The organism is Bradyrhizobium sp. USDA 223, from assembly GCF_044909005.1.
Lineage (GTDB): Bacteria > Pseudomonadota > Alphaproteobacteria > Rhizobiales > Xanthobacteraceae > Bradyrhizobium > Bradyrhizobium yuanmingense.
On record NZ_JBIYDR010000001.1, the window covers coordinates 7,831,466 to 7,887,023 of the forward strand.

Annotated in this window: 56 protein-coding genes (2 of these 56 cut by a window edge); 32 read left to right on the forward strand and 24 right to left on the reverse strand. The window is 64.9% G+C overall.

The window, feature by feature from the left end; genetic code table 11:
- Positions 1-343, reverse strand: partial view of a DUF1036 domain-containing protein gene (locus tag ABIA40_RS36470; protein WP_035998649.1) — the 5' portion only. The gene continues 239 nt to the left of window position 1, outside the view; only the first 343 of its 582 coding nucleotides appear in the window; the start codon lies at positions 341-343; its stop codon lies beyond the left edge, outside the window.
- A 152-nt stretch (positions 344-495) separates the two neighbouring features.
- Between ABIA40_RS36470 and ABIA40_RS36475 the strand changes: the two genes are divergently transcribed.
- The 3 genes from ABIA40_RS36475 to ABIA40_RS36485 all read left to right on the forward strand — a co-directional run bounded on the left by ABIA40_RS36475 (position 496) and on the right by ABIA40_RS36485 (position 3,111).
- Positions 496-801, forward strand: a complete 306-nt coding sequence (locus ABIA40_RS36475) for a DUF1244 domain-containing protein (protein ID WP_035998652.1) — start codon at positions 496-498, stop codon at positions 799-801.
- A 184-nt stretch (positions 802-985) separates the two neighbouring features.
- The gene (locus tag ABIA40_RS36480) at positions 986-1,258 is read left to right on the forward strand and encodes a DUF2312 domain-containing protein (protein WP_018641571.1); all 273 of its coding nucleotides are present in this window, start codon (positions 986-988) and stop codon (positions 1,256-1,258) included.
- Positions 1,259-1,344: 86 nt separating this feature from the next.
- Entirely contained in the window at positions 1,345-3,111 is a 1,767-nt protein-coding gene (locus ABIA40_RS36485; RefSeq protein WP_404546033.1) for an adenylate/guanylate cyclase domain-containing protein, read from the forward strand.
- Between the two features lie 47 nt (positions 3,112-3,158).
- Here the strand turns inward: ABIA40_RS36485 and ABIA40_RS36490 are convergent, their stop codons facing one another.
- From ABIA40_RS36490 to ABIA40_RS36500, 3 genes are all read right to left on the reverse strand, one after another.
- Positions 3,159-4,766 (reverse strand): DUF882 domain-containing protein, encoded by a 1,608-nt coding sequence (locus tag ABIA40_RS36490; protein WP_404546035.1) that lies wholly within the window; start codon positions 4,764-4,766, stop codon positions 3,159-3,161.
- Positions 4,767-5,050: 284 nt separating this feature from the next.
- Positions 5,051-7,240: a murein L,D-transpeptidase gene (locus ABIA40_RS36495; protein WP_404546037.1), complete on the reverse strand. Its 2,190-nt coding sequence runs from the start codon at positions 7,238-7,240 to the stop codon at positions 5,051-5,053.
- A 348-nt stretch (positions 7,241-7,588) separates the two neighbouring features.
- Positions 7,589-9,085, reverse strand: a complete 1,497-nt coding sequence (locus ABIA40_RS36500) for a sigma-54 dependent transcriptional regulator (protein WP_271542981.1) — start codon at positions 9,083-9,085, stop codon at positions 7,589-7,591.
- 127 nt (positions 9,086-9,212) lie between these two features.
- Here ABIA40_RS36500 and ABIA40_RS36505 point away from each other — a divergent pair, with 127 nt between their 5' ends.
- The 13 genes from ABIA40_RS36505 (at position 9,213) to ABIA40_RS36565 (ending at position 20,039) form a co-directional block, all read left to right on the forward strand.
- On the forward strand, positions 9,213-11,150 hold the full coding sequence (locus tag ABIA40_RS36505) for a M3 family oligoendopeptidase (protein ID WP_271542982.1): 1,938 nt from the start codon (positions 9,213-9,215) through the stop codon (positions 11,148-11,150).
- A gap of 82 nt (positions 11,151-11,232) precedes the next feature.
- Positions 11,233-11,457, forward strand: a complete 225-nt coding sequence (locus ABIA40_RS36510; protein WP_035998672.1) for an AbrB family transcriptional regulator — start codon at positions 11,233-11,235, stop codon at positions 11,455-11,457.
- A 12-nt stretch (positions 11,458-11,469) separates the two neighbouring features.
- On the forward strand, positions 11,470-11,865 hold the full coding sequence (locus ABIA40_RS36515) for a type II toxin-antitoxin system death-on-curing family toxin (protein WP_271542985.1): 396 nt from the start codon (positions 11,470-11,472) through the stop codon (positions 11,863-11,865).
- Between the two features lie 97 nt (positions 11,866-11,962).
- Entirely contained in the window at positions 11,963-12,115 is a 153-nt protein-coding gene (locus ABIA40_RS36520; protein ID WP_035998674.1) for an aa3-type cytochrome c oxidase subunit IV, read from the forward strand.
- A 140-nt stretch (positions 12,116-12,255) separates the two neighbouring features.
- Positions 12,256-13,383: a Re/Si-specific NAD(P)(+) transhydrogenase subunit alpha gene (locus ABIA40_RS36525; protein ID WP_157288160.1), complete on the forward strand. Its 1,128-nt coding sequence runs from the start codon at positions 12,256-12,258 to the stop codon at positions 13,381-13,383.
- Between the two features lie 11 nt (positions 13,384-13,394).
- The gene (locus ABIA40_RS36530; RefSeq protein WP_035998681.1) at positions 13,395-13,712 is read left to right on the forward strand and encodes a proton-translocating transhydrogenase family protein; all 318 of its coding nucleotides are present in this window, start codon (positions 13,395-13,397) and stop codon (positions 13,710-13,712) included.
- Between the two features lie 39 nt (positions 13,713-13,751).
- Positions 13,752-15,149, forward strand: coding sequence for an NAD(P)(+) transhydrogenase (Re/Si-specific) subunit beta (locus ABIA40_RS36535; protein WP_057028050.1), 1,398 nt, complete (start codon positions 13,752-13,754; stop codon positions 15,147-15,149).
- A 53-nt stretch (positions 15,150-15,202) separates the two neighbouring features.
- The gene (locus ABIA40_RS36540) at positions 15,203-15,337 is read left to right on the forward strand and encodes a hypothetical protein (RefSeq protein ID WP_404546041.1); all 135 of its coding nucleotides are present in this window, start codon (positions 15,203-15,205) and stop codon (positions 15,335-15,337) included.
- Positions 15,338-15,366: 29 nt separating this feature from the next.
- On the forward strand, positions 15,367-16,164 hold the full coding sequence (locus ABIA40_RS36545) for an alpha/beta hydrolase (RefSeq protein ID WP_404546449.1): 798 nt from the start codon (positions 15,367-15,369) through the stop codon (positions 16,162-16,164).
- A gap of 97 nt (positions 16,165-16,261) precedes the next feature.
- Positions 16,262-17,596, forward strand: coding sequence for a sodium:proton antiporter (locus ABIA40_RS36550; protein ID WP_404546451.1), 1,335 nt, complete (start codon positions 16,262-16,264; stop codon positions 17,594-17,596).
- 49 nt (positions 17,597-17,645) lie between these two features.
- Positions 17,646-18,743, forward strand: a complete 1,098-nt coding sequence (locus tag ABIA40_RS36555) for a calcium:proton antiporter (protein WP_404546043.1) — start codon at positions 17,646-17,648, stop codon at positions 18,741-18,743.
- Between the two features lie 12 nt (positions 18,744-18,755).
- Positions 18,756-19,040 carry a cupin domain-containing protein gene (locus tag ABIA40_RS36560; protein ID WP_128264157.1) on the forward strand — a complete coding sequence of 95 codons (285 nt, stop codon included), beginning with the start codon at positions 18,756-18,758 and terminating at the stop codon, positions 19,038-19,040.
- A gap of 93 nt (positions 19,041-19,133) precedes the next feature.
- The gene (locus ABIA40_RS36565; RefSeq protein WP_404546045.1) at positions 19,134-20,039 is read left to right on the forward strand and encodes a hypothetical protein; all 906 of its coding nucleotides are present in this window, start codon (positions 19,134-19,136) and stop codon (positions 20,037-20,039) included.
- 26 nt (positions 20,040-20,065) lie between these two features.
- On the opposite strand, the gene ABIA40_RS36570 is transcribed toward ABIA40_RS36565, so the two are convergent.
- Together ABIA40_RS36570 and rpsU are read right to left on the reverse strand one after the other, a co-directional pair.
- Positions 20,066-20,716: a tetratricopeptide repeat protein gene (locus ABIA40_RS36570; protein ID WP_404546046.1), complete on the reverse strand. Its 651-nt coding sequence runs from the start codon at positions 20,714-20,716 to the stop codon at positions 20,066-20,068.
- Positions 20,717-20,817: 101 nt separating this feature from the next.
- Positions 20,818-21,114, reverse strand: a complete 297-nt coding sequence (rpsU, locus tag ABIA40_RS36575) for a 30S ribosomal protein S21 (protein WP_008546194.1) — start codon at positions 21,112-21,114, stop codon at positions 20,818-20,820.
- Between the two features lie 259 nt (positions 21,115-21,373).
- Between rpsU and aqpZ the strand changes: the two genes are divergently transcribed.
- Positions 21,374-22,096: an aquaporin Z gene (gene aqpZ / locus ABIA40_RS36580; RefSeq protein WP_404546047.1), complete on the forward strand. Its 723-nt coding sequence runs from the start codon at positions 21,374-21,376 to the stop codon at positions 22,094-22,096.
- Between the two features lie 42 nt (positions 22,097-22,138).
- Here aqpZ and ABIA40_RS36585 read toward each other — a convergent pair whose 3' ends face one another.
- The 3 genes from ABIA40_RS36585 to ABIA40_RS36595 form a co-directional block, all read right to left on the reverse strand.
- Positions 22,139-23,242: a 5-(carboxyamino)imidazole ribonucleotide synthase gene (locus ABIA40_RS36585; protein ID WP_404546048.1), complete on the reverse strand. Its 1,104-nt coding sequence runs from the start codon at positions 23,240-23,242 to the stop codon at positions 22,139-22,141.
- Entirely contained in the window at positions 23,242-23,730 is a 489-nt protein-coding gene (gene purE / locus ABIA40_RS36590) for a 5-(carboxyamino)imidazole ribonucleotide mutase (RefSeq protein WP_404546050.1), read from the reverse strand. Before purE ends, ABIA40_RS36585 begins: the two co-directional genes overlap by 1 nt.
- 93 nt (positions 23,731-23,823) lie before the next feature.
- Positions 23,824-23,967 carry a hypothetical protein gene (locus ABIA40_RS36595; RefSeq protein WP_404546467.1) on the reverse strand — a complete coding sequence of 48 codons (144 nt, stop codon included), beginning with the start codon at positions 23,965-23,967 and terminating at the stop codon, positions 23,824-23,826.
- Here ABIA40_RS36595 and ABIA40_RS36600 point away from each other — a divergent pair.
- The gene (locus ABIA40_RS36600) at positions 23,924-24,580 is read left to right on the forward strand and encodes a GGDEF domain-containing protein (RefSeq protein ID WP_404546453.1); all 657 of its coding nucleotides are present in this window, start codon (positions 23,924-23,926) and stop codon (positions 24,578-24,580) included. The genes ABIA40_RS36595 and ABIA40_RS36600 overlap by 44 nt on opposite strands.
- Before the next feature lies 1 nt (position 24,581).
- Here ABIA40_RS36600 and ABIA40_RS36605 read toward each other — a convergent pair whose 3' ends face one another.
- From ABIA40_RS36605 to ABIA40_RS36615, 3 genes are all read right to left on the reverse strand, one after another.
- A complete protein-coding gene (locus ABIA40_RS36605; RefSeq protein WP_404546052.1) occupies positions 24,582-24,833 on the reverse strand; it encodes a hypothetical protein in 252 nt (83 codons plus the stop codon).
- A 22-nt stretch (positions 24,834-24,855) separates the two neighbouring features.
- Complete coding sequence (locus ABIA40_RS36610; RefSeq protein WP_035998725.1) at positions 24,856-25,074, reverse strand: hypothetical protein; 219 nt, start codon at positions 25,072-25,074, stop codon at positions 24,856-24,858.
- Between the two features lie 131 nt (positions 25,075-25,205).
- A complete protein-coding gene (locus ABIA40_RS36615) occupies positions 25,206-25,412 on the reverse strand; it encodes a YdcH family protein (RefSeq protein ID WP_008546179.1) in 207 nt (68 codons plus the stop codon).
- 330 nt (positions 25,413-25,742) lie between these two features.
- On the opposite strand from ABIA40_RS36615, the gene ABIA40_RS36620 reads away from it, so the two are divergent.
- Positions 25,743-25,925: a YdcH family protein gene (locus tag ABIA40_RS36620; RefSeq protein WP_008546178.1), complete on the forward strand. Its 183-nt coding sequence runs from the start codon at positions 25,743-25,745 to the stop codon at positions 25,923-25,925.
- Positions 25,926-26,070: 145 nt separating this feature from the next.
- On the opposite strand, the gene ABIA40_RS36625 is transcribed toward ABIA40_RS36620, so the two are convergent.
- Positions 26,071-27,195 (reverse strand): NAD(P)/FAD-dependent oxidoreductase, encoded by a 1,125-nt coding sequence (locus ABIA40_RS36625; protein ID WP_404546054.1) that lies wholly within the window; start codon positions 27,193-27,195, stop codon positions 26,071-26,073.
- 202 nt (positions 27,196-27,397) lie between these two features.
- Here ABIA40_RS36625 and ABIA40_RS36630 point away from each other — a divergent pair, with 202 nt between their 5' ends.
- From ABIA40_RS36630 to ABIA40_RS36650, 5 genes are all read left to right on the forward strand, one after another.
- Positions 27,398-30,082, forward strand: coding sequence for an EAL domain-containing protein (locus ABIA40_RS36630; RefSeq protein ID WP_404546056.1), 2,685 nt, complete (start codon positions 27,398-27,400; stop codon positions 30,080-30,082).
- A gap of 137 nt (positions 30,083-30,219) precedes the next feature.
- The gene (locus ABIA40_RS36635; protein WP_404546058.1) at positions 30,220-31,698 is read left to right on the forward strand and encodes a glycerol-3-phosphate dehydrogenase; all 1,479 of its coding nucleotides are present in this window, start codon (positions 30,220-30,222) and stop codon (positions 31,696-31,698) included.
- Positions 31,699-31,750: 52 nt separating this feature from the next.
- Positions 31,751-32,923 carry an ABC transporter ATP-binding protein gene (locus tag ABIA40_RS36640; RefSeq protein ID WP_404546060.1) on the forward strand — a complete coding sequence of 391 codons (1,173 nt, stop codon included), beginning with the start codon at positions 31,751-31,753 and terminating at the stop codon, positions 32,921-32,923.
- On the forward strand, positions 32,920-33,834 hold the full coding sequence (locus ABIA40_RS36645; RefSeq protein WP_404546062.1) for an ABC transporter permease: 915 nt from the start codon (positions 32,920-32,922) through the stop codon (positions 33,832-33,834). Before ABIA40_RS36640 ends, ABIA40_RS36645 begins: the two co-directional genes overlap by 4 nt.
- 4 nt (positions 33,835-33,838) lie before the next feature.
- Positions 33,839-34,651, forward strand: coding sequence for an ABC transporter permease (locus ABIA40_RS36650; protein WP_157286887.1), 813 nt, complete (start codon positions 33,839-33,841; stop codon positions 34,649-34,651).
- A gap of 141 nt (positions 34,652-34,792) precedes the next feature.
- On the opposite strand, the gene ABIA40_RS36655 is transcribed toward ABIA40_RS36650, so the two are convergent.
- The 4 genes from ABIA40_RS36655 to ABIA40_RS36670 form a co-directional block, all read right to left on the reverse strand.
- Complete coding sequence (locus ABIA40_RS36655) at positions 34,793-35,644, reverse strand: carbohydrate ABC transporter permease (RefSeq protein WP_035998760.1); 852 nt, start codon at positions 35,642-35,644, stop codon at positions 34,793-34,795.
- Complete coding sequence (locus ABIA40_RS36660) at positions 35,641-36,513, reverse strand: carbohydrate ABC transporter permease (protein WP_128264147.1); 873 nt, start codon at positions 36,511-36,513, stop codon at positions 35,641-35,643. The genes ABIA40_RS36655 and ABIA40_RS36660 overlap by 4 nt, the downstream gene beginning before the upstream one ends.
- Positions 36,514-36,606: 93 nt before the next feature.
- Entirely contained in the window at positions 36,607-37,992 is a 1,386-nt protein-coding gene (locus ABIA40_RS36665; protein WP_271543023.1) for an ABC transporter substrate-binding protein, read from the reverse strand.
- Between the two features lie 203 nt (positions 37,993-38,195).
- A complete protein-coding gene (locus ABIA40_RS36670) occupies positions 38,196-40,088 on the reverse strand; it encodes an AsmA family protein (RefSeq protein WP_198399966.1) in 1,893 nt (630 codons plus the stop codon).
- 288 nt (positions 40,089-40,376) lie between these two features.
- Here ABIA40_RS36670 and ABIA40_RS36675 point away from each other — a divergent pair, with 288 nt between their 5' ends.
- The 3 genes from ABIA40_RS36675 to ABIA40_RS36685 are packed head-to-tail and all read left to right on the forward strand — an operon-like array spanning position 40,377 to position 42,409.
- Entirely contained in the window at positions 40,377-41,084 is a 708-nt protein-coding gene (locus ABIA40_RS36675; protein WP_035998773.1) for a CoA transferase subunit A, read from the forward strand.
- Between the two features lie 18 nt (positions 41,085-41,102).
- Entirely contained in the window at positions 41,103-41,753 is a 651-nt protein-coding gene (locus ABIA40_RS36680; protein WP_035998776.1) for a CoA transferase subunit B, read from the forward strand.
- A gap of 20 nt (positions 41,754-41,773) precedes the next feature.
- Positions 41,774-42,409, forward strand: coding sequence for a GNAT family N-acetyltransferase (locus ABIA40_RS36685; protein ID WP_404546066.1), 636 nt, complete (start codon positions 41,774-41,776; stop codon positions 42,407-42,409).
- Positions 42,410-42,490: 81 nt separating this feature from the next.
- Here ABIA40_RS36685 and ABIA40_RS36690 read toward each other — a convergent pair whose 3' ends face one another.
- The 5 genes from ABIA40_RS36690 to ABIA40_RS36710 form a co-directional block, all read right to left on the reverse strand.
- Positions 42,491-44,125: an ABC transporter permease gene (locus tag ABIA40_RS36690; RefSeq protein WP_404546068.1), complete on the reverse strand. Its 1,635-nt coding sequence runs from the start codon at positions 44,123-44,125 to the stop codon at positions 42,491-42,493.
- A 67-nt stretch (positions 44,126-44,192) separates the two neighbouring features.
- Entirely contained in the window at positions 44,193-45,218 is a 1,026-nt protein-coding gene (locus tag ABIA40_RS36695) for a Fe(3+) ABC transporter substrate-binding protein (RefSeq protein WP_404546070.1), read from the reverse strand.
- 164 nt (positions 45,219-45,382) lie between these two features.
- A complete protein-coding gene (locus ABIA40_RS36700) occupies positions 45,383-46,261 on the reverse strand; it encodes an SUMF1/EgtB/PvdO family nonheme iron enzyme (protein ID WP_404546072.1) in 879 nt (292 codons plus the stop codon).
- 58 nt (positions 46,262-46,319) lie between these two features.
- Positions 46,320-47,417 carry a copper-containing nitrite reductase gene (nirK, locus tag ABIA40_RS36705; RefSeq protein WP_404546074.1) on the reverse strand — a complete coding sequence of 366 codons (1,098 nt, stop codon included), beginning with the start codon at positions 47,415-47,417 and terminating at the stop codon, positions 46,320-46,322.
- Positions 47,418-47,719: 302 nt separating this feature from the next.
- Positions 47,720-47,920, reverse strand: a complete 201-nt coding sequence (locus ABIA40_RS36710) for a hypothetical protein (protein ID WP_404546076.1) — start codon at positions 47,918-47,920, stop codon at positions 47,720-47,722.
- Positions 47,921-48,084: 164 nt separating this feature from the next.
- Between ABIA40_RS36710 and hemN the strand changes: the two genes are divergently transcribed.
- Together hemN and ABIA40_RS36720 are read left to right on the forward strand one after the other, a co-directional pair.
- Positions 48,085-49,437 carry an oxygen-independent coproporphyrinogen III oxidase gene (gene hemN / locus ABIA40_RS36715; protein ID WP_404546078.1) on the forward strand — a complete coding sequence of 451 codons (1,353 nt, stop codon included), beginning with the start codon at positions 48,085-48,087 and terminating at the stop codon, positions 49,435-49,437.
- Positions 49,438-49,616: 179 nt separating this feature from the next.
- A complete protein-coding gene (locus ABIA40_RS36720; protein ID WP_157286877.1) occupies positions 49,617-49,814 on the forward strand; it encodes a DUF1858 domain-containing protein in 198 nt (65 codons plus the stop codon).
- Between the two features lie 109 nt (positions 49,815-49,923).
- Here the strand turns inward: ABIA40_RS36720 and ABIA40_RS36725 are convergent, their stop codons facing one another.
- Positions 49,924-50,634: a Crp/Fnr family transcriptional regulator gene (locus ABIA40_RS36725; protein ID WP_404546080.1), complete on the reverse strand. Its 711-nt coding sequence runs from the start codon at positions 50,632-50,634 to the stop codon at positions 49,924-49,926.
- A 140-nt stretch (positions 50,635-50,774) separates the two neighbouring features.
- Between ABIA40_RS36725 and ABIA40_RS36730 the strand changes: the two genes are divergently transcribed.
- The gene (locus tag ABIA40_RS36730) at positions 50,775-51,986 is read left to right on the forward strand and encodes an NnrS family protein (protein ID WP_404546081.1); all 1,212 of its coding nucleotides are present in this window, start codon (positions 50,775-50,777) and stop codon (positions 51,984-51,986) included.
- Between the two features lie 2 nt (positions 51,987-51,988).
- Here the strand turns inward: ABIA40_RS36730 and ABIA40_RS36735 are convergent, their stop codons facing one another.
- Positions 51,989-53,017, reverse strand: a complete 1,029-nt coding sequence (locus ABIA40_RS36735) for an AraC family transcriptional regulator (protein ID WP_404546083.1) — start codon at positions 53,015-53,017, stop codon at positions 51,989-51,991.
- Positions 53,018-53,217: 200 nt separating this feature from the next.
- Between ABIA40_RS36735 and ABIA40_RS36740 the strand changes: the two genes are divergently transcribed.
- Together ABIA40_RS36740 and ABIA40_RS36745 are read left to right on the forward strand one after the other, a co-directional pair.
- A complete protein-coding gene (locus ABIA40_RS36740) occupies positions 53,218-53,826 on the forward strand; it encodes a response regulator transcription factor (protein ID WP_404546084.1) in 609 nt (202 codons plus the stop codon).
- A gap of 179 nt (positions 53,827-54,005) precedes the next feature.
- Positions 54,006-55,558 carry the 5' portion of a mucoidy inhibitor MuiA family protein gene (locus tag ABIA40_RS36745; protein ID WP_404546085.1) on the forward strand. It continues 124 nt past the right edge of the window, so 1,553 of the gene's 1,677 nt are visible here — the first part of the coding sequence; it begins with the start codon at positions 54,006-54,008; the stop codon falls past the right edge of the window.

Below are 55,558 nucleotides of genomic sequence, written 5' to 3' on the forward strand. Positions count from 1 at the left end.
TGCCGCGGATGGTGAACTCCTTGTCGCGGGAGCACATGAAGGCCTGGCCCGACCATTCGCCGCCGCGGTCGTAGTCGATGGCGTAGATGTAGTAGTACCGGGCGACCAGCGTGCCGCGCAGCAGCGTCTCGCAGGAGCGGGACGAGATGTTCCACCAGCCCTCGGTGGTCCAGCCCTCGGCGTCCTTGTAGCCGAGCGCGATCCCGACCCGGCTCGACGTGTTGTTGCAGAGGCGGAAATCGGCGGAGGCCGGGCCGGCGTAGAGGCACGCCAGGGCGACCACCAGCACCGGGACCAACCGGGCGAGCAGGTAAAGCGGGGAGCGGGGAGATTCGGCAGTCATTGTCGCGGAAGCTATACCAGATCATTGACGATTTGGCGTTGGGCCGGGGCAGCCGGGCAGTGGCCCCTTTGCGCCGCGATATGGCAAAATCTGTGACAAGACCCACCTGATCCCGTAACCCTGCCCCGGAACGGACCTTGAGGAAGACAGCCATGGCGATCGACGACAAAACCAGAACGGAGCTCGAGGCGGCCGCTTTTCGGCGCCTGGTCGAGCATCTGCGGAGCCGCACCGACGTCCAGAACATCGATCTGATGAATCTGGCCGGCTTCTGCCGCAATTGCCTGTCCAACTGGCTCAAGGACGCCGCGGACGCCCAGGGCGTCGCCTTGAGCAAGGACGAGAGCCGGGAGGCCGTCTACGGCATGCCCTACGAGACCTGGAAGGCGAAGCACCAAGGCACGGCCACGCCCGAGCAGCTCGAGGCGATGAAGAAGGTCCATCCCCACGGGCATTGAGTTCGCCGGCCTGAGTCGCATCACACAACAGCTTTCTTGCACCCGCCGCAGGAAGGTGTGGGCGCGCTGTGGACGAGCGTGATGCTTGCTTGAACGCTGGGAGCGCCGACCCTAAGGGTCTACCCAGCACGCGCGGTGGATGCCGGCGTCACCTCGTTTTGCCAGTTCCATTGGGAGTACCAAGATGGCCACCTCCGCCGCCGTCCGCGACGACGAGCCTGCGACGAAATTTGCCAAGGACCAGCTCAAATCCATCATCGAGCGCATCGAGCGGCTGGAGGAAGAGAAGAAGGCGATCTCCGACGACATCCGCGACGTCTATGCTGAAAGCAAGGGCAACGGCTACGACGTCAAGGCGCTGCGCACCATCGTGCGCCTGCGCAAGCAGGACCCCAACGAGCGCGCCGAGGCCGAGACCATTCTCGAGACCTACATGCAGGCGCTGGGGATGCTCTGAGGCGCCCCGCCCGGTCGGCGTTGCAGCGCACCAAGCTTGGGCAAAATCTCGGCATCTGCTAGGTTGCTCGGCGAAGGGACCGAGCGATGGATGTGCCGGGACCAGAGCGCAGGCTTGCCGCGGTTCTTGCCGCCGATATGGTCGGCTTCAGCCGGCTGATGGAGGTCGACGAGGCCGGCACCCTTGCGCGCCTCAAGACCCATCGTGTCGAACTCATCGATCCCGCCATTGCCAAGAATCGCGGCCGTATCATCAAGACGACCGGCGACGGCATGCTCGCGGAATTCCACAGCGTCGTCGATGCCGTGCTATGTGCGGCCGAGGTTCAGCGCCGCATGGCGCGGCGCAATGCCGACGTCCCGCCGCCGCGGTGGATCCAATTCCGCATCGGCATCAATCTCGGCGATGTCATCGTCGATCAGAACGACATCTTCGGCGATGGCGTCAACGTCGCGGCGCGGCTGGAGACGCTGGCCGAACCTGGAGGCATCTGCGTCTCGGGCGCGGTGCGCGATCAGGTCGGCGACCGGCTGGACGGCCTTCAGTTCGACGATCTCGGTGAACAGAGCGTCAAGAACATCGCCCGTCCGATCCGGATCTTCCGCATTCGGCTGGCGGAGGGGCCTGCAAGCCTGCCTGACGGGTCCAATCGTGCTCTGACGCCGCCGGGTGTTTCGAAGAAGCCGTCGATCGCCGTGCTGCCGTTCGCCAATATGAGCGGCGATCCGGAGCAGGAGTTCTTCGCCGACGGTCTCACCGAGGACATCATCACCGAACTTTCACGCTTCCACGACCTGCTCGTCATCTCCCGCAACTCGACGTTCGTCTACAAGGGCAAGGCCGTAAAGGTCCAGGACATCGGCCGCGAGTTCGGGGTCGACTATGTCATCGAGGGCAGCGTTCGCAAGGCCGGGGAGCGCGTCCGCGTCACTGTGCAGTTGATCGATGCAGAGACCGACCGCCATATCTGGGCGGAACGCTACGACCGCGAGCTCCGGGATATCTTCGCCATCCAGGACGAGATGACCCGCGCGATCGTGGCGACGTTGCCGGGTCGGGTAGAAGCCGCAACGCACGACCGCACCAAGCGCAAGCCGACCGACAACATGCCCGCTTACGAATGCGTGCTGGCTGCGAAGCTCCTGCATCATCGATCAACCCGCGACGACAACGGTCAGGCGCAGACCCTGCTCAATCGCGCCCTGGCCATGGATCCGAACTATGCCCACGCTCATGCCTGGAAGGCATGCGTGCTCGGCCAGTGCTGGATCTATGGCTGGTGCGCCGACCGCGACGCGACCTTCGAGCAGGTTGCTTCGGAGCTGGAAATTGCGTTGGCGCTCGACGACAACGACGCGGACGTGCACCGAATTCTCGCCGCGCTCAATCTGACGCGACACGACTACGAAAAAGCCACCTATCACCAAGAGCGTGCACTCGCCCTCAATCCAAATTACGACCTTGTCGTCGTGCAGCAGGGAGAGCTTCTGACCTGGCTGGGCCTGCCGGAGGAAGGCATCGACTGGATCAGGAAAGCGATGCGTCTCAATCCCTATCATCCCGAGCGCTTCTGGAGCCATCTGGGCCGCGCCTATTATTGCGCGGAGAAATACGCCGAGGCCGCCGAGGCGTTTTCAAGGATCACGCGCCCCGACTATACCCATCATGCGTTCCTGGCGGCGACGTTCGCGCAGATGAAGAACGCGATCGCGGCCGGCGCTCACGCCGCCGAGGTCTTGAAGCGCGAACCGGGATTCTCGGTGGCAGCTCATCTTGCGACGCTGCACTACAAGCGCGAGCCCGACCGGCAGCGTCACGAGGCCGGCCTCATCGCGGCCGGCTTGCCGGCTTGATCACCCGGGCAAGGACGAACAGAGAGAGTTTTGCGGGTACAGAGGACTCAGCGCAGCGCGGCGGTGCGCATGACGAACGACGTCGTCTCGAGCTTTGCGGTCGCGCTGCCCGAGAAATTGTCGCAGGACAGGCCCTGCATCGGGTCGTCGGAGAAGCCCATCGCGAGCACGGCCTTCGGCTTGACGAAATAGCCGCGCAGCGCCGCGGTATCGAGCTCGCCCATCAGCGTCACCGACATCGCGCGGCTGGCGCTCGGCGACAGCATCACGATCTTGAGCCAGATGCTCTCGCCCTTGGCCGCGGAGAGACGGGTCGCGGTTGCGATCTTGCCGTCGATGCTCTTGCCGACCACCGTGTCGATCTCCGTGGCCTGAGCCAGGCTGCGGGGGCGGGCGGTGCGCGGAATCGGCGCGGAGGCGGCGACGACATTGGCGCGGTCGACCGGGGAGGCCGCTGGCGCGAAAGCCAGGGCTTGGAGGGCCGCGTTGGACACGCTCGCGGTTGGCTGCGGATCGGTGGCCGCGGCCAGCGCCTGGCGCGCCTTCAGCGCGGCGACCTGCGCCGGCGTCGCTTGCTGCGGCGTGGCCGGAACGTCATCCCAAAAACCGCGCGCATTGATGATGTCGGCCGGGGTCTCCGGCTTTCCGTCAACAGGCTTGCCGGTCGCGGGCTTGTCAGCCACGGGCGCGGGCTTCGGCTTGGGCGGCGCAACGATCTGCGCATCGGCCGAGGCGAGCTGGATCGTGGCGGCGATCTGCGGCTTGGCGCGCGGCGTCGGCACCGGCTCGGCGGGCTTGGCGGCGGCTGCGACGACGGTCGGTGCCGCCGGCTTTGCGGCCGGGGCGGGCGCGCCCTCGTCATCCTCGTCGCTGGCGGCCGGAGCTGCCGGCTTGCTCCTGAACAAGGCGGCGAAGAAATTCGGCTTGCTGCCGGCATCGTCGCCGCTGCCGCGTCGCTCGATCTCGGCCTTGGCGAGCTCATAGTTCTTCAGTGGCGTGCCGTCGGTCGGCAGATGCACCGTCTTTCCATCCGGGAATACACGGGCGAGCTGGTCATGCGTCATGCGCGGCCAGTGCCGGACACTGCCGGTGTCGAGATGCACGAAGGGCGAGCCCGAGGTCGGATAGAAACCGACACCGCCGCGCTGCAGGCGCAGGCCGGCGAAGCGGATCTGCTCCAGCGGCACGCCGGGGATGTAGAAGTCCATTGCATGGCCCAGCGTGTGCTGGCTGAAGCGCGCCACGCCGGAGGAGCGTCGGCGGAGCATGGCGTTGGTGGCGGGAGAGCGGTAGGCGGAGATGATCTGGATCGGCTGCTTGCCGTCGACGTCCTTGTAGACTTCCCAGAGGATGTCGAACAGGCGACGGTCCATCACCGTCTGCTCCTGGCTGCGCCAGTCGCGCAGGAAATGGTTGAGCTGCTTCAGCGCCGCTTCGTCGTAGCGCCCGTCGCGCTTGAAGGTGACAGTGAGGTCTTCGCCGGAATGGGTGTGGTGGAACGAGAGCGTCTTGGTCTCGTTCAGCGCGGCGGCGTCATGAACCGAACCGGCCGCCGCAAGCAGCAATGCAGCGGCAAGGCCGATTCGGGACCCGGCCTTCACGCCCGCATGGGACAACGACAGCACAGCGAATTGGCGTGCGAGACAAGTCAGCACGTATGAGCCCACCCAGTCGACGAGCGTTCAAATGGACTCTCCCGCCAACCCCGTTAGCAGCGCGAAAGAGGATGAACGCTTTCTTAAAGCGAGAAGGTTAATTTGAGGTTGACCTTCTCGCCCCCAAACCAAGTCAGAATACGATCCTAAGCGGTTGACTGTGGCAAAAAAACGCCCGCTGCCCGGGTGGACGGTGGGACATGGTTAACGTCAGACGACCCCATCGGGGATGGGGTCGCTGATTTCGTTGCAGAATTTCAGGAAGTCGGAGGGCCGGGCAGGCGTCAGCGGGTAAACACCCGCTGCTGCTGTTGCGGACGGCGGCCGACCGGTGCCGGCGGCACGGCCTGGGTGGGCGCCCCGAACAGCCGCTCGAAGAAGTTCGGCCCGGACGAGCCGAAGCCGCTGCCGTTGTTGGCCACGGCCACGCCCGAGGGCAGCGTCGTCGCCGGACGCGAATAGCTCGGCTGGGAATGTGCCACGACGGCCTCGAGGTCCTTGCCGCGATTGTTCTTCAGGACGTTGATCATGACCGCGTCGCGACCATAGACGTCCTTGCGGAATTGCAGCTTGCCGGCCTCATCCACGAACGCGGTCTGATAGGTGATGTTGACCGGAATCGGCGTCGGGAATTTCAGGTCGATCTCGCTCTTGCCGTACATGCTGCGGATGCGCTCCGGCGTGTACTTCTCGTTCGGCATGACGATGTTGAGTAGAACGGAGGCGTACTGATCCGGATTCTGCACGCGCATGCAGCCATGGCTGAAGGCGCGCTCTTCCTTGGCGAACAAGTGCTTGTCCGGCGTGTCGTGTTGATAGACGAGGAACTTGTTCGGGAAGTTGAAGCGGATGCGGCCGAGCGCGTTGGCTTCGCCCGGCGGCTGCGAAATGTGCACCGAGCCGTCGCGGTTTTGCTCAAGCCTCAGGCCCATGCGTTGAAGCACGGTCGGGTCCTGCTGCAATGCCGGCAGGTACTCGTTGTAAACGATGGATGGCGGCACATTCCAGGTCGGGTTCACCGTGATGTACTTCATCGTCTCGGTGAGGAGCGGGGTGGCTTGCTTGCCCGGCTTGCCGGTGACGACGCGTGTGGTCCAGACCTGCTGGCCGCGTTGCATCACTTTCAAAGTGAAATCGGGAATGTTGAGGATGACATAGGCATCACCCAGCGACGGCGCGCCGAGCTCGCGCGGCAGCCAGCGCCAGCGTTCCATGTTCACCAGCACCACGTCGATCTGCTTGTCGCGCTTGGGGGTGTTGAGCGCCTTCACCGTTTTGTCGTCGAGGATGCCGGTCGCCTTCAACTCAGCGCCGCTCTGGAATTTGCGCACGGCTTCGGCGACCGCCGCGTCATAGCGGGTGTCGCCCGCGTTCTCGGCGAGGCCGAGCTTGGCGCGCAGCTGCGGCACGCGCGGATCTTCCACGACGATCTCGGCCTGCTTCTTGCCGGCCGGGGTGTATTTCAACGCGGGGCCGTCGGCGATCTCGATCGCCGGACCGCTGCCCTGGCCGCGCAGCTCGGCGAGCTTGGCCTTCAGCTCCTTGTAGAGCTTGTGCGGCGGGTTGTAACTCTCGAGCGCCGCGGAGGCGTCCGCCGCCGTCGTAACCTTGGCGAGCACTTCGCCGGGATCGACCGGATGCTCGGGATAGAGAATGTCGCCGCTCGCCTGCGACCAATGCATGCGGCCGCTCTGGGCATGGCGCGCATAGTCGAACATGCTGGCGGTGAGCTTGAGTTCGGCATCAGCCAGCGCATCGGGGGTCGTGGCGGCGAAATCCGGCACCGGATAGTCGGCGGGATTGAGGCCGTCGGAGGCCGCATCCTTGAGCCGCGCGATTACACCCTTGGCCGCGGCAGTCAGGTTGCCGCCTTGCGTCCAGACCGGCGTGTAGTCGCGTGCGCCGTAGAACTTCTCAATCGCTGCACGTTCGTTCTTGCGGTCGAAGTGCCGCGAGGTCTTGGCGCCGATGATGTCCTTGAGCTTGTCCGCGACCGGCTGGTCGGCGGCGGGAACGTTGCTTGCGGCTTTCACCGGCTCGGCGGCCGGAGCGGTCGCAGCAGCCGGAGCGGTCGGTGCTGTCGTAGCGGTGTCGGCCTTGGCGGGCTCGGTCTTTGCCGGTTCCGTCTTTGGCGGTTCAGTTTTGGCTGTGTCGTTCTTGGGCGCGTCAGTGGCAGGCGTAGTGGCGACGTCCGAAGGTCTGGGTGCGGCCGATGGTGCCGCGTCAGCCTTCGCAGACTCCTTGGCGCCGTCCTGAAGCGTCGCGGTGGTGTCGATCTTGATGTCTGCTGCAGTCGGGGGCGGGACGTTTGCGGGCTCGGGGCGCGGGATCGCGGCTTCGATCGCGAGTTCGGCGGCGCTGCTGCGCGGCAGATCCTGCGCCAGGGCCGAGCTGGCCGACACCGTGAGGAAGGTCGCCGCGACCGTCATCAAGACACGGTCAAAGCCCACACGGTGGTTCAAACAGTCAAGCATTGTGTCGCACCCCTCGGGTGAACTGTTCCTTCGTGGAACAGCTTCGTTATCGCTTATTGATGTTTCGGCTAAACCGCGCCGGCCTCTCGAAAGTTGCACGCCTGCACGCAACGATTCTGACGCAGACGATATACAGGCCCCGATTTTGCAGCCAGCGCTACCCGGGACAACTCACGACAAACTGACTTCAAGGGAGCCTCTTGGCAACGGATTGTACGCTTCTGCCACGCGCTTTTCCCTCTGTCTGTCACTTCCAAGTCACGGTTCAAACCGCAGACGAATTCCGTCGTCACGCGAACGGCTTAGAGCGATCTCGCACCGCCGCGCGAAGCTTCGTTCGCACTGGGCTCAATGCGTCTCCTCGCCGCTTTTGCCGCCATGCCCGGGAACCCCGGCCTCGTCGAGTTTGCGGTAGAGCGTCGAGCGGCCGATTTTGAGTCGGCGAGCCACTTCGGACATCTGGCCGCGATAATGCGAGATGGCGAAACGGATGATCTCGTTCTCCATGGCCTCCAGCGGGCGAACATCCCCGGTCGCAGTGAGCATGGACAGCGTTCCCACCGCGGGGAGCGGGGCGATTGGTATTTCATTACCCGACACCAGGGAGGGCGTCGCCGCCGGCTCGAGCAACAGCGGAGCGGTCGGAATATCCGTGACGGGATGCGCCTGCGAGGCCAGCAGGGGGAAGTCGCCGAGACCGAGCTGGTCCCCATCGCTCATCACCACGGCGCGATAGACCGCGTTCTCGAGCTGGCGGATGTTGCCGGGCCAGTCGAGCTGGGCAAGATGGGCCACCACCTCGCCGCTGATCCCCGTGATCGGGCGGTTCTCCTCGGCGGCAAAGCGCGTGATGAAATGCCTGAGCAGGTGCGGGATGTCCTCACGCCGCGCGCGGAGCGAGGGGATCGTCAGTGGCAGCACGTGCAGCCGGTAGAACAGGTCTTCCCGGAAATGTCCCTGCTTCACCCGCTCCAGCAGCTTGCGATTGGTGGCCGAGATGATGCGGACATCGACCTTGACCGGTTTGCGGCCGCCGACCGATTCCACGGCGCCTTCCTGGAGCGCGCGCAGCAGCTTCACCTGCGCCGTCAGCGGCAGCTCGCTGACCTCGTCCAGAAACAGCGTGCCGCCATGAGCCTCGACGAACTTGCCCGTGTGCCGCTCGGTGGCGCCGGTGAAGGCGCCCCTCTCATGGCCGAACAGGATGGACTCGACGAGGTTATCGGGAATTGCGCCGCAATTGACCGCAACGAACGGCTTGGCCTTGCGCTCGCCGCTGCCATGGATGGCGCGCGCGAACATCTCCTTGCCGACGCCGGACTCGCCCTCAATCAGCACGGGGATCGCGGAGTTTGCCGCCTTCTGGGCGGCGCGCATCACGCCCGTCATCGCTTCGGAGCGGGTGATGATGTCGGAGAAGGTGAGCCGTCCTTCGCGGCTGTGACGGATGCGCTGCAATTCGCCCTTGAGCGCGGACGTGTTGAGCGCGTTGCGAAGCGAGACCTGGAGCCGCTCGACGCCGACCGGCTTGACGACGAAATCGGCCGCGCCCGCGCGCATCGCGGAGATCACGTTGTCGATGCCGCCATGGGCGGTCTGCACGATGACGGGGACGCTCAGCCCCGCTTCGCGGATCTTCGCCAATACGCCCATGCCGTCGAGGCCGGGCATCACGAGATCGAGGATGACGGCGTCGATGGTTGGTCCGTCGGGGGCAGTGAGGGCGGCAATTGCGGCGTCACCGGAGTCCACGACGACCGTCTCATAGCCGCATTTCTGCACCATGTTCTCGACCAGCCGGCGGGCTACAGCGTCGTCGTCGGCGATCAAAATACTGGCAGCCATGGTGTTCCCCGCACGCTACTACTATCTGTCTCGAATCGGGGCACTCTGGCCGAAGCCGATTAACGCACGCTTAAACCTTGATGTCCCCGCCTGCCGCCGCGATTGTTGAACACAGGTTTCCCACACAATGAATTCGCGCTCCAAGTCCGCCTTGAACAAGTCTGCCTTGAACAAGACCGCTCTCAAGAAGTCTGCTCCCGGCAAGCCCGCTCCCCGCAAGCCAAGCACCAAAAAATCCGCCGCCAAGGCAAGACCCTCCAAAGCTGCACCCTCCAAAGCTGCGAGCAAGACCGGCAAGCTTCCGGAGTGGAACCTGGCCGACCTCTATTCCGGGATCGCGGCGCCGGAGGTGGCGCGCGATCTCGAAAAGCTGGATGCCAACTGCATCGCCTTCGAGACGGACTACAGGGGCAAGCTGGCGACAGGGACAGCAAACGAAGATGGCGGAAAGTGGCTCGCCGAGGCGGTGCGACGCTATGAGGCGATCGACGATCTCGCCGGCCGTCTTGGCTCCTATGCCGGGCTTGTCCATGCCGGCGACAGTGTGGACCCTGCGATTTCAAAGTTTTACGGCGACGTGTCCGAGCGGTTGACGGCGGCGTCCACGCATCTGTTGTTCTTCGCGCTCGAGCTCAACCGGATCGATGACGATATTTTGAATCGCGCGATGCAGGCCGCCGAGCTCGCGCACTACCGTCCCTGGATCGAGGATCTGCGCAAGGAGAAGCCGTACCAGCTCGATGACAAGCTGGAGCAGCTTTTCCTGGAGAAGGCGCAGACCGGCTATTCAGCCTTCAACCGGCTGTTCGACCAGACCATCTCCGGCCTGCGCTTCAAGGTCGGCACCAAGGAGCTCGCGATCGAGCCGACGCTCAACCTGTTGCAGGACCGTGACGGCTCCAAGCGCAGAAGCGCGGCGGAGGCGCTGGCGAAGACCTTCAAGGCCAATGAGCGCACCTTTGCGCTGATCACCAACACGCTGGCCAAGGACAAGGACATCTCCGACCGCTGGCGCGGCTTCAAGGACGTTGCCGATTCCCGCCATCTGAACAACCGCGTCGAGCGCGAGGTCGTCGACGCGCTGGTCGCCTCGGTTCGGGCGGCCTATCCGAAGCTGTCGCATCGCTATTATGCGCTGAAGGCGAAATGGTTCGGCAAGAAGCGGCTGGCCTATTGGGACCGCAACGCGCCGCTGCCTTTTGCGGCGACCGATGTCATCGCCTGGCCGGAGGCGCGCAGCATGGTGCTGACGGCCTATCGCGGCTTCTCGCCTAAAATGGCCGATATCGCCGAGCGCTTCTTCACCGACCGCTGGATCGACGCGCCGGTGCGGCCGGGCAAGGCGCCCGGTGCGTTCTCGCATCCGACCACGCCGTCGGCGCACCCTTACGTGCTCATGAACTACCAGGGCAAGCCGCGCGACGTGATGACGCTCGCGCATGAGCTCGGCCATGGCGTCCATCAGGTGCTCGCGGCAAAGAACGGCGCGCTGATGGCGCCGACGCCGCTGACCCTGGCGGAGACCGCGAGCGTGTTCGGCGAAATGCTCACCTTCAAGCGGCTGCTGGCCCAGACCAAGAGCGCGAAGCAGCGCCAGGCGCTGCTCGCCGGCAAGGTCGAGGACATGATCAACACCGTGGTGCGGCAGATAGCATTCTATTCCTTCGAGCGTGCGGTCCACACCGAGCGCAAGAACGGCGAGCTCACCGCGACGCGGCTCGGCGAGATCTGGCTGTCGGTGCAGGGCGAGAGCCTCGGGCCGGCGATCGAGATCAAGGCGGGTTACGAGAACTACTGGATGTACATCCCGCACTTCATCCATTCGCCGTTCTACGTCTACGCCTACGCGTTCGGCGACTGTCTCGTGAACTCGCTCTATGCCGTCTACGAGAACGCGGCCGAGGGTTTCGCCGAGCGCTATCTCGACATGCTCGCCGCCGGCGGCACCAAGCACTATTCCGAGCTGCTGCGGCCGTTCGGGCTCGATGCGAAGGACCCGAAATTCTGGGACGGCGGGCTCAGCGTCATCGCCGGGATGATCGACGAGCTGGAGGCGATGGGCTGACGCATTCGCCATCCGTAAAACATCCGTTGAACCGACTCTGTTGGTTGTGTTATACAAGTGTATAACGCGCCGGAGGTCAGCCATGAAAATTGAGATCAAGAAGATCGGCAATTCGGATGGTTTGCTGTTGCCACGCGAGCTGATGCAGCGCCTCGATCTCAAGCGCGGCCAGCAATTGCATGTGGTGGAATTGCCTGGTGGTGGTTTTCAGCTGCTGCCCTACGACCCCGATTTCGAGCGGACGATGGAGATCGCCGACGAGATCATGGATAAGTATCGCGACACGCTCGCTGCGCTCGCAAAATAGCTGGCGATGCGCATGAGCGATCCTCAGGAGCCGCTCTGGGTCACCTACGAGCAGGCTGTCGCAATTCATGGTCGACAGCTCCGGCGCTTCGGCGGTGCGCCGCGATTGCGCGACGAAGGCATGCTGCGCTCGGCGCTGGAGCGCCCGATCAACAAATGGCGCTATGGACAGGCGCCGTTGGACGAACTCGCTGCAGCCTATGCATTCGACCTCGCGAAAAATCATGCATTCGTCGACGGAAACAAGCGCATCGCCTTCATGACCATGATGGCTTTTCTTCGCAAGAACGGCGTAGCTTTCAGCCCCGATCCCGCAGAAGCGACAACGATCATCCTCTCTCTCGCTGCCGGCGAAGTCAGCGAGGAGAGCCTCGCGCGCTGGATCCGGGACAATTGGAATTCCAAATGACCCGATTTGCGGGAAAACCCCGCCTCGGTGCCGTTGCCCTGTCTAAATCTTTCAGGTATCCCAGCCCGAGAATTCGACGTTCGACTGGGGACATTCCATGGCTGACCATAGCGAAGTGGCATACACCACCGCCGACGGCAACGACTACGTTGCCCACGAGCAGACCTATGAGGGCTTCATCAAGCTGGTGAAGTACGGCACGGTCTCGGTCGCGCTCATCGTGATCCTGATGGCGGTCTTTCTGACCTGATCCATCGTCGGCTGCATCCGCCAACGCCGGCGGCTGCTCATTAATTTTGCATACAAGCCGGTTTCAAAACCGGTATCCAAACGTTGCGGGAGTAACGCTAAGTTCGCGTGCGCGCTTTTGTCCGCGTCGCTGGAGGGCCTATGAAGATCGCCGTTGCCAAAGAAATAGATCCGTCGGAGCCGCGGGTCGCCGCTTCGCCTGATACGGTGAAGAAGTTCAAGGCGTTGGGCGCCGAGATCGCCGTCGAGCCGGGTGCCGGCATCAAGTCGGGGCTTCCGGATTCCGAATTCACCGCGGCCGGCGCCACCGTCAGCGCTGACGCGCTCAAGGACGCCGACATCATCATCAAGGTGAAGCGCCCTGAGGCATCCGAGCTGGCGCAGTACAAGCGCGGCACCCTCGTCATCGCCATCATGGACCCCTACGGCAACGATGCCGCGCTGAAGACGATGGCCGATGCCGGCATCGCCGCCTTCGCGATGGAATTGATGCCGCGCATCACCCGAGCGCAGGTGATGGACGTGCTGTCCTCGCAGGCCAACCTCGCCGGCTACCGCGCCGTGATCGAGGGCGCCGAAGCCTTCGGCCGCGCCTTTCCGATGATGATGACCGCAGCCGGCACCGTGCCTGCCGCAAAGGTGTTCGTGATGGGCGTCGGCGTCGCCGGCCTCCAGGCGATCGCGACCGCGCGCCGTCTCGGCGCCGTCGTGACCGCGACCGACGTGCGGCCCGCCACCAAGGAGCAGGTGGAATCCCTCGGCGCGAAATTCCTCGCCGTCGAGGACGAGGAGTTCAAGAACGCGCAGACCGCCGGCGGCTACGCCAAGGAAATGTCGAAAGAATACCAGGCCAAGCAGGCCGCGCTCACCGCCGAGCACATCAAGAAGCAGGACATCGTCATCACCACTGCGCTGATTCCGGGCCGCCCGGCGCCGAAACTTGTCAGTGCCGACATGGTCAAGTCGATGAAGCCCGGCTCGGTGCTCGTCGACCTCGCCGTCGAGCGCGGCGGCAATGTCGAGGGTGCGAAGCCGGGCGAGGTCGTCGATGTCGATGGCATCAAGATCGTCGGCTACACCAACGTCGCCGGCCGCGTCGCAGCCTCGGCCTCCAGCCTCTATGCCCGCAATCTGTTCTCCTTCATCGAGACCATGGTCGACAAGAAGGAGAAGAAGCTCGCCGTGAATTGGGACGACGAGCTCGTCAAGGCCACTGCGCTGACGAAGGACGGCGCCGTGATCCACCCGAACTTCCAGCCGAAGGTTTAAGGAGAGCCGCCATGGAGCACGCTGCACAGGTCGTCGACCCCTTCATCTTCCGGCTGTCGATCTTCGTTCTCGCCGTCTTCGTCGGTTATTTCGTGGTGTGGTCGGTGACGCCCGCGCTGCACACGCCGCTGATGAGCGTGACCAACGCGATCTCCTCGGTGATCGTGGTCGGCGCGCTGCTCGCCGTCGGCGTCGGCATGGTTTCGAGCGGCTCGGGCTGGGCGCGCGGCTTCGGCTTCGTCGCGCTCGTCTTCGCCTGCGTGAACATCTTCGGCGGCTTCCTTGTCACCCAGCGCATGCTGGCGATGTACAAGAAGAAGTCGAAGTAAGCGGCCACCTCGGGCTGAAGGGATCAATGGGGACCTGAGATGAGCGCCAATCTCTCTGCATTCTTGTATCTCGTGGCGGGGGTGCTGTTCATCCTGTCGCTGCGCGGGCTGTCGAGCCCGGCAACCTCGCGCCAGGGCAATCTGTTCGGCATGATCGGCATGGCGATCGCGGTCGCCACCACGCTGGCGAGCCATCCGCCGGCCGATGGCGTGGCCTGGGTCCTCGTGATCCTCGCGGTCGCGATCGGCGGCGGCATCGGCGCGGTGATCGCCCGTCGCGTGCCGATGACCTCGATGCCGGAACTGGTCGCCGCCTTCCACTCGCTGGTCGGCATGGCCGCGGTGCTGGTCGCCGCCGGCGCGTTCTACGCGCCGGAGGCCTTCGACATCGGCAAGCCTGGCGCCATTCATGCATCAAGTCTGGTCGAAATGTCGCTCGGCGTCGCCATCGGCGCGCTGACCTTCACCGGCTCGGTGATCGCGTTCCTGAAGCTGTCCGCGCGCATGAGCGGCGCGCCGATCATCCTGCCGGCCCGTCACATCATCAACATCGCGCTCGCCGTGGCGCTGGTGTTCTTCATCGTCCGTCTCGTCCTCACCGGCGGCGCGTTCGACTTCTGGATGATCACCATCATCGCGCTGGCGCTCGGCGTGCTCATGATCATCCCGATCGGCGGCGCCGACATGCCGGTCGTGATCTCGATGCTGAACTCCTATTCCGGCTGGGCGGCCGCCGGCATCGGCTTCACGCTGGGCAATTCCGCGCTGATCATCACCGGCGCGCTGGTCGGCTCCTCCGGCGCGATCCTGTCCTACATCATGTGCCACGCGATGAACCGGTCCTTCATCTCGGTCATCCTCGGCGGCTTCGGCGGCGAGACCGCGGCGGCCGGCGGCGCCACGGGCGAGCAGAAGCCCGCCAAGCTCGGCTCGGCGGACGATGCCGCCTTCATCATGAAGAATGCCTCCAAGGTCATCATCGTGCCCGGCTACGGCATGGCGGTGGCGCAGGCGCAGCACGCGCTGCGCGAGATGGCGGACATGCTCAAGAAGGAAGGCGTCGAGGTGAAATACGCCATTCACCCGGTCGCCGGCCGCATGCCTGGCCACATGAACGTTCTGCTCGCGGAAGCCAATGTGCCCTATGACGAGGTGTTCGAGCTCGAGGACATCAACAGCGAATTCGCGCAGGCCGACATCGCCTTCGTGATCGGCGCCAACGACGTCACCAACCCGGCGGCCGAAGAGGACAAGACTTCGCCGATCTACGGCATGCCGGTGCTCCAGGTCTGGAAGGCCGGCACGGTGATGTTCATCAAGCGCTCGCTGGCCTCTGGCTATGCTGGCATCGACAATCCGCTGTTCTACCGCGACAATACCATGATGCTGCTCGGCGACGCCAAGAAGGTCACCGAGAACATCGTCAAGGCGATGTAGCGCCAGGCGCGCGGACCGTGGCCATCAATTAGGAATGGCACCAGTCCCATCGCATGCCGCCCAAAGCGACGCGCGAGCAGCGCATCGCCTGGCACGCTGCCCACAAGGCGGCGTGCGGCTGCCGCGACGTTCCGGCGAGCCTGCGGCCCGACGTCATGAAATTGCTGTGGAGCCGTCGCAAGCCCTAGTCTCAACCGAGGGGCCGGCCGCGCAAATGATGACAATCGTCAAGTGGATCGCCATCCTGCTCGTGACCGTCTATCTCGTCGGTCTCGTCGTGCTGTACGTCCGCCAGCGCGAGATGCTGTTTCCGATCCCGCCCGTTGGCCGCACCGCACCCGATGCTGCGGGCCTTCCCGAGGCACAAGAGCATGTCCTGACCACGTCTGATGGCGAGCAGGTCATCGTCTGGCACGTGCCGGCCAAGCCCGGTCGTTCCGTGATCCTCTACTTCCACGGCAATGGCGATTTTCTCGCCGGCCGCGTCGGCCGTTTCAAGGCGATGACCGCCGACGGCACCGGCCTCGTTGCGTTGTCCTATCGCGGCTATGGCGGCTCGAGCGGGGTGCCGAGCGAGCAGGGCCTGCTGCGCGACGCTGCCGCCGCCTACGCGTTCACCACCGCGCGTTATGCGGCGGAACGAATCGTCGCCTGGGGCTTTTCGCTCGGGACGGGCGTCGCAGTCGCGCTCGCCTCGGAGCATCGCGTTGGAAAACTCATCCTGGAGGCGCCCTATACCTCGACGGCCGACATTGCGGGGGCATCGTTCTGGTTCGTTCCGGTCCGCCTTCTGATGCGTGACCCCTTCCATTCGGACCAGCGCATGTCGCGCGTCACGGTGCCGCTGCTCGTCATGCATGGCACCAATGACCATGTCATTTCGATCGTCTTCGGAGAGCGTCTGTTCGCACTCGCCCGCGAGCCCAAGCGGTTCGTTCGCATGGAGGGCGGCGGGCACGACGATCTCGATCAATATGGCGCGATCGAAACCGCGAGAGGCTTCATTGGCGGCTGACGGCTTGGCTCAACGTTACATCCCTGCGCTCGCCGTCTCCTGTTTGACGCTTCTGCCGCAGAATGCGCTTGCCGCGACCGGCCTCGATGGTGCGGCGATGCGCTGGCCCTATGCGCTGCCCTTTGCCGGCTTGTTGCTGTCGATTGCAATGGGGCCGCTGCTGTTGCCGAAGATCTGGCATCACCATTACGGCAAGATCACCGCTGCCTGGTCGCTGCTGGCGCTCGCCGCGCTCGTGGTCTTCGCCGGCGGCATGGCGACACTGGCGGCGCTGGTCCATGCCATGCTCGCCGAATATCTCGGCTTCATCGTGCTGCTGTTCGCGCTCTATGTCGTGGCCGGCGGCATCCTCATCACGGGCGACATCAAGGGCACGCCGGCGGCGAATGTCGGCATCCTCGCGCTCGGCACGCTGGGGGCGAGCATCGTCGGCACCACGGGTGCCGCGATGATCCTGATCCGCCCCTTGATCCGCGCCAACCGGCAGCGGCGCCACAACACCCATGTCGTCATCTTCTTTATCATCCTGGTGGCCAATGTCGGCGGCGCGCTGAGCCCGCTCGGCGATCCCCCGCTGTTCGTCGGCTTCCTGCATGGCGTTGACTTCTTCTGGACCACGCGGACCATCTGGTTGCAGACCGCACTCGTCGCCGTCCTGCTGCTCGCGATCTTCGCCGTCGTCGACGTCTGGCGCTTTCGCAGTGAGCCGCCGCCCGCCGTCACAGGCCGGGGAGAGCCGTTGCGCATCCGCGGCCTCGTCAATCTGGTGCTGATCGCAGCCGTTGTCGCCAGCCTTCTCGCCTCGGCGATGTGGAGGCCCGACATCGCTTTCGACATTTTCGGCACCAAGCTGGAGCTGGAGGACGTCGCGCGCAACCTGGCGCTGCTGGCCATCGCGGCGCTGTCGGTGTGGCTGACGCCCGACGAGCACAGGCAGGCCAACGGCTTCACCTGGGAGCCGATCCGCGAGGTCGCAAAACTGTTCGCGGGCATCTTCGTCGCCATCATCCCGGTCATTGCCATGCTGAATGCCGGCCATCACGGCGCGTTCGCCTGGCTGCTGTCGGCGGTGACGGCGCCGGATGGCGCACCGCGCGAGGTCGTCTATTTCTGGTTCACCGGCCTGATGTCCGCGTTCCTCGACAATGCGCCGACCTATCTGCTGTTCTTCGAGCTCGCCGGCGGCAATCCGCAGGTGCTGATGCATCAGCTCTCGGGCACGCTCGCCTCGATCTCCATGGGAGCGGTCTACATGGGAGCGCTCACCTATATCGGCAACGCGCCGAACTTCATGGTGAGCAGCATCGCCCGCGAGAACGGCATCGCGATGCCGAGCTTCTTCGGTTATCTCCTGCGCGCCGGCGCCGTGCTGATCCCGCTGTTCCTGTTGCTGACGTTCCTGCCGGTCGCACCGATCCTGCACTGGCATTGAATCTGCCGGCCGATTTGCTATTGCTCGCTTTCGTAGTTGGAGCCGATGGATGAGCGCGCATGATCCGATGCCCCGGTCGGCCTGGGTCTTTCCGGCGCTGTCCCTGCTGTTGTTCGCAGCCGTCAGCGCCACGGATTACGTCTTCACGCTGTCGTTTGGCGGTCTTCTCTTCACCGTCGTCCTTCTGGTCATCCTGTTCGGCACGGTGTTCGCGGCGGTTCATCATGCCGAGGTGATCGCGGAGCGGGTCGGCGAACCCTATGGCACGCTGGTGCTGACGCTCTCGGTGACCATCATCGAGGTCGCGCTGATCACCACGATCATGCTGGGCGAAAAGCCCGCCCCGGCACTGGCCCGCGACACCGTGTTCGCCGTGGTCATGATCGTCTGCAACGGCCTCGTCGGGCTCTGCATCTTCATCGGCGGCCTGCGCTATCGCGAGCAGGGTTTTCAGCTCTCCGGCGCCAACGTCTATCTCAGCGTCCTGTTCGCGCTCGCGACCATCACGCTGATCCTGCCGAACTACACCACCACCACGCCGGGGCCGGTCTATTCGGCGGTCCAGCTCGGCTTCGTCGACGTGGTCACGCTGGCGCTCTATGCGGTGTTTCTCTACACCCAGACGGTCCTGCACAAGGATTACTTCGTCCACGAGCGGGCGTACGGCGGCAGCGGCGAGGTGCATCTGTCGGGCAGGATGCTGGTGCTCAGCGTCGTGCTGCTGCTGATCGCGCTGCTAGCGGTCGTGCTGCTCTCCAAGAAGTTCTCGCTGGTGGTCGACGCCGTCGCGGCCAAGATCGGCGCGCCGCCGGCCTTTGCCGGGCTTCTGGTCGCGCTTCTGATCCTGATGCCGGAAGGCGTCGCGGCCGTCTCGGCGGCCCGCCAGAACGACCTCCAGAAGAGCATCAACCTCGCTCTGGGATCGTCGCTCGCGACCATCGGCCTGACCATTCCTGCCGTCGGCGTCGCCACTTACGCGCTCGACAAGGAGCTCGAGCTCGGCCTCGGCGCCCAGGGCAGCGTGCTCCTGCTGCTGACCTTCTTCCTGAGCATGCTGACCTTCGGCACGGGCAGGACCAATGTCCTGTTCGGCCTGGTGCATATGGTGGTATTTGCCGTCTACGTCTTCATGGTTTTCGTACCCTAGAAGGAGCTCCCAGTGCTTGCCGCCCAGTCCGAGGTTCAGGTCGACAACGAAGAGGTCCGGGTGACGGAATGGCGGCTTGCCCCCGGCAGCGCCACCGGTCATCACACCCATGGCATGGACTATGTGATCGTTCCGGTCGCCGCCGGCGAGATGACCATCGTCGCGCCCAATGGCGAAAGGTCCAAGGCTCAGCTTGCCGCCGGGAAATCCTATTTTCGCAAGGCCGGCGTCCAGCATGACGTACTTAACGAAACCTCAACTGAGATCGTGTTCCTTGAAATTGAGCTGAAACGCTAGGGTCGCGCCCCTGTTTGCCATCGATCCGTCGCAGTTGATCCCTCACAATGCCCTAAAGTTCCCGCATCAGGTCGCGCGGGGAGTGTGGTCGGAATGCTGAAATACCTCGCAAAAATTTCGATGGATATTTTCCCCTCGGTGCTCGCGACGATCATCGGGGCCTACATCGTCAATCATTACATCAACGCCAAGCCCGCCGCCGACACCCCAGCCGCCGTAACCGCGCCTGCCCAGACCGGCAGCGACGGCAAGCCCACCGATACCGCCAACCTTCCCGCTCCCGGCGTCAAGGCCAAGGGCATCCCCGAGAAGAGCGTGACGGACAAGGCGGCGGTCGAGAAGCCGGTCGATCATCCGCCGGCCGCCGAGACCAAGGCCGCAGACGTGGCTCCCGCTGAGACCGGCCCGCGCGGCCGTCCCTCTGCCCGCGACAAGGCCGCGGCGAAATCCGCACCGGCTGCCTCTGCTCCCGTGGTTGAGGCCAATTCGGCCCCGACGGCGGCTTCCCCGGCCCCCGATGCCAACGATCTGGCGCGTGCTGCGATCGAGCGTCTGCGCAAGTCGCCCGAGGGCAAGGCTGCCGAGGCCAGAGCGTCCGAGACCAAGCCATCCGAGGCTCGCGCGTCGGAGACCAAGCCGGCTGAGCCTGCGGTGCGGGACGCCGCCCGCACGCCGGAGGCCCCGCGGGTCGTGAATGTGGAGCCGTCTCCAGTCCGTCCGCTGCCGCCGCCGATCAATGTCTCGACGCCCTCACCCGAGGCCTATGGCAATGGGGGCTCCAATCCGCCCTACACGGCCTCGATCGGCAACGATGATCCGAATCGGGTGACGCCGCCGGCCGACATTCCCGTGCCGGTCATCGCACCGCCGCTCGACCTGCGTGCCGATGCGGGCGCCGCCCTGCCGCGGCCGAAGAAGACCAATGTCGCCGACGAGATGCTGTCGGGCATGAAGTCGATGTTCAACGCCGTTCTGCCCAAGAGCGCCACGCCCGACTAGAACTCCGCTCAGCCTGCGCCAAACCGTCAGCCGCCGACGCGGGCGAGACCACTGCGGGCGGGTTCGTCGCGTGGACGAAGCGCGACCGCCTTGGTGTAGGACGCCGCCGCCTTGGCTTTGTCGCCCAGGCGCTCATAGACCTGACCGCGCGCGGTCCAGACCTGGGCATTGTTCGGATCGGCCTCGGAGGCTTCATCGAGATCGGCTGCGGCCTCCTTGACCTTGCCGAGCGCGAGATAGCTGTTGGCGCGGCCCAGCAGCGGCTCGGCCTTTTGCGGGTTGAGTCCGCTGGCGGCGCTGAAATCGGCGATCGCGAAGTCGTGCTGGTTGTTGCCTTGGTAGATCAGGGCGCGGCCATAGAGCGCCTGCGCATTGTAGGGATCGAGGCCGATCGCGCGATTGAACTCGTCGAGCGCTGCCTCGGTCTCGCCTGACTTCGCCAGGGACTGGGCCTTCGCGGTATGGGCCTGGGCTTCGGTGACGTTGCCGGCGCTCACGGCGCTCTCGGCCGGCGCGGCGGCCTTGGGGGCCTCCTGCGGCTTATCCTTCTCCGGCATCAGCGATCCCAGATCGAACGAGCAGCCGCCCAGCACGATCCCCGTCAGGGCCGCCGCGAGCGGCGGCTGCCAGATCCGGCGCCGTCGCGGAAGGCCGCGCTGGGAGAAAGGAGAGGCCATCTACGGTTGGCTCGCGCTAGAGCTTGATCCGACAAGTCCTCAAAACAATAACGCGGGCCTGGGGCCCGCGTCATCGAAAACTAGAGTCTTGCTGAATCGGCTCAGCGCGGTCCGCGCGGACCTGCGCCGGGGCCGCCACGACCGCCGCGATCACCGCCCGGGCCGGCGCCGAACACCGGCTTCGGCTTCATCGGCAGCAGGCCTTCGCGCTGCAGCTTCTTGCGGGCCAGCTTGCGCGCGCGGCGCACGGCTTCGGCCTTTTCGCGGGCCTTCTTCTCGGAGGGCTTCTCGTAATGACCGCGGAGCTTCATCTCGCGGAAAATTCCCTCGCGCTGCATCTTCTTCTTCAGCGCCTTGAGGGCTTGATCAACATTGTTATCGCGAACGAGAACCTGCACGCGGCATCCTCTTCAGGTGGATCGGATTTGAATTCTGGTAAGTCAAAGGGGATGGCGAAACGCGCAAGCCCTTAACCTTGAGCGCGCCGATGTATCAGACAAAACCGCAGATGTCCACCGGCCAAGCGGGTTTTCGGGCCAAGTTCGGCCATTAAATGCGGCGAAAATACCTCCATGCGGCCCCGATTTGGGCGATTTGGCGCCGAGGACGGGGCCGCGCCGGAGCTTGTTCCGGAATCTTTGCAATGAGGGGACTACAATGGACATCAAAAAATACGCTGCCGAAGCCATCGGCACCTTCTGGCTGACATTCGCAGGCTGCGGAAGCGCAGTGATCGCGGCCGGTTTCCCGCAGGTCGGCATTGGCCTTGTCGGCGTCTCCCTCGCCTTTGGATTGAGCGTGGTCACGATGGCCTATGCGATCGGTCACATCTCGGGCTGCCATCTGAATCCGGCCGTCACGGTCGGTCTCGCCGCCGGCGGCCGCTTTCCGGCCGGCCAGATCCTGCCTTATGTGATCGCCCAGGTGGCGGGCGCGATTGTCGCCGCATCGCTGCTCTATGTTATTGCCAGCGGGGCGCCCGGCTTCGACGTCAGCAAGGGCTTCGCATCGAACGGATACGGCGCGCATTCGCCCGGCCAGTACAACCTGATGGCCGGCTTCCTCACCGAGGTGGTGATGACCATGATGTTCCTGTTCATCATCATGGGGGCAACCCATGGCCGCGCGCCGGCGGGATTCGCACCGCTGGCGATCGGGCTCGCGCTGGTGATGATCCACCTCGTCAGCATTCCCGTCACCAACACCTCGGTGAACCCGGCGCGCAGCACCGGCCCGGCGTTGTTCGTCGGCGGCTGGGCGCTGTCGCAGCTGTGGCTGTTCTGGGTCGCGCCGCTGATCGGCGGCGCGCTCGGCGGGGTGATCTATCGCTGGCTCAGCGAGGAGCCCACGGGTGTCGTTGCGGGCGTGAAGACGGCGTAGTCACAAGCACCCGGCGGGATTGCAGCCTTTGCTGCGATCCCGTCACTTGTCCCGGGGCGGCCTGACTTCGGTCACGTGGCCCATCTTGCGGCCGGGGCGCGGCGCGCCCTTGCCGTAGATGTGCACGGTCGCGCCCGGCACGCTCAGCCACTTTTCGTAATCGTTGATCTCGTCGCCGATCAGATTGGTCATGGTGACGACGTCGCCGTGGCGCACCGGCTTGCCGAGCGGCCAGCCGGCGATGGCGCGGATGTGCTGCTCGAACTGCGAGACGGAGGCGCCGTCGAGCGTCCAGTGCCCGGAATTGTGCACGCGTGGCGCGATCTCGTTCACCAGCACCTTGGGTCCGGTGCCGTTGTTCAGCACGAACATTTCGACGGCGAGCACGCCGACATAGTCGAGCGCGCTCGCGATCTTGCTCGCGATGCTGCGCGCCTCTTCGGCGAGCGCGTCAGGGATCGGCGCGGGCGCACGCGATATCTTCAAGATGTGGTCGCGGTGCTCGTTCTCGGTGACGTCGAAGCACTCGACCTCGCCCGTGGCCGCGCGCGCAGCGATCACGGAGATCTCGCGCTCGTAGGGCACGAAGGCCTCCAGGATCGCCGATTTGGTGGCGAGGCTGGTCCACACCTTCGCGATGTCGTCGCCCTCGCGGATGATGGCCTGGCCCTTGCCGTCATAGCCGAAGCGGCGGGTTTTCAGCACCGCTGGAAGGCCGATCCTGGCGATCGCCTCGCGCAGCGAGGAGACGGAGGTGACGTCGGCGTAGGCGGCAGTGCCGATCCCGAGCTTCGTCACGAAATCCTTCTCGGCGAGCCGGTCCTGGGTCGTCTCGAGGATCTTGCGGTTGGGCAGCACCGGGCGGCGCGCGTCCAATACCAGCGCGGCTGCCGCCGGCACGTTCTCGAATTCGTAGGTGATGACGTCGACATCATGCGCGAACAATTCGAGCGCCTCGACGTCGGCATATTCGGCGCAGGTCGCGTTCAGCACGACGTCGAAGGCCGGTGAATCCGGATCGGGCGAGAACACCTGGCAGCGCAGGCCGAGTCGCGCCGCGGCCATGGCAAGCATCCGGCCCAATTGTCCGCCGCCGAGGATTCCGATGGTGTCACCGGGCTTCAGCTTCACGTGCCTGGTGCCCATCACGCCTTGTCCTCCGGCCGCTCGGCGACCGCCTCGGTCTGGGCCTTGCGCCAGGCGGCGAGGCGATCCGACAGGGCCGGGTCGGACAATGCCAGCACGGCGGCTGCCAGCAGCGCAGCATTGATCGCGCCGGCCTTGCCGATGGCGAGGGTGCCGACCGGAATGCCCGCGGGCATCTGGACGATTGAATAGAGCGAATCGACGCCCTTGAGCGTCTTGGATTCGACGGGAACGCCAAACACCGGGAGTTCCGTCAGCGCCGCCGCCATGCCGGGCAGATGGGCCGCGCCACCGGCGCCGGCGATGATAATCTTGTAACCTGCGGCCTTGGCACCCTTGGCGAATGCGAACAGCCGGTCGGGCGTGCGGTGGGCCGAGACGATGCGGCTGTCGGCAACAATGCCGAGCGCGTCAAGCGTGTCGGCGGCGTGCCGCATCGTTTCCCAGTCCGACTGGCTTCCCATGATGATGGCGATCGGCGCGGTCATGACGTCAATTGTGCCCAGAAAAACAGAGAGATAGGCCAGATTAATGATTCCGGCCGGCGGCTCGCAAGGCGGTGGCAAGGAGAAGGGAATCCACTATCCTGTCTTGGTGAATCCCCGCAAGCCTTCATTGAGCAGGATGCCCATGAAGAAACCGAAAAGGGCGAGCCCTGCGAAGGCCAGAAAGGGCCGGAACATCAGCGCCGCCCGATCCAAAGCCGTTTCGAGCCGCGCGGCCAAACCGGCCTTGCGCAGAGCGCCGGCTGCCGATGACGACAAGGCGATCATCCGCGGCCTCAGGAGCAAGCTCAAGGCGGCCCTGCTGCGGATCTCGGAGCTCGAGGCGGCCGCCGACACCGATTTCCTGCTCGGGATTCCCAACCGGCGCGGTTTCGAGCGCGAGCTCGCGCGCGCCATCGCCTATATGAAGCGTTACCGCGCCAGCGGGGCGCTGATCGTGCTCGACGTCGATCGGTTGAAGCCGATCAACGATTCCTTCGGTCATGCCGCCGGCGATGAGGTGCTCAAGGCGATCGTCGCCACGTTGACGCGACAGGTCCGCGCCTCCGACGTGATCGGCCGCCTTGGCGGCGACGAGTTCGCGCTGCTGCTCTGGAATCTCAGCGAGACCGATGCCAAGGCGAAGGCCGCGGCCTTGGAGCAGGCGATCGACGAATTGTCATTCGTTTTTCGCGGCCAGCACGTGACCGCGGGCGCCTCGGCCGGCGTCGCGCTGCTCGGTCCGCAATCCGCTGCAGGCCGCGCCCTGGAGGAGGCGGATGCCGCCATGTATGTGCGCAAGGCGAGCCGCCGGCACGAGCCGCGGATCAAGCTGGTCGGCAGCGAGCGCTAGTCTACAGGGAGGCAAGATCTTCCGGCACGTTGCCGAACTTGCGCAGCAGCGTCGCGCCGCCAAATTCGCCCGTCATGGGATCGCCGCTGCGGCTGAATGCGATTGCGCCGATATGGCCGGCGCCGCGCGCCAGCATCTCGGCGCGTCGCAGCGCCGCCGTCGAGGACTGGCACTCCTCTGCAGCGCCTGCGACGGGTGATCCGTCGTCATCGATCAAGAAGGGCATTGCAACGTAATAGGTCACATCCGACATGGCGTTGCTCCAAGGTTGAAGATTATGCGGCGCTGCTCTTGCTCCGCATCTTGCTGCGCGAGATCTCCGGAATGCAGCCGGCGGAAATCGCCGCCTGCAATTCCTCCAGCTCGGCTTCCAGATATTCGTTGGCCATGATCAGCGCCTTGATGGTGCTGCGCAGATTGCCGTCGCACATCGCGATCGCCTGATCGCAGGCCTGTTCGTAATGGCTGTTGTCGAAAAGGGCGGTTGCCGACATCTGCGTTGTCCTCGTGTGTTGTCCTTGAGCGTTCTCTGAGGTGTTGGGGTGCCCGCGAATGTTCCTATTTTGTTCTTATTGAGTCAAGCGGATTCGGAAGCGGCGGGGCGCCGCGCAAGACCGGCTCACGGTCAGGCGATGATGTCGGGGGTGATCTGGTCTTCGATGAACGCGATACGGTCGCGCAACAACAGCTTGCGCTTCTTCAGGCGCTGTAACCGCAACAGGTCGGGGGCGGGCGATTGATGCAACGCATCGATCGCCGCATCGAGATCTCGGTGTTCCTGCTGCAGCCGGGTGAGCTCGGCTTCGAGCTCACGCTCATCTTCATTGGTCATGTCTGCGGTGGCCGAAAACCGATAGGCGTGAGATCCGGGCTGTGGATGCCCTGTGGAAATTATCGTCCTTGCGCCGCGTGATCGCAAGCGATCTGCGATCCCCCGTCGCCAATCTCCCGCAACATATTTCTGCAGGGAGCCGCGGCGGTGCGCCGGCGTATTGATATCATGGATTTTTCCGGCGTGGTTCCCTTAGTCACGCTTCGTTACATATGAACTTTCAAAAATGACGCTGCAACGACGGATACCCATCGACAGGACGAATCGGTGATGTAGACTTGGTTGTCCGGATCGAATCCTAAAGGTTCAACCCTACCGAGGAGGTTTCGAATGACAATTCAGGCACATCTCGTTGAATTGGAACGGAAGCACAAACTTCTCGAAAACGAATTGCACGAAGCTCTCGTGCACCTTTCAACAGACGACCTGCAAATTGTTGAGTTGAAGCGCCGGAAGTTGATGGTCAAGGACCAGATCGAGCGTCTGAAGCAATCTGGCGACACGCTCCACTAGTAACCCCCGTGACAGTGTAGAGTTGATCACGTCCTTCACGCAGGGATGAGAGCATTCGTGCTCATCCCTGCTGCAAGGTGTGTACCGTGCACGCGGTTGTGCGGCGCTCACTCTTGCTTGGACCCGTGGTTCTCGACGCGCACACTTATCCGCTTCTCGAAACACTCTCGATATCTGCGAGCTCGGCGACGTGATCGGCGATCGCGAGCGAGGACGTCAGTCCCGGCGATTCGATGCCGAACAGATTGATCAGGCCTGCAACGCCGTGATCGCGCGGGCCCTGCATCAAGAAATCCTGCGTGGCCACGGCCGGCGGCACGATCTTCGGGCGGATGCCCGAATAGCTCGGCATCAGCGCGCCGTCAGGCAGCGTCGGCCAGTATTTGCGGATCGCGGGATAGAAGCGCTCGGCGCGTGACGGATCGACCTCGTAGTCGATCGTCTCGATCCATTCGACGTCAGGCCCGAAGCGCGCCTGTCCTGCCATGTCCAGCGTCAGGTGCACGCCCAGGCCGCCGGGCTCTGGCACCGGATAGATCAGGCGCGAGAACGGCGCCCTGGCGTTGCAGCTGAAGTAGTTTCCCTTGGCGAGATAGGCCGGCGGAATCCGGTCCAGCGGCATGCCGTCGATGCAGCGCGCCACATGCGTCGCCGACAGCCCCGCGGCGTTGACGAGGAGGCTGCATTGCAGCGTCATCGGTGCCTCGCCGCCGGCATCGATCTCGATGAGGCCGGCCGCCGCCTTGGCACGGATCAGCGGGGTGTGAAACGCGAAAGCTGCGCCGGCGTCCTCGGCTTCGCCGCGCAGCGAGAGCATGTAGGCGTGGCTGTCGATGATGCCCGTCGACGGTGACAGCAGCGCGGCGTCGCAGGCGAGCGCCGGCTCCAGCGCGCGTGCGGCCTCGCCCGAGAGCAGCTGCATGTCGAGCACGCCGTTGGCCTCGGCGTGCGCCTTGATCGATTGGAGCTTCTCGGTCTCCTTCGGGCTGGTCGCGACGATCAGCTTGCCGCAATTCTTGTGCGGGATGCCGCGCTCGGCGCAGTAGCGGTACAGCGCGTGCTTGCCTGCCACGCACATGCGCGCCATCCAGCTCCCGGCCCGGTAGTAGATGCCGGCATGGATCACCTCGCTGTTGCGCGAGGAGGTGACGGTGCCGATCGCCTCGGCTTCCTCGAGCACGATCACCTCGCGCCCGGCCTGGGCGAGCTTCCGGGCCACCGCGAGCCCGACCACGCCGGCTCCGATGACGACGCAATCGACCCTATCCATGGTTGTGCAGGAAACCAGTTGGAAGCACCGGTGGCGCACGGTCCGGATGCGGCGGCGCAAGCGGGGCTTCCGTTAAGAAGTCGTTTATCATGTCAGGGCAATTGCCGCATTTTATGTCACATTATTCTGTTGTGCCCACAGGCGTTTACCCGATCCAAACCCGCGAGGCCAGACAATCCGACGTTGAAATCGCGGGTGGCTGATGGCTGAGAAGAACTGGCACGTGGGCAGCACGCTTTCGATTGCTGTGCACGCCCTCCTATGCCTGGCCGTTACGGGCGCGCCTGCGCGCGCCTTTGCGGCATCGGACAGCCTTGCCGTTCCGGGCGATCTCACCAGGCTTGATCCCGGCGTGATCTGGGAAGCCCTCATCGCGGGCATCGTGGTCTGCTCGTTCCTCGCCGCGATCGGGCTGTGGATCCATTCCTCGCTGCGCCGGTCCAGCCGTTTGCAGCTGCGTCGCAACGCCTTCATCTCCTCCGCCATGAACAACCTCAACCAGGGCGTGGTGATGACGGATGCGCAGCGCCGCGTCATCTTCTGCAATGACCGCTATCTCGAGATCTATGGCCTGACGCGATCCGACCTCCGGCCCAACATGACCGGTTGCGACATCCTGAGGCTGCGCCGCGAGCGCGGAGTGCTCGGCGTCACCGATGACGAATTTTACCAGAAGGCATCGAGCGCCAACGGCCTGACCACGGAACTGCCGGACGGACGGGCCATCCTGGTGAAATATTTCGTGTTGCCGAACGGCGGCTCGGTGGCGACCCACCTCGACGTCACCGAGCAGCGCAACCTGTCGCGGCAGCTCGCATCCACCAAGCAGTTCCTGGAATCGGTGCTCGATCATGTGCCGGCCTGCGTGGCGGCCAAGAACATCGAGGACGGCTGCTACATTTTCGCCAACAGCGCCTATGAGAAGTTCTGGGGATTGTCGCGGGACTTCGCCGTCGGCAGGAATGCACGGGAGCTGTTTGCGTCGGCCTCGGCGGCCAGCATCGAGGCCGCTGACCAGGCGGCGCTCAATTCACCGGATGGCCAGCACCGCAATGAGTTCGAGGTGGATCGTGCCGGCGCGCGGCGCATGGTCGCCTCGATCCGGATCGTGGTCCGCAACGAGAGCAACAAGCCCGAATTTCTGCTCATCCTGTTCGAGGACATCACCGACCGCCGCTCGCTGTCGCAGGAGCTGGAGAGCACCAAGAAGTTCCTCGAGCTCGTGGTCGACAACATCCCGGTTGCGCTGATCGTGGAGCAGGTCAAGGACGGCCGCTATCTGCTCGCCAACCGCAGCGCGGAGACGATCCTCAACCGCAGGCGCGAGGAAGCCACCGGCCTGACCGCGTCCGACATCTTCAACGCCAAGGAAGCCAAGCTGATCGTCGCGCGCGACGAGGCCGCGATCAGGAAGCGCGGGATGATCACCGAGGAGCATCCGATCTCCACCAAGAACGGCCTGCGGCTGTTCCTCACCCGCCGCGCCACCGTGGTCAATGATGCCGGCGAGCCGCAATATCTGATCAAGACCCACGAGGACGTCACCGACCGCCGGCAGACCGAGTCGCGCATGGCGCACATGGCCTATCACGACGGCCTCACCGATCTGCCGAATCGCGCCGCCTTCCTGCAGGCTCTGACCCAGATGATCGAGGCTTGCGAGGGCACCCGCGAGGAGTTCGCGGTGCTCTGCGTCGACCTCGACGGCCTTAAGGAGGTCAACGACGTCTTCGGCCATGCGCTCGGCGACAAGCTCCTGATCGAGGTCGCCCATCGGCTCCAGGATTCCGCACGCGGCGGCGTGGTGGCGCGCCTGTCCGGGGACGAGTTCGGCCTGATCATCGACGGCAAGCAGCCCGAGGCCGGCCTCGCGCTGGCGCGGCAGATCGGCGAAGCCGTCGCGAAGGATTTTCAGATCGACGGCCGGCCGGTCCGCGCCGGCATCACCACGGGCATGTCGGTCTTCCCCCACAATGGCACCGATGGCGCCTCGCTGCTCGCCAATGCCGGCGCGGCGCTGTTCCGCGCCAAGCAGAAGTCGCGCGGCACGATCAGCCTCTACCAGCCCGAGATGGACCAGCAGATCCGCGACCGCCGCGTGCTGCACCAGGACCTCTCCATGGCGGTCAAGAACGGCGAGCTCTCGCTCGCCTTCCAGCCGCAGGGGGCCGCGGGCCACAGCGTCGCCGAGAGCGAGATCATCGGCTTCGAGGCGCTGGCGCGCTGGCAGCATCCCGTGCGCGGCCAGGTTTCGCCGGCCGAATTCATTCCCATCGCCGAGGAGAGCGGCCTCATCGTCGAAATGGGCGAGTGGATCCTGCGCGAGGCCTGCCGCGAGGCGGCGTCCTGGCCGAAGCCGCTGCAGGTCGCGGTCAATCTGTCGCCGGCGCAGTTCATGCACGGCGACGTGGTCGGCCTCGTCCATTCGATCCTGATCGAGACGGGCCTTGCACCCGGCCGGCTCGAGCTCGAGATCACCGAAGGCGTTCTGATCGAGGATTTCGATCGCGGCCTTGCGCTGCTGCGCCGCCTGAAGGCGCTCGGCGTGCGCATCTCCATGGACGATTTCGGCAGCGGCTATTCCTCGCTGAGCTATCTCCAGGCGTTTCCGTTCGACAAGATCAAGATCGACCGCGCTTTCATCATCAATCTCGGCCGCAACCCGCAATCGGCGGCGATCGTGCGCGCCGTCATCGACCTCGGCCACGGCCTCGAAATGTCGATCATCGCCGAGGGCGTCGAGACGCTCGACCAGCTCGCCTTCCTCGCCAAGGAAGGCTGTGACGGGGTACAGGGCTATCTGCTCGGCAAGCCTTTGCCGATCGGCAAATATGCCGGGCTCATCGGCCGCGCCGAAGCCATGGAGCTTGCGCTGAAGACCGGTTAGAGCGTTTTCGAGCGAAGTGGACATCGGCTCGCGTCGAGAAAACGCGTCAGAATATGAATCTAGAGCCACCGTTCCGATTTCATCGGAACGGAAATCGCTCTAGTGATGGGAGTGCTTCGCTCCCATTCGACGGCTTCATGGCGGACTACGACCTCGCGATCATCGGCGGCGGCCTGAACGGCGTCAGCCTCGCCCGCGATGCGGCGGGCCGTGGCCTGCGGGTGATCCTGTTCGAGCAGGGCGATCTCGGCGGCGCGGCGTCGTCGGCCACACCGCGGCTGATCCACGGCGATCTCTCGGTGCTGGAGCGCCGCGGCTTTTGGCGGGTGCGCCGGGCACTGGCCGAGCGCCGGACCTGGCTCGCCATCGCGCCGCATCTGGTGCGGCCGGTGCGTTTCGTGATTCCTGCACATGTGGACGAGCGTCCGCCGTGGCTGCTGCGGGCCGGCCTGTTTCTTTATGACGTCCTCGCCGGCCGGAGCGGCCTGCCCGGATCGAAGACCCTCGACATCACCCATCACCCGGTCGGCAACGCGCTGAAACGCCCGTTCGGCACGGCGTTCGAATATTCGGACTGTATCGTCGACGATTCCCGCCTTGTCGTGCTCACTGCGCTGGACGCCGCCGAGCGCGGTGCGACGATCCGGACCGGGGCGCGCTGCGTGCGTGCCGACCGAACCGACATCTGGCGGCTCGCCGTGGTCGATCGCGGCCACCGCCGCTCCGTTACAGCAAGGGCGCTGGCCAATACCAGTGGCGGCTGGACCTCGATCGTCGCGGAGACGGTCCTGCGCCAGCCGCAGCCCGCCGCGACGGCCATGCAGATGAGCCAGATCATCGTGCCCAGGCTGTTCGATTCAGACAATGTCTACGTCTTCCAGAACAACGACGGGCGGCTGATCTTCGCAAGCCCGTTCGAGCGCGCGTTCACGCTGATCGGCACGGTCACGCACGATTTCACCGGCGACCCCGCCATCGTGGCGGTGCGAGGGGCCGATGTCGGTTATCTCTGCGAAGCGGCGAGCCGCTACTTCCGCGAGCGCGTCGCCCCGACCGACGTGGTCCGGGCGGTCTGCGGCGTCAATCTGAGGCCGGCGTCGGCGCCGCAACGCGAGGGCACAACCCTGTTCCACGCGCGCCGGCGCAAGGCACCGCTGATCACGATGTTCGGCGGCGACCTCACCACCGCGCGCCGGCGCGCCGAGCGGGCGATGACGAAGCTGACGCCGTTCTATCCGATGTCGCCGCCCTGGACCGCCGGTGCAGCGCTGCCCGGTGGAGATTTCGCCTGGGATCGTTTCGACACCGAGGTCGACCTGGCACGCGAGCGCTGGCGCTTTCTGTCCGAGCCGGAAGCCCAGCGCCTGGTCGCGGCCTACGGCTCGCGATTGGCGGCCGTGCTCGGTGAAGCAACGACACGCGAAGAGCTTGGCCCTGCCTTCGGCCCCGAGTTGACCGGCGCCGAGGTGCGCTATCTCATGGCCCACGAATGGGCGCGGTTTCCGGATGACGTTCTGTGGCGCCGTTCCAAGCTGGGCCTGACAATGCCTGCGGCGGACCGTGAGGCGCTGGCGGCGTTCATGGCGGATGTGAACGATTCACCCCGAACCGGTTGAGCTAAACACGATCGGCCGCTAGCGTGCGGCGGAATCGGGGTTGGCAGGGACCATGGCGGAAGAATTGCCCGGAACGAACGTTGCGGCTGAAACGGCTGGCGGAGACGCATGTCCCGCGGCCGGCCAGCCGTTGCTGCGCATCGAGGGCGTCGCCAAGACCTTTGGCACGTTCCGCGCCGTCGACGGCGTGTCGCTCGATATCAAGGCCGGCGAGTTCTTCGCGCTGCTCGGCCCGAGCGGCTGCGGCAAGACCACGCTCTTGCGCATGCTCGCGGGCTTCGAGGCGCCGGACGAGGGGCGTATCCTGCTCGGCGGCAAGGATATCGCCCAGGCGCTGCCGCATGAGCGCCCGATCAACATGATGTTCCAGAACTATGCGCTGTTCCCGCATCTGTCGGTGCGCGACAACATCGCCTTCGGCCTGAAGCGCGCCGGCATGCCGCGGGCCGACATCGCCACGCGCGTGGCGGAGATGGTGGCGCTGGTCAAGCTCGAAGGATTGGAAAAGCGCAAGCCGGACCAACTGTCCGGCGGTCAGCGCCAGCGCGTAGCGCTCGCCCGCGCATTGGCGCGCCGCCCGCAGCTCCTGCTGCTCGACGAGCCGCTCGCAGCGCTCGACAAGAAGCTGCGCGAAAACACGCAAGCCGAGCTGATGGAGCTGCAGCGGCGGCTCGGCATGACCTTCATCATCGTCACCCACGACCAGGAGGAGGCGATGACGATGGCTGATAGAATCGGCGTGATGAACGCCGGAAAGCTCGCCCAGGTCGCGAGCCCCCGCGAGCTCTACGAGGCGCCGCGCTCGCGCTGGATCGCCGAGTTCGTCGGCGACATCAACCTGTTCGACGGCGAGTCCAAATTGCGCGACGGCCATCGTCTCGTCATCGGCACGCCTGATGCGGGGGCGCTGGTGGTGGCCGAGCCGCGCGAGGCGGTCGGCACCGGAAAACTGGCGGTCGCGATCCGCCCCGAGAAGGTCAAGCTGTCGCGCCGCGGCCCGGTCAACGAGGCCGGTCGCGAGACCGCGATCAACACCCTCGACGGCGTGATCGCCGACATCTGCTATCTCGGCGGCACCACCACCTACAAGGTGAAGCTCGACACCGGCGGGATGCTGCAGGCGTCGGTCGCCAACAGCGCGCGGCTCGACGTCGATGCCTACAGCCTGAACCAGCATGTCGTCGCCTGGTTCACGCCTGACGATTGCGTGGTGCTGCAATCATGAGCTCGCGCCGCATCTTCGCAAAGCCGGCGCGCTTCGCGGCCATCGCGCCCTATGTCTGGATGATGCTGTTCTTCCTGGTGCCGTTCGGCTTCGTGCTCAAGATCAGCCTGTCGCAGACCGCGATCGCGCAGCCGCCTTATGAACCGGTGTTCGACCTGACGGCCGGATGGCACGCGCTGAAGACGGCGTTCGCTGCGCTCTCGGTCGATAATTTCAAGCTGCTCGTCTCCGACGACATCTACGTCTTCGCCTATGTGCGCAGCCTCACCGTCGCGGTCACCGCGACCGCCCTGCTGCTCCTGATCGGCTATCCCATCGCCTATGGCATGGCGCGGCTGCCCAAGCGCTGGCAGGCCGTGGCGATGGTGCTGGTGATCGTGCCGTTCTGGACCTCGTTCCTGATCCGCATCTACGCCTGGATCAACATCCTCCAGCACGACGGCCTGCTGAACCAGGTCCTGCTGGCGCTGCATCTGGTCAGCCAGCCCGTGGTGTGGCTCTCCACCGACACCGCGCTGTATATCGGCATCGTCTATTCCTATCTGCCGTTCATGATCCTGCCGCTCTACGCGACGCTCGCCAAGATGGAGCCGGCGCTGGAGGAGGCGGCCGCCGATCTCGGCGCGCCGCCCTGGCAGGTGTTCTGGCTCGTCACCTTCCCGCTGTCGCTGCCCGGCGTCGGCGCCGGCGTGCTCTTGTGCTTCATCCCGATCGTCGGCGAGTTCGTGATTCCGGATCTCCTGGCCGGCTCCAACTCGCTGATGATCGGCCAGACCCTGTGGCTCGAATTCTTCACCAACAAGGACTGGCCGGTTGCCTCCGCTGCGGCGATCGTGTTGCTGGTCGTGCTGCTGGTGCCGCTCTTGGCGTACGAGCGGCTGCAGAAGCGGCAGCTGGAACAGGGAAGGTAGCGCGATGCGCAAGGTCTCCCGCCTGTCCCGCTTCAACATCGCCTCGCTCGCACTGGGGCTGGCGTTCCTCTATTTGCCGATCCTGATCCTCGTTCTCTACTCCTTCAACGCCTCGCGCCTGGTGACGGTGTGGGGCGGCTGGTCGCTGCGCTGGTATCATGAGTTCTTCAACGACCGCGCCATGATCGAGGCGGCCTGGATGAGCCTGCGGGTTGCGGTCGCCTCCGCGACCATTGCGACGCTGCTCGGCACGCTCGCGGCGGTGGCGCTGTCGCGCGGTGAGCGCTTTCGCGGACGCACCCTGTTCTCCGGCATGCTCTACGCCCCACTGGTGATGCCGGAGGTGATCACCGGATTGTCGCTGCTCTTGCTGTTCGTCGCGCTGAACGCCGAGCGCGGTTTCTGGACGGTGACGATCGCCCACACCACGCTGACCATGTGCTTCGTCGCGGTGGTCGTGCAGTCGCGCCTCGGCTCGCTCGATCGCTCGCTGGAGGAGGCGGCGATGGATCTCGGCTGCAATCCCGTCGGTGCGTTCGTGGCCGTGACGCTGCCGCTGATTGCGCCGGCGATCGTCGCGGGCTGGATGCTGGCGTTCACGCTGTCGCTCGACGATCTCGTGATCGCGAGCTTCACCACCGGCCCCGGCTCGGCGACGCTGCCGATCCGCATCTATTCGGAGGTGCGGCTCGGCGTGAAGCCCGAGATCAACGCGATCTGCACGCTGGTGATCGCGCTGATCGCGGTCGTCATCGTCATCGCCTCGCTCGCTTCGAAGCTGTCGAGCTCGCAGGGCGAGAGCGCTGCGCCGCTGTGAGGCCCTGCTGTCATTGCGAGGAGTTCTTGCGACGAAGCAATCCAGTCTGTCTCTGCAGAGGTAGTCTGGATTGCTTCGCGGAGCCTGTCATCGGGCCGCGCTCCGCGCGGACCCGGTGGCTCGCAATGACGAAAGAAGAGCTTACGACTTCACCGCACCCGCCGTGAGCCCGCCCACCATGTAGCGGCGGAAGGCGTAATAGACCGCGGCCGGCGGCAGCGCGTAGATGAAGCCGGTGGTCATCAGGAGCTCCCAGGGCGAGTCGTCGGCGGCGAGGAAGTTGCCGAGCGCGACGGGGAGCGTGATGTCGCGGTCGTTCGACAGCAGCAGGAACGCGTAAAGATATTCGTTCCAGGCCAGCAGCACCGCATAGGTGCCGATCGCGACCAGCGAGGGCATCATCAGCGGCAGGTAGACCAGGCGGAAGATCTGCAGCGTGGTGGCGCCGTCCATCACCGCGGCCTCGTCGAGCTCTACCGGCAGCTTGTCCGAGGCCTGCTTCAGTACCCAGATCGCGTAGGGGCTCGCGATCGTCACCATGGCCAGGATCAGCGACCAGTGATTGTTGAGCAGGCCGTAATTGCCCATGGTGCGATACATCGGCACCGCGAGGAACGCCGCCGGAATGAAATAGGTGAACAGCGCGAGGTTCAGCACCGCGCGGCCGCCCGGCACCTTCAATCGCGAAATCGCGAACGCCGCGGCGGTCGCGATGAACAGCGTGAGCACGCCCACGGAGACTGCGATCAGCGTCGAATTCCAGAACTGGGCGTAGAAGTCGCGCAGGAAGTAGTGCTGCTGCTTGAACACGATTTCGAAGTTGTGCAGCGTCGGATGGTCCGGCCACAGTTTGCCCGAGAACGCGTCCTCCTTCGGGGAGATCGCGAACAGGAACATGTGGTAGATCGGGATCATTGTCCACAGGAAGACGGGAATGCCGATCAGCAGCAGCCGCGCTTCCGTCGCGACGTCACGGAGGGAGGGAAGCTTCATCGCGACAACCGTTTCATCATGAAGTAAACCAGTGGCAGGACGAACGGCATCGCGCAGACGATGGATGCCATCGCAAGCGAGAGCTGGTCGAGCCGGAGATAGCGGATGCCGAGCGTCGCCAGCACGTGCGTGAGGTCGGCAGGTCCGCCGCCGGTGAGCAGGTAGACGCTGTTGAAATCGCCCAGCGTCCAGATCATCGAGAGCAGCGTGCAAGTGACGTAGAGCGTCTGCATCGAGGGCCAGGTGATGTAGCGGAATTTCTGCCACCAGCTGGCGCCGTCGACCTCCGCGGCTTCGAACAGATCGTGCGAGATCGCAAGGCGCCCGGTGATCAGGATCAGCGTCCAGAACGGCAGCGACTTCCAGATGTGCACGGCGATCGCCATGCACAGCGCGACGGTCGGGTCGTTCAGCCAGTTCGGGCCGTCATCGCCGGTCAGGGAGAAGATGAATTGGTTGACCATGCCCCATTCGGGATTGAGCATGAAGCGCACCGACAGGATGGTCGGGATCGACGGCACCGCCCAGGGCAGGATGAAGATCACCGAGAGCCATCTGATCCAGGTGCGCTGCTGCGCGAAAAAGCCGGACAGGAACAGCGCGATCATCATCTTGATGTTGATGCCGACGACCAGGAAGATCAGCGTGTTGACGGCAGCACGCGCGAAGATCGGGTCGTGATACAGCGCCACATAGTTCGCCGGATCGCGTGCCAGCCAGAGCCCGTAGCAGACGGGATAGACGACAAAGGCAAGGAAGACGAGCAGATAGGGTGTTAGCAGGATGATGCCCCAGACCTGCGCTGGGGTCAGCCGCGACGACAGGGGCGGGCCGGGTATTGCCTGATCGCCAGAGAGGGTGATCGCCATTCTTTCGGACTCTTCAAAGAGAAGCCGGCCGCGAAACGCGGCCGGTGTGTTGTTGCACTCTCCGCCGTGATGCGGAGAGAAGGGGCGGACGACTTAGCCCGCGACCTGCTTGATGCGGGCGATCAGCTCGTCGACGGCCTTGTCGACCGGAACCTTTTCGCTGACGACGCGGTTCATCGCCTTCGCCCACACGTTCTCGTTGTTCAGAATGGTGAACTTCCAGTTCTTGGTGAAGTCGAACTGAGAGGTGCCGCCCTTGAACTGCGTGTAGACGGCCTTGCGGTGCTTGTCAGCCTGCCAGAACGGGCTTTCCTGGCTTTCCTTCGTCACCGGGAACCAGCGGCCGAGCGCGCCCTCGATGTAGGGACGGATGTTCTCTTCCTGGAGCAGGAAGTTGAGGAACTGCTTGCCCTCGGCCTTGTTCTTGGCCGCGGTGAAGATCAGACCCGTCTTGACGTCCGAGCGATACTGGATGGTCGAGCCATCGGGAGCCTTGGGGAAAGATGCCGTGACGATGTCCTGCTCATAGGCCTTCTTGCCGGCCTCGCGCTGTTCCGGCGTGACGTTCTGATTCTGTGATTCCTCGTACCATTTCGCCGCGATCGAGATCGTGAAGTTGTGGGTCATCACGATGGTCTTGTTGTGGAAGGCGACGTTGTTGTCCGGGTCCTTCCAGGTGGTCGCGGAGGGCGGGGCGCAGCCCTTGACGTAGGTGTCGGTGTAGTCCTTCAGCGCCTTGATCAGGCCGTCGCGGACCTTGGGGTCGTCGACCAGCAGCTTGCCGTCGTCGTCGACGAGCTTGACGTGGTAGGCGTCCATGAAGGTGTAGAACGATTGGAACGAGTCGGTGGATTCCACGCCCATCGGCTGGCCGACGGCATAGATGCGCTGGCCTGTGGCCTTACGGATCGCCGGCTGCACCTTGTCGCACCAGAAGCTCCAGTAGCCGGTCCAGTCGTTCGGGATGTCACTCTGCTTGAAGCCGGCTTTCTCCAGCATGTCGCCCCAGATTTGGACGTGCATGCTCTGCTGCTTCAGCGGGAAGCCGTAATAGGCCTTCTTCTTGGCGACGTCGTTGTAGAGGATCGAGGCGTCCAGCGTGTTCTGCACGAACCGGCCCTTGATCGGGTCCATGACATCGGTGAGGTCCTCGAGCTTGCCCTCATAGGCCCACTTGCCCTGCACCTGCACGTCGTAGCTGTCGGAATAGGCGACGTCGGGCACGGTGCCGGCATCGAGCGCTGCGACGGTCTTCGGAATCATGTCCTGGATCGCGTACTGCGACAATTCGACTTTGATGCCGGTCTTGGCTTCAAACTTCTTGATCGTCTCGGCGAGCGCTTCGTCCTCGGACTTGTAAAAGCCTTTGACCCACCAGACCGTGATCGTCTTTTGTTGCGCAAATGCGGGCGCAGTGGCGGCAAACAGCCCGACCGCAGCGACCGCCAATGAAACTGCGCCAATAACCTTGGATTTCACGTTTTTCTCCCTCAAACGGCCGGTGTTTTAACCGGTCGTATAAAACACTAGCGCATGGTGGTAGCGCAATCAACGCATCTTGTCGGACCAAGGTCGTAGCGTTTCAACTGCGGAGATGCATCATGCGCGCATCGATCCAATCGCCGCATCAATTCACCACGATCAATTCGCGATCATCGGGCAGCGGCAGAGGAACGCGATCCTCAGTTGGACTTCGCATTCTCCTTGGCGTTCTCGGCTGTCGGCGATCCGTCCTGCGCCGGGCGCTTTCCGCTGCCGGTGATGCGCTGCTTGAGGAGGTCGAGGAACGGAGACGCCGCAGGCGATTGCCGGATCAGGCTTTCGGGATCGGGGAAGATCAGGGGATCGTCCCAGGGGCCCTGCACCATGAAGGGCAATTGAAAGCCGGACGTCGTGTTGAGGCTCGCCACGCCCTTCATGTCGTATTCGCGGGTCGGCACGGAGGCGGTGCCGGTCAGCGTGATCTTGGCCGCCGGGCCCTCGATGCGGATGTCTTCGGCGGTTGCGATGCCGTCGGAGAATTTCACCGAGATCGTGAGCTTGTCGTATGGCGTCGAGCCGTTGCGGAAATTGCCGCCGCCCGACAGCGGCCGCCGCTCCAGCCGCTTCAGCAACTGCTCGGCATTGAAGCCCGCGATCGCGCCGTTATGCCCGGTCACGGTGGCGCTGCCGTCGAGCGACTGCACGAGGCCGAACGGGCTCGAGCCCGAGGCGAAGAGCGAGACGTTGATATTGCCGCGGCCGGACAGCTTGTTGAGGCCGAACAGCTCGGTGGCGCAGGCCTGCAGATCCACGTCGGTGAACTGGAATTGCGCCTTGATGTCGGCGACCGTATCGGACCGCGCGATGCCGAACGAGCCTTTCGCGATACCGCCATAGACCTGCGCCTCGCCGACCGAGAGCGCCAGCGTGCCGTTGCGCAAATTGGCGCCGATCGCGGTGCGGCCGAGCTTGGTGGGCCCGACTGTCAGCTTGGCCGCCGACAGGCGCATGTCGAGGTCGGTGGTCGACAATCCCTGGAGGTCGAACAGCTGCCTGTTCCAGTCGCGCGCGCCGCTCGCGAGCAGGCGGAACGTCGAGATATAAGGTGTGAAGTCGAGCGCGTCGGCGGCGAGCGTGGCCTGCAGCGTCTGCCGGCCGTTATTGGCGTAGGTCATGACGCCTTCGGCGGCATTGCCGTCGAGCTCGACATTGACATTGGTGAGCGCGATCGAGGCGCCGACGACGTTGGCGCGCGCCTTCAGCACGAAGCGGCCGAAGCCGCCGCTGCCGGGCTGCGGCTGCCCGGTCCAGCGCAGCGCATTGCGCAAGGACGGGCTGTCCACCGTGAGCGTGCCCTCCATCATCGGGCTGGTGCGGTTGGCGACGCTGCCGTCGAAGGCGAGCTTGAGCGGCGCGCTGGCGATGCGTGCCTTCAGGCCGGAGCGGTCGCCGGAGAGGGCGGCGACGAAATCGGAAAAGCTGATCGAGCCGTCGACGCGCTCGCCGCGCCAGTCGAACTGCCCGGTCGCGGCAAAGGAGCGGGAGATCGAAGGCCAGGCCAGCGACAGGTCGATGTCGTCCAGCTTCTCGGTGGCACGCGTGGCAACGTCCTCGTAATCGAGCACGCCGTCCTGGATGCGGATTTCGGAGAACGAGACCTGGTTCTCGGCCCCGGGCTTCATGGTCCGTGCGATGGTCTGGATGAAGGGCGTCCAGTTGCTCTCGCCATCCGGCTTCAGGCTGACGTGGATGCGCGGCCGCAGCAGCGTCAGGTCGGCGATCTCGAAACGCTGCAGCAGGAGCGGCAGCAGCCGCAAATTCGCGGTGAGCACGTCGACCTGGAGCGCGGGAGCGCTGGTGCCGCCGCCCTTGAGGCCGACGTCGCGGAAGGAGATATAGCTCGCCGGAAGCACCGAGATCTCGATGCTGCCCGCGACATTGAGCTCGAGCCCGGTGACGTCGCGAATCTGCGCTTCGACCGCCTTGCGCAGCGCGTCGCGGTTGATGAGCCAGGAGGTCGCGATCAGGGCGATCAGCGCGACGCCGAGCAGCGCCGCGATCGGCGTCCCGAGGCGCTTCATTCCTTGGGCCATGGTCAATGGCATGTCCTGATCGGGTTGGTCGTTGGAGCCAGAAGGGCGGGTCGCGAAACGTGTGTGCCGAACGCCCAGATCCTATGGTGTTAAGTACCGCAACTTGATGGGTTTTCTTGACGCTTTCAAGGCCGCTGCTCGGTTATGCCCACGGCATGGGCAGCTTCTATCACCCGGGGGCGGAGCGGAGAACCCCGTATCATTGACGGCTTCGGACGATTTCGCCTAATAATCGCCGCCAATGAGGCGCGACGCCCGCCAGCCGAAGGTTCAGTCGAGGTTTTTTTCATGAACAAGGTCTATCCCGACGCCAAGTCGGCGCTGTCAGGCATTCTAAAAGACAACATGATGATCATGTCGGGCGGCTTCGGCCTCTGCGGCATTGCCGAGGAGCTGTCGGACGCGATCCGGGATTCCGGCGTCAAGGGCCTGACCGTGGTCTCCAACAATGCCGGCGTCGACGGCATCGGCCTCAGCCGCCTGCTCGAAACCCGCCAGATCAAGAAGATGATCTCGTCCTATGTCGGCGAGAACAAGCTGTTCGCCCAGCAATATCTCGCCGGCGAGCTGGAACTCGAGTTCAATCCGCAGGGCACGCTGGCCGAGCGCATCCGCGCCGGCGGCGCCGGCATCCCGGCCTTCTACACCAAGACCGGCGTCGGCACGCTGATCGCCGAAGGCAAGGAAGTGAAGGAATTCGACGGCGAGAAGTACCTGATGGAGCGCGGCCTGTTCGCCGACCTCGCCATCGTGCACGCCTGGAAGGGCGACACCGCCGGAAACCTGATCTACCGCAAGACCGCGCGCAACTTTAACCCGATGATGGCGACCGCCGCGAAGATCACGGTGGCCGAGGTCGAGCATCTGGTTCCCGCCGGTGAACTCAATCCCGACCACATCCACACGCCCGGCATCTTCGTGAAGCGCATCGTCGAGGTCGGCACGGCCAAGAAGCGCATCGAATTCCGCAACACCCGCCCGCGTACCGCCGCTTAAGCGCAACAGGAGACTCACATGGCCTGGACCCGTGAACAGATGGCCGCGCGCGCCGCGAAGGAATTGCGCGACGGCTACTACGTCAATCTCGGCATCGGCATCCCGACGCTGGTCTCGAACTACATCCCCGATGGCATGGACGTCTCCTTGCAGAGCGAGAACGGCATGCTCGGCATGGGGCCGTTCCCCTATGAGGGCGAGGAAGACGCCGATCTCATCAACGCCGGCAAGCAGACGGTGAGCGAGCTGCCGTCGACCTCGTATTTCTCGAGCGCGGATTCCTTCGGCATGATCCGCGGCGGCCACATGGATCTCTCGATCCTCGGCGCCATGCAGGTGGCCCAGAACGGCGATCTCGCCAACTGGATGATCCCCGGCAAGATGGTCAAGGGCATGGGCGGCGCGATGGATCTCGTCGCCGGCGTCAAGCGCGTCGTCGTGGTGATGGAGCATTCGGCCAAGGACGGCCCGAAGCTCCTGAAGAGGTGCAATCTGCCGCTGACCGGCGAGCGCGTCGTCGACATGGTCGTCACTGATCTTGCCGTCTTCACCATCGACAAGCACGGCGATGGCGGCATGGCGCTGATCGAGCTCGCCGACGGCGTCACGCTCGACGAGATCAAGTCCAAGACCGAAGCCGAATTCCGCGTCGCGCTGAAGAACACGTAAGGTCGTCTAAAGGGGCGCGCATGACGATACGGTCCGCGCGTCCCGAAGATGCCGAATTCATCGCACAAACCATCCTGAATTCGATGCGCGGCCACCGGCCGCGCGGCTGGTTCGACGTGGCGCTCGGCTGGCCGGAAGCGGAGTGCCTCGCTTTCGTCACGCGCGTCGCCGTCGCACGGGCGGTGTCGATGTGGCATTTTTCGCAGTTCCTGGTCGCCGAGATTGATGGCAAGCCCGCTGCTGCACTTTGCGCCGTGCCGGCAGCCGGCACCGGACCGGCGGCATGGCGCGCGGTCGAAGAGGTCGGTCTCTCAATTGGGCTGACGGCGTCAGAGCTCGACGCCATCCGCCAGCGCGGTGCCTATTCGCGAGTTTGCTGGGTCCAGGGCGGCGAGGGCGATTGGATGATCGAGCATGTCGCGACCGACCTTGCCTATCGTGGTCGCGGCTTGATGCAGGCGTTGATCGCGCATGCGCTGGACAACGGGCGGGCAGCTGGGTTTGCCCGGGCGACGATATCGTTCCTGATCGGCAACGAGCCGGCCGAGCGCGCCTACGCGAAGGCGGGTTTTGTCTTCGCGGAAGAGAAGCGCGATCCGAATTTCGAGGCAATCATCGGCGCGCCCGGTTTTCGCATGTTCGCGCGGAAGATTTGAGCAGGTTGCAGGCGCCGGCGACAACCAAGCGTTTGCTATCAATTCGTCGAAGCGCCATGAATGTGCGGACGATGTGCCCCTTCAAGCGGGGCCGCTCGGCACCTCGGAGAACCGGGTCAGCCAGGCAACCGGGCCGATGCTCGCGGCGATGATCAGGAGCGCCGCGAGCGCGCCGTCCTCGAAATTGCCGCGGCTTGCGTACTGGTAGATCGACGTGGACAGCGTTTCGACGTTGAGGGGCCGCAGGAGCAGCGTTGCCGGCAGCTCCTTCAGGCAGTCGACGAACATGATGATAACGGCGCCAATCATCGCGGGCCGGAGCAACGGCAGATAGATCTGCCTCAACATGACCCCCTGGCCTGCGCCGACCGCGCGCGCGCTCTCGTCATAGTCGCTCGGAATGCTGTCGAACCCGGCCTTGATCATGCCGACCGGCACAGCCAGAAAACGAATCGTGTAGGCGATCACGACGGCCATCCCGGAGCCAACCAGGACCAGCCCGGGAAGCGAACGTCCGGTCCAGGTCGCGACCGCGCTCAGCGCATTGTCGACCGCCAGGACCGGGGTGAGCAGGCCGAGAGCGATGACGAGGCCCGGCAGCGCGTATCCGGCCTGCGCGATGCTCAGCGCGACATAGCGCACAGGATCCGGCCGTAAGCGATGCGCGATCGTGGTGGCGAGCGCAAGCATCAAGGCCATGAGCGTTGCGAGCCCTGCAAAGGCAAACGAATGGAAGGTGTGGCGCCACAGCAGCGGGTCGAAATTTGCAAGCAGGCCGCGGCCGAGAGCCTGATGCGCCAGATAGAACAGCGGGACCACGAAGCCGATCAGCACCGGCAGCACGCAGACCGCGAACGCGATCGACGCTCTTGCGCCCGACAGCGGGGTTCGCCGCCTCACATGCGGGCTTTCGGCCGAGAATTCGATGCTGGCGTTGCGACGGCCGTAACGCTCCATCGCGATCAGGCCGGCGACGATCGCAAGCATCAGGCATGCGAGCTGCGCTGCACCGGCGAGGCTGCCGCGGTTGAGCCAGGTGGTGAAGATCGAGACCGTCAGCGTGCGGATGCCGAGATATTCGCTGGCTCCGATGTCGTTGAGCGTTTCCAGCGCGACCAGCGCCACGCCGACCGCGAGCGCCGGCCGCGCCATCGGCAGTGAAACGCGCCACAAGATGGTCCATCGGCCGGCGCCCAGCGTCGTGGCCGCTTCCGCAAATTCGGCTGACTGAACCTGGAACGTCGCACGCGCCGAGAGATAGACGTAAGGATAGAGCACGAGCCCGATCACGAAGATGGCGCCCGGCAGCGAGCGGAGGTTGGGCAGAAGGCCGAGAGCATCGCCGAGCGGCAGCCAGGTCGCCAGGGTGCGATGCACCAGGCCCAGCGGTTCGAACAGATCGGCATAGACGTACGCCGCAAGATAGGTCGGAATCGCCAGCGGCAGCGGCATCAGCCACAGCAGCATGCCCCGGCCGGCAAAATCGTGGCGCGACATCACCCACGCAGTGCCGGCGCCGATCAGCAGTGTGACCGCGCCGACCCCGACGAGCAGAAGGGCAGTGTCGAGAAGGGCGGCCGGCAACACGTAGTTGATCAGGTCGTGCCACACATCGGACGCCGGCTGCAGAGCCAGCGCAACGATCGAGATCACGGGCGCCGCGACCAGGATCGCGGTTGCGATCGCGATGGCGGTTGCGGCGCGACCGGCGCGCACACGGCCCCTCGATCGAGGCCGTGTGCTCGTAGCTTCCAGCAGTTCGATAGACGTGGGCCGCCAGAGATCAGTTGTCAAAGCCGACCTTATCCACCAGCGAGGCCGCAGCCTTGCGGTTGGCGGCGATCTTTGCGATCGGCAACGGATCCGGGACGAGCTTGCCGTAGCCGGCGATGGTCGCATTGACGGCGACACCGCTCCGAACCGGATATTCGTAGTTCTGGTCGGCATACATCTGCTGCGCCTGCTCGCTGACGAGCCACTCGATCAGCTTGGTACCGTTGGCCTTGTTGGGCGCGTTCTTGGCGAGCAGCACGCCGGAGAGGTTGACGTGGGTGCCGCCACCCTCGAAGGTCGGCAGGATAACGCGGGTCGCCTCCGCCCACGGCTTCTTCTCGGGATCGTTGTTCATCATCAGCGCCCAGTAATAGGTGTTGCCGATGCCGATATCGCATTTGCCGGCGGCGACGTCACGCGCGGCTTCGCGATCGCCGCCCGACGGCTTCTGTGCGAGATTGGCCTTCAGGCCGCGCAGCCATTCCTCGGCCTTGGCCTCGCCGTACTTGGCCGCGTAGGCCGCGAACAGCGCGTTGTTATAGATGTGCTGGCCCGAGCGAATGCAGATCTTGCCCTTCCACTTGGGATCGGCGAGCTCCTCATAGGTGATCTTGTCCTGCTTGACGCGATCATTCGAGACATAGATCACGCGCGCGCGCATGGAGATGCCGGCCCAGTGTCCGTCCGGATCGCGATATTGCGCCGGCACGACCTTGTCGACCGCCTCCGACTTGATCGGCTGGGTGACGCCGGCCTGCACGGCCTCGTCGATGCGGCCGATGTCCACCGTCAGCAGCACGTCGGCCGGACTGTTGGCCCCTTCCGCCTTCATGCGCTGCTCCAGACCGGAGCTTGCGGAGACGACGTTGACCTTGATGCCCGTGTCCTTGGTGAACGCATCGAACAGCGGCTGGATCAGCTTGGTCTCGCGGTAGGTATAGACGTTGACCTCGCCATTGGCGGCTGCCTCCGACACGAAAGACGTGGTTAGGCTCAACACCGCCGCAGACGCGGCGAGGACGCGAAGATAGATCATAAGGGCTGCTCCCAGGCGCGAGATTGAACGCCGATTGAGTAGCGCAGGCGGTGAGACAACGTTAGCGACGCGATGTCGCGAGGGCATGAGCTTAGAGCAATTCCAAAGTATCTTTTAGACTCATTCTAATACTGAAGCGACGGTCATGGGAAATGATTGGCGCCCTATGATCCTGCCGGCCACGCTTTGCTCAAGCGCTGCGAGACGCTGGCCAGCCACCACGTCTCCTCGCGCACCAGGCGGAAGCCGAGATTGGCGGGCGGCACGCCCTCGGCGCAGCCGCCGGCACGGGCGTCGCGGATGAAGTCGGTGACATAGGCGCGGTGCGCGCCCTCGGCGACCCTTACACCGCAATTCATGGTCGCGCGGCCGGGATTGCCGGAATCATCGACTCGCGAGCGCACGAAGCACGTCGCGGTCCACTCCCAGACATTGCCGGCGAGGTCTTCGACGCTATGCTCGTTCGGGCCGAACTTGCCGAAGCGATGAGCCGTGGTGTCGGAGAGGTCGCGTTCGGATTCGCGCTCGTAGCGGCTGATCCAGCGCTTCGAAGGGTCGCTTGCATCAACCGGTACCCCGTCATCCCGGAATCTGGAGCCGGCGGCAAAGGCCCATTCCTCGTCGCTCGGCAGGCGGTATTGATGGCCGGTCTTGCGCGACAGCCAGCCTGCATAGGCCTCAGCGTCGTGCCAGCTCACCTGCACTGCGGGACGATCGGGGGCGATTGCGACGTCGCGATCGAGTGCGCGGCAGGCGCCATCCTGCACGCAATGCTGATAGTCGGATGAAGCGACCTGATTCCGCATGATGCGCAGCGGCCGGTTCATCCGGATGGTGCGCATCGGCGCTTCCGCGTGCTGTCCGCCGCGGGTGAAATCGCCGGCCTCGCGATAGGCGAAGCTGCCCGGGGCGACCTCGACCAAGGCCGGCTCGCCGACGGCATGGCGCATCGTCAGCTCCGAGACCAGAGGCGCAACGCCCAGCGGCCCCGCAAGCCCGGCCGCGCAGGCAAGTGCCAGCTTGAGCTTGAATGCGATCAGCACAATCATTCCTCCGCAGAAGGAAAAAAGGGGCCGGCGATGACCGGCCCCTTCATCGCGTCTAGTTGGTGCTGGCAGGAGGTATTTCGGCAGGCGCCTTCACTTGCATCATCAGATCGTCGTTCCACTTGCCTTCGACCTTGAAGTGCGCGGTGGCGCCGAGACTGGCCGCCTCGATCAGGTTATGCGTGACATAGGCGTAGATGCCGGGCTGCTGGAACTTGTATAGCGCAGCTCCCGCCGAGCCGCCGCGGATGAACCAGGTCTCGAGCCCGACCTCGGGCGCGTTGCCGAACTTGCCGGTCTCCCAGACATAGTCGCCGTGGCCACCGATCAGATGCGGACGGCTGTCGCGATTGGCCTGCGAGTGCACGATCAGCACGTTCTCGCCGACCTTCGCGGTGAGCGCGTTCTTGCCGGTGAGCGCGCCAACCTTGCCGTTGAACACGACATGGGTCGGGGTCAGCTTCTTCATCACCTCTTCGGTCTCGGTGAAGGCTTCGCCCGGCGATTCGTAGGACTTGAAATTGCCCTTCTCGTCGCGCGGCACGTACATGTCCTGCTCGCCGATATAGTAGACCTTGTCGTATTTCAGCGCGCGGCCCTTGCCGTCGTTCAGCCCCTCGCGCGGCAGCACCAACACGGCACCGTTCATGCCCGAGACGACGTGCCAGGGGGTCATCGGGCCGCCCGGTGCGCAGTGATACACGAACACGCCGGTCTTGGTCGCCTTCCAGCGCAGCACGACCTGCTCCCCGGGATTGATGAGCGTGAGCTCGCCGCCGCCGAGCGCGCCGGTCGCGGAATGGAAGTCGATGTTGTGCGGCATGGTGTTGGTCGCGGGATTGACCAGCGTCAGCTCGACATAGTCACCCTCGTGCACGACCATGAGCGGGCCCGGCATCGAGCCGTTGAACGTCATCGCCTGGAAGGTGGTACCCTTGTCGTCGACGACGACTTTCTTCTCCTCGACCGTCATCCTGAACTCGACGATCTTGGGGCCTTGTGTCGTGGCCTGCTCGTGCGCGTGCACGAAGGGCGGAGCGACCAGCTCCACCTTCTGACGCGGCAGCTTGAGATCGCCGGCGGCGCAAGCCGGGGTCGCCAACATCAGGGCGGTCGCGGCGGCGCTGATCAATGCGGCTCTGCGGGTGAACATCGGAAGCATCCTTCATCTGAAATGGTTTTGATGACGGAGTGCAGTGTGCGCCTGTTACGGAAAGCGTGTTTGTGCTGCGACAAGCTTCCGCCGGATTCACCTCCGCAACAGGACTTGGGTTCTCGAAAGAGAGGGATCGGGCGAGGCCGACTCACCGCGTCCGCAGGCGCGATGCCGATCGGGGCCGCGCGTCAATTCAGCAGCAACTCGTTTGCATGTTCAGACTGCATTGCGATCTCGATCGCCACGGCTCATGCGCGGGGATGAGATCGCAATGCAAGCCTTGACGAAGGTGCGGCCGGTCAGAGCAGGTTCACGGTAAGCCAGACCAATCCCCAGACCGCCAGCGACAGCGCGGTGAAGACGGCGATCGCGGCGGCCAGGGCGCGCACCACGCCGACGGGGGCCGGCGCGGCCGGGACCGGCCGGAAGTCGTCGAAACGCGGGATATGGCCGCGGACGTCGAGCAGGGAGAGAATGAGTTCGAGTGCGAAAAGCCTCATGGCAAACGCTCCGGATGGCCGCGATTTTTCTCACAATGGCCGGGAACCGGCGCCTCCGCTTTGCGCGAGCGCAAAGTCGGGTCCGCCGATCCTGGTTATTTGAGTTCATTCCGTGATTTGCCGCGATGTCTCGCGCGCGGCGGGGATTTACGAATGGGTAACTTATGAGAGCTGATCTTGCGGCGATCTACGGCGAGGAGCGCCTGCCTCGCTACACCAGCTATCCGACCGCACCGCATTTCACACCCGCGATCGGTCCGGACGCCTATGCCCGCTGGCTGGCGGAGCTGCCGGTGGCCGCCAGCGCATCGCTCTATCTGCACGTGCCGTTCTGCCGCGAGATGTGCTGGTACTGCGGCTGCCATACCCAGATCGTCCGCCGCGACGATCTCGTCGCCGGCTACCAGCGGACGCTGCGCGGCGAAATCGCGCTGACCGCCGAAGCCATCGGCCACCGCATCAAGGTCGAGCACATCCATTTCGGCGGCGGTACGCCGACGATCATGGCGCCGGACGCCTTTGCCGAATTGATGGCGACGATGCGCCAGGAATTCTTTGTGCTGCCTTCGGCCGAAATCGCGGTCGAGATCGATCCCCGCACGTTGACCGCGGACATGGTCGAGGCGATGCGGCTCTCCGGCGTCAACCGCGCGAGCCTCGGCGTGCAGAGCTTCGATCCCGTGGTGCAGCGGGCGATCAACCGCGTGCAAAGCTTCGCGCAGACGGCGTCCGTGGTCGAGATGCTCCGCGGCGCCGGAATCGAGGGCATCAATTTCGATTTGATCTACGGGCTGCCGCACCAGACCGTGGCCTCGTGCCTGGAGACGGTGCGGCGCAGCCTCGCGCTCGCGCCCAGCCGCTTCTCGGTGTTCGGCTATGCTCACGTGCCGGACTTCAAGAAGCACCAGCGCATGATCAACGAAGGCGTGTTGCCCGACGGCCTTGCGCGCCACGACCAAGCCTGCGCCATCGCCAATGCCTTGAAAGAGGCCGGCTACGTGCAGATCGGGCTCGATCATTTCGCGCGGCCCGACGATGCCATGGCCGTGGCGTTCGAGCAGGGCACGCTGCGGCGCAACTTCCAGGGTTACACCACCGACCGGAGCGAAGTCCTGCTCGGCTTCGGCGCCAGCGCGATCGGACATCTGCCGCAGGGCTATGTCCAGAACGAGGTACAGATCGGCGCCTATGCGCAGAGCATCGCTGCCGGCCGCCTCGCCACCGCGAAGGGCTATGGCCTCACCGATGACGACCGGCTGCGTGCCGACATCATCGAACGCATCATGTGCGAGTTCGGTGCCGATCTCGGCGACATCTGCGCGCGCCACGGGGCGGAGGCCGACGTCATGCTGAAATCGGCATCGCGTCTGAAGCCGCTGATCTCCGACGGCGTCGTGAGATTGGACGGCGAGCGGCTCGCCGTCGCCGGAGATTCGCGCTTCCTGGTCCGCAGCGTCGCCGCCGCGTTCGATGCGCATCTGGATCCAGGCAAGCGGTTGCACAGTCGGGCGGTGTAGCTCCCTGTCATTCCGGGGCGCGCGAAGCGCGAGCCCGGAATCCATCCTTCCACGCAATCCGTTGCACAATGGATTCCGGGCTCGCGCCAAGCGGCGCGCCCCGGAATGACAAGGCAGCTTGCGCTCCAGCAAAGAAACTCGGTCCCGCGCCGCTATCGTCGATCGGAATGGAGTTGTCCATGCCCTTCCGATCCGACGATCTGGTCGATGACATCATGCATTCGGCGCCGCATACGATCCGCGTGTTTCTCGCCTTCAGGATGGCTTGCGTCGGCTGTCCGATCGCAACCTTCCACACGGTCGATGACGCCTGCCGCGAGCATGGCATCGACCGCGAGAAGTTCCTCGCCGCATTGAGCGAGTGCGTGCCGGCGTGAAACGGTCAGGAAGCGCGCAGGTGTGCGCGGATTCCCGGATGAGGGCGCGCTTGCGTCGTAAGCGCAAGCGCCCCTCACCCTACTATCTTGAGGAGGGATGCTTCGGCTTTCATGCCGCGCCGCTGTCGGCGCTCCGCTCCGCCAGAACCACGATCTTGTGCGGCTCGCGCAGAACGATGCGCTGGCGGCCGCTCTCGACGAGGCCCTGGCTCTCCCAGCCGCTCAGGATGCGGCTGACGGTGTGCAGCGTGGTGCCCGTCATCTGCGCGATGTCCTGGCGGCTGATCGGGAAGTCGATCTCGATGCCGTGGTCGCGCTTCCTGCCGGACTGCTTGGCGAGGCGCAGCAGCGCGTGCGCGATGCGTTGCTCGACCTGCTGGGTCGACATTTCCAGGATACGGGTGTGACTTTCCTGCAGCCGCGTGCCCACGGTCTGGAGCGTGTTGGCGGCAAGCCCCGGAAATCGCTCGACCAGCCGCGGCCAGGCCGAATTCGGCCAGATCAGCACGACGCTGTCGTCGACGGCCATGGCCGTCGCCGGATACCGCGCGGCTCCGATCGCCATCGCGAGACCGAACGTCTCGCCGGGCGAGACATAGCGCACCACGATCTGCTCGCCGGCGGGCGTGGTCTTGGCCGCGCGGACATGGCCGTGCAGCAGCAGGAAGAAGGACTGCGCGTCCGCGCCCTGCTCGAAGATTGCACTGTTCTTGGGATAGCGCGCCGAGCGGGCCTCACGCAGGATCTCGTCGAGAGCTTCCGGCGTCATCCCCGCAAACAGCGGCAGATGCGCAACCAGCGATGTGTCGACCTTGGCCATTCTGCCTCCCTGGCATCGGGGAGTGTGATGGCACCTGCAATCGTCAGGTAGTTTGCGTTAGCGCAAAACGAGGCGGCCCGGCGGCAGTATTTTTCCAAATAACGATCTGAGTAACGGTCTGAATTGATTGGAGTTGACCCATGGCTGGCGCCCGATCCCGCAACTTTGCGGGCTGGCCGCTGTTTGCGAACAGCTTTCGCCCCTTTTTCCTGCTCGCCGCAATCCAGGCGGCGCTGTCGATCCTGCTCTGGCTGCCGATGTTCTACGGCGAACTGTCGGTGAGCTCCGCGTTCGCGCCGCGCGACTGGCACATCCACGAGATGCTCTATGGCTTCCTGCCGGCCGTCATCACCGGCTTCCTGTTCACCGCCATCCCGAACTGGACGGGGCGCCTGCCGATCCAGGGCGCGCCGCTCGCGGGCTTGGTGACGGTCTGGCTTGCCGGACGCGTCGCGGTGACGCTGTCGGCGAATACCGGTTGGGCGTTTGCACTGGTCGTCGATGCCGCGTTCCTGGCATTGGTCGTTGCCGCCGCGACGCGCGAGATCATCGCAGGCGGCAACTGGCGAAACCTGCCCGTGGTGGGGCTGGTGCTGGTTCTGCTCGCCGGCAACGTCGCCTTCCATGTCGAGACGCATTACGAAGGCGCAGCCGACGTCAGCTTCCGCGTCGGCATCGGCGTGGTCGCCCTGCTGATCGGCTTGATCGGCGGCCGCATCATTCCGAGCTTCACCCGCAACTGGCTGGTCAAGTTCAATCCCGGCCGTCTTCCGGTGCCGTTCGGACGATTTGACGGCGCGGTGATCGGCTTGAGCGCGCTGGCGCTGATCGCATGGATCGCGGCACCGCTGAACATGATCACCGGCGTCGCGATGGCAGCAGTGGGCGTGCTGCATCTGGTTCGGCTTGCACGCTGGGCCGGCGACCGCACCACGCGGGAGCGGCTGCTGCTGATCCTTCATGTCGGTTATGTCTTCGTGCCGCTCGGCTTCATCCTGAATGCCGTGGCCGCCTTCGGCGAGCTGCCGCCGAGCGCCGGCATCCATGCCTGGATGGCAGGTGCGGCGGGAACGATGACGCTCGCGGTGATGACCCGCGCCAGCCTCGGCCATACCGGACAGGCGCTGACGGCTTCGCCGGCGATCCAGGGAATCTATGCTGCAATCATCATTGCGGCTCTGGCCCGGGTCGGTGCCGTCGTGTTGCCCGCGTATGGCGACGTGCTGCTGCACATCGCCGCCTGCGGCTGGATTCTCGCCTTCCTGGGATTTGCCCTCGCGTTTGGTCCGCTGCTCGCCGGCAGCGGGCGGCGGGCGCTCGCCACGATGGGCGTGCCCGCTCCGGCACGCTGAGGTCAGGCGGCACTCGCCGAGGGTGGCGCCGAGGAAGGCCGCACGCCCTTGCGCCACTCGGTGATGGTGCAGCCGAAGCGGCCGCGAAACCAGCGCGCCATGGCGCTCTGTGCGGAGAAGCCGAGCTGCACCGCGATGTCGGCCAGCGGCCGGGCGGGATCCTCGATCAGCTGGATCACGAGATCGGCGCGTTGCGCGTCCAGGATGGCCGAGAAGCTGGTGCCCGATGCGGCGAGGCGGCGGTGGATGGTGCGGCGGGTACAGGCCAGATGCTCGGCGACGCGCTCGACCGTGCAATCGCCGCTGGCGAGAAGGCTGCGCACCACCTCGTCGACCTTCGCCTCCCAGCTTGCCGGCCTGCTCTCGATCGCCTCGATCCGCTTGCGCAGGTAGTTCGCGATCAAGGGATGCGCGCTTGGGATCCGGCGCTGCATGTCGTGCGCCGACAACAGGATCGCATCGTCGTCCGCATTGAAGATCACCCGGCAGCCGAAGAAGTCGCGGTAACGCTTGCGGTCGAGCGGGGGCGGGTAGTGCAGATGCACTTCCAGCGGCCGCCAATCGCCTCCGAACAGCGACTGGATGATGCGCTGAACGCTGCCGAGGGCCATGTCGATCGACTGCCGCGGCGCGCGCGGCCGCCGGCCGCGCAAATGCAGCGTGATGGTCACGGTCCGCTCGTCACGCGTGACCTCGAGCCGCATGCCGTCGTGATGGATATGGATGAAGCGCGAAAACGCCTCGATCGCTTCGCCGACGGTCGCCTGTTCGCGCACGATCAGGCCGACCGCGCCGAAATTGGTGAGGCCGCCGCGCTCGGCGAGACGCAGGCCGAAATCCTCTGCACCGGAGGCCTTTGCCGATAGTTCGAGCAGGCGGCGCATGCCGGTGACGGCGATAGGGGTGTTCGGCTGGTCGAGGCAGGCCAGCGGCAGCCTGACCTTGCGCATCATCTGGCTGGGGTCGAGCCCGGCCGACCGGGCGACCTCGGGGTAACAGCTCAAGCCTGCGCTGCGAATGAGGTCGGTCATGCAAACCGTTCCTGTCAGCCATTCCCGCAGATGTCCCGAAATGTAAAGTTTCTGTCCCGATCCGTCAAATCCAGGAACCGGATGGAACATACATAAAGGGAAACCGAAGCACCGGCGTGAATGCCGTGCGCATGACGGCGGGCGCGACGGGGCCCCGGCCGTCTCGGGCCATTTGACCAAGACATTGCTGGATCGGGACTATGCCGGGGAACATGCTTTCCAAGGGCGAGGTATTCGTCATCGACACCGACGCCGCCTCCCGCGAACAACTTTCCGCCGCGCTCGAACAGAGCGCCTATGACGTGATCTGCTTTGCCGATGGTGCCTCTCTGCTCTCGGAAGCCAAGGCGCGGATGCCGGCCTGTGTGCTGCTGGAGATGCCGCCGGATCGCTCCGCTCTCGAGGTGCTCAGGCAGCTTCGCGAGGAGAATTGCCTGGCGCCGGTGCTGGTGACGTCGGCGAATGGCAGCATCGCCATGGCGGTCGACGCCATCAAGAGCGGCGCGACCGACTTCATCGAAAAGCCGTTCCGCACCCACGACATCGTCAACCGGATCGATGCCGCCATCGATCAATTCGCGCAACCCGGGGCGATCCGGCAACGCTGGCTGCCGGGCTGTGAGCCTCTGACCGCGCGCGAAGCCGACGTGCTCGAGCATCTTGCCGCCGGCCTTACCAACAAGGAGATCGCCCGGCGGATGCATCTGAGCGCGCGGACCGTCGAAGGTTACCGCGCCGGCGTTCTGAAGAAGGCCGGCGCCAAGAACGTGACCGATCTGCTCCGGCGCATTTTCGGCCAGGGCTCTTAGGCCCAGGCCTGAAGCCGCCCGGACCACCGAGCGTTCCACAGACATGGTGCCGCCGCGGCGGCGCCCCACGGAAGTCTCAATCGAACCGGTTCCTTCCCTGCCGCGTCCAACCACGATGGCGAGGCATCTCATCGCGCGCGTCCGGCTGGCGGCGCGGCGATACCGGCAGGAGGGACTTCATGCGCATCACCGCAAGATATTTGGCAACTACGGGGCTGGTCTTGGTGACCACGGCGCTCGCATCGCCGTCATGGGCGGCCAACGTGGACGCCAGTTCGACGATCGATACGGTCACCGTCTATCCCGATGGCGCCACCGTCACCCGCGTCATTTCGCTGGATCTCGCCTCCGGCGACTCGACGCTGGTGGCCAAGGATTTTCCGCTCTCGCTCGACCCGTCTTCCCTCCGCGTCGAAGGCGAGGCGGGCGCCAAGCTCACCATCGGCACGATCGATGCACGCCCGCCGAAGGCCGCGCCGCCGGTCAACCTGCCCGAGCTCGACAAGCGCATCGAAGCGCTGAGGGATCAACGGGCCGATCTGCAGGGCGCGATCGATTCCGCCAATGCCCGGCGCAAGTTTGCGCAGCGTTTTGCTGAAGCTTCGCCGGCCGGCCTCGGCGAGAAGGGCGAGGCACGTCCGATCGCCGAATGGCGCACGGCCTTTGCGGCTGTCGCCGAGGAGGTCGCGACTGCGGACACCGCCATTCGTGAAGCCACCCGAAAACAGCGCGAGCTTGACCGCCAGATCGCGGAATTGGAAGCCGAGCGCTCGGCCAAGCCGCCGAGCAAGCTGGAAGTGCGGATCGACGTCGCCTCGGCCGCCGCGACCAAGGCGACGCTGCGCGTGACCTATACCGTGCGCAACGCGCGCTGGGTGCCGCTCTACGACGCCCGGCTCGACACCGGCGCCAAGGACCGCAAGCCGCAGCTCGAGCTGGTTCGTCGCGCCGAGGTGACGCAGGCCACCGGCGAGGACTGGTCGAACGTGACGCTCGGCGTCTCCACGGTCCGCATCAGCCGCGGCGGCAGTGCCCCTGAGTTGAACTCGCTGGTAGCGCAGTATCCGCAAGTGCCGAAGCCGCCGGCGCTCGGCACGACTTCGGATCTGGCCCGCCCCGCGCCAACCGTCCGCCAGCGTTCGGCGCAGTACGAGCCCATGTCCAAGGTCGCAGAAACGACCGAGCGGACCGACGAGCAACAGGCCGTCGCCGAGATGGGCGACTTCCAGGCCACCTTCAAAATTCCGGGCCGTGTCAGCCTCGGCGCGGCCGAAGGCGCCAAGAGTCTCCGCATCGCTTCCGTCAATGTTCCCGCCGACCTCGCGGTGCGCGCCGCGCCGGTGCTGGATCCGACCGCGTTTCTCGAAGCCAGCTTCAAGCAGGCGGACGACGCCATTCTGCTGCCCGGCAAGGTCGCGATCTACCGCGGCGGCGTCTACGTCGGCCGCGGCAACATCACCGCGTCCGCCAAGGACGACATCGTGCGGCTCGGCTTCGGCGCCGACGACAAGGTGAAAATCGAGCGCGCCGTGCTCAAGCGCAACGAAGGTTCGGCCGGCTTGCTCCTGACGACGTCGAAGACCGACGAGCGCGCGTTCAAGACCACGATCCGCAACGGCCACGACTTCCCGATCAAGGTCTCCATCGAAGACCAGCTGCCGGTCAGCGAGAACGAGGACATCGTCGTCGAGATGCTGCCCTCGAGCACCCAGCCCACCGCAAGCAACATCCG

Bases quoted from the DNA above. Each gene is read 5' to 3' on its own strand.
- ABIA40_RS36615 (WP_008546179.1), bottom strand. From the start codon at position 25,412: ATGACCAATGAAGATGAGCGTGAGCTCGAAGCCGAGCTCACCCGGCTG.
- ABIA40_RS36525 (WP_157288160.1), top strand. From the start codon at position 12,256: ATGAAGATCGCCGTTGCCAAAGAAATAGATCCGTCGGAGCCGCGGGTC.
- ABIA40_RS36495 (WP_404546037.1), bottom strand. From the start codon at position 7,240: ATGCTTGACTGTTTGAACCACCGTGTGGGCTTTGACCGTGTCTTGATG.
- ABIA40_RS36640 (WP_404546060.1), top strand. From the start codon at position 31,751: ATGGCGGAAGAATTGCCCGGAACGAACGTTGCGGCTGAAACGGCTGGC.
- ABIA40_RS36480 (WP_018641571.1), top strand. From the start codon at position 986: ATGGCCACCTCCGCCGCCGTCCGCGACGACGAGCCTGCGACGAAATTT.
- ABIA40_RS36585 (WP_404546048.1), bottom strand. From the start codon at position 23,242: ATGGGCACCAGGCACGTGAAGCTGAAGCCCGGTGACACCATCGGAATC.
- ABIA40_RS36620 (WP_008546178.1), top strand. From the start codon at position 25,743: ATGACAATTCAGGCACATCTCGTTGAATTGGAACGGAAGCACAAACTT.
- ABIA40_RS36660 (WP_128264147.1), bottom strand. From the start codon at position 36,513: ATGGCGATCACCCTCTCTGGCGATCAGGCAATACCCGGCCCGCCCCTG.
- ABIA40_RS36720 (WP_157286877.1), top strand. From the start codon at position 49,617: ATGCCCTTCCGATCCGACGATCTGGTCGATGACATCATGCATTCGGCG.
- ABIA40_RS36570 (WP_404546046.1), bottom strand. From the start codon at position 20,716: ATGGCCTCTCCTTTCTCCCAGCGCGGCCTTCCGCGACGGCGCCGGATC.
- ABIA40_RS36500 (WP_271542981.1), bottom strand. From the start codon at position 9,085: ATGGCTGCCAGTATTTTGATCGCCGACGACGACGCTGTAGCCCGCCGG.
- ABIA40_RS36725 (WP_404546080.1), bottom strand. From the start codon at position 50,634: ATGGCCAAGGTCGACACATCGCTGGTTGCGCATCTGCCGCTGTTTGCG.
- ABIA40_RS36505 (WP_271542982.1), top strand. From the start codon at position 9,213: ATGAATTCGCGCTCCAAGTCCGCCTTGAACAAGTCTGCCTTGAACAAG.
- ABIA40_RS36730 (WP_404546081.1), top strand. From the start codon at position 50,775: ATGGCTGGCGCCCGATCCCGCAACTTTGCGGGCTGGCCGCTGTTTGCG.
- ABIA40_RS36630 (WP_404546056.1), top strand. From the start codon at position 27,398: ATGGCTGAGAAGAACTGGCACGTGGGCAGCACGCTTTCGATTGCTGTG.
- ABIA40_RS36645 (WP_404546062.1), top strand. From the start codon at position 32,920: ATGAGCTCGCGCCGCATCTTCGCAAAGCCGGCGCGCTTCGCGGCCATC.
- ABIA40_RS36675 (WP_035998773.1), top strand. From the start codon at position 40,377: ATGAACAAGGTCTATCCCGACGCCAAGTCGGCGCTGTCAGGCATTCTA.
- purE (WP_404546050.1), bottom strand. From the start codon at position 23,730: ATGACCGCGCCGATCGCCATCATCATGGGAAGCCAGTCGGACTGGGAA.
- ABIA40_RS36555 (WP_404546043.1), top strand. From the start codon at position 17,646: ATGAGCGCGCATGATCCGATGCCCCGGTCGGCCTGGGTCTTTCCGGCG.
- ABIA40_RS36550 (WP_404546451.1), top strand. From the start codon at position 16,262: ATGCGCTGGCCCTATGCGCTGCCCTTTGCCGGCTTGTTGCTGTCGATT.
- ABIA40_RS36610 (WP_035998725.1), bottom strand. From the start codon at position 25,074: ATGTCGGCAACCGCCCTTTTCGACAACAGCCATTACGAACAGGCCTGC.
- ABIA40_RS36520 (WP_035998674.1), top strand. From the start codon at position 11,963: ATGGCTGACCATAGCGAAGTGGCATACACCACCGCCGACGGCAACGAC.
- ABIA40_RS36515 (WP_271542985.1), top strand. From the start codon at position 11,470: ATGAGCGATCCTCAGGAGCCGCTCTGGGTCACCTACGAGCAGGCTGTC.
- ABIA40_RS36695 (WP_404546070.1), bottom strand. From the start codon at position 45,218: ATGATCTATCTTCGCGTCCTCGCCGCGTCTGCGGCGGTGTTGAGCCTA.
- ABIA40_RS36735 (WP_404546083.1), bottom strand. From the start codon at position 53,017: ATGACCGACCTCATTCGCAGCGCAGGCTTGAGCTGTTACCCCGAGGTC.
- nirK (WP_404546074.1), bottom strand. From the start codon at position 47,417: ATGTTCACCCGCAGAGCCGCATTGATCAGCGCCGCCGCGACCGCCCTG.
- ABIA40_RS36605 (WP_404546052.1), bottom strand. From the start codon at position 24,833: ATGTCGGATGTGACCTATTACGTTGCAATGCCCTTCTTGATCGATGAC.
- ABIA40_RS36540 (WP_404546041.1), top strand. From the start codon at position 15,203: ATGCCGCCCAAAGCGACGCGCGAGCAGCGCATCGCCTGGCACGCTGCC.
- hemN (WP_404546078.1), top strand. From the start codon at position 48,085: ATGAGAGCTGATCTTGCGGCGATCTACGGCGAGGAGCGCCTGCCTCGC.
- ABIA40_RS36485 (WP_404546033.1), top strand. From the start codon at position 1,345: ATGGATGTGCCGGGACCAGAGCGCAGGCTTGCCGCGGTTCTTGCCGCC.
- ABIA40_RS36625 (WP_404546054.1), bottom strand. From the start codon at position 27,195: ATGGATAGGGTCGATTGCGTCGTCATCGGAGCCGGCGTGGTCGGGCTC.
- ABIA40_RS36650 (WP_157286887.1), top strand. From the start codon at position 33,839: ATGCGCAAGGTCTCCCGCCTGTCCCGCTTCAACATCGCCTCGCTCGCA.
- ABIA40_RS36545 (WP_404546449.1), top strand. From the start codon at position 15,367: ATGACAATCGTCAAGTGGATCGCCATCCTGCTCGTGACCGTCTATCTC.
- ABIA40_RS36535 (WP_057028050.1), top strand. From the start codon at position 13,752: ATGAGCGCCAATCTCTCTGCATTCTTGTATCTCGTGGCGGGGGTGCTG.
- ABIA40_RS36710 (WP_404546076.1), bottom strand. From the start codon at position 47,920: ATGAGGCTTTTCGCACTCGAACTCATTCTCTCCCTGCTCGACGTCCGC.
- aqpZ (WP_404546047.1), top strand. From the start codon at position 21,374: ATGGACATCAAAAAATACGCTGCCGAAGCCATCGGCACCTTCTGGCTG.
- ABIA40_RS36565 (WP_404546045.1), top strand. From the start codon at position 19,134: ATGCTGAAATACCTCGCAAAAATTTCGATGGATATTTTCCCCTCGGTG.
- ABIA40_RS36740 (WP_404546084.1), top strand. From the start codon at position 53,218: ATGCCGGGGAACATGCTTTCCAAGGGCGAGGTATTCGTCATCGACACC.
- ABIA40_RS36510 (WP_035998672.1), top strand. From the start codon at position 11,233: ATGAAAATTGAGATCAAGAAGATCGGCAATTCGGATGGTTTGCTGTTG.
- ABIA40_RS36680 (WP_035998776.1), top strand. From the start codon at position 41,103: ATGGCCTGGACCCGTGAACAGATGGCCGCGCGCGCCGCGAAGGAATTG.
- ABIA40_RS36635 (WP_404546058.1), top strand. From the start codon at position 30,220: ATGGCGGACTACGACCTCGCGATCATCGGCGGCGGCCTGAACGGCGTC.
- ABIA40_RS36530 (WP_035998681.1), top strand. From the start codon at position 13,395: ATGGAGCACGCTGCACAGGTCGTCGACCCCTTCATCTTCCGGCTGTCG.
- ABIA40_RS36670 (WP_198399966.1), bottom strand. From the start codon at position 40,088: ATGGCCCAAGGAATGAAGCGCCTCGGGACGCCGATCGCGGCGCTGCTC.
- ABIA40_RS36475 (WP_035998652.1), top strand. From the start codon at position 496: ATGGCGATCGACGACAAAACCAGAACGGAGCTCGAGGCGGCCGCTTTT.
- ABIA40_RS36655 (WP_035998760.1), bottom strand. From the start codon at position 35,644: ATGAAGCTTCCCTCCCTCCGTGACGTCGCGACGGAAGCGCGGCTGCTG.
- ABIA40_RS36685 (WP_404546066.1), top strand. From the start codon at position 41,774: ATGACGATACGGTCCGCGCGTCCCGAAGATGCCGAATTCATCGCACAA.